The sequence below is a fragment of the Micromonospora sp. HUAS YX12 genome, assembly GCF_040215685.1.
Lineage (GTDB): Bacteria > Actinomycetota > Actinomycetes > Mycobacteriales > Micromonosporaceae > Micromonospora > Micromonospora tulbaghiae.
Genome location: NZ_CP157974.1, coordinates 566,335 through 624,005, shown reverse-complemented (window position 1 = coordinate 624,005; position 57,671 = coordinate 566,335). Strand labels below are relative to the sequence as shown.

Here is a 57,671-nt window from a genome sequence, read left to right as displayed (position 1 = left end):
ACGTGCCGTGGTAGGCGATGTAGCGGCTGACCACCTTGTGCTTGGTGGGCTTGCCGGTGCGCTTGAAGTAGGCCCGGGCCAGCTTCCACGCCGCCTCGACGGCCTCGGAGCCGCCGGTGGTGAAGAAGACCCGGTTCAGGTCGCCGGGGGTGAGCGTGGCGATCTTCTCGGCCAGCTCGACGGCCTTCGGGTGGGCGTACGACCAGAGCGGGAAGTAGGCCAGCTCGCCGGCCTGCTTGGCGGCGGCCTCGGCCAGCTCGGCGCGGCCGTGGCCGGCGTTGACGACGAACAGCCCGGCCAGCCCGTCCAGGTAGCGGCGGCCCTTGGCGTCCCAGACGTACGCGCCCTCGCCCCGGACGATTGTCGGAACCTCGCCGGCCGGGTAGCTCGCCATGCGGGTGAAGTGCATCCAGAGATGGTCGGTGGCGTTGGCCATGTCAGCCCCATCGGGTCTCGGGCCGGTCAGGGGTGACACCGGCCGCTCTGCCCACGGTTATCCCACAGGCGATGCCGATAAGGCAAGCGAACAAGCTTCAAGGCGACGGATTCAGCGCCATATCACTGCACCGTCAACGGAATCCGCATCAGGCGGTGCCCCAGCTGTAGGTCTGCTTGCGCAGCTTGAGGTAGACGAACGCCTCGGTGGAGAGCACTCCGGGGACGCCGCGCAGCTTCTGGAGGATCTCCAGCAGGTGCGCGTCGTTGCGGCAGACCACCTCGGCGAGCAGGTCGAACGAGCCGGCGGTGATCACCACGTAGTCGACCTCCTCGAACTCGGCCAGCCGGTCGGCGACCGGTTCCAGGTCGCCGTCGGTGCGCAGCCCGATCATGGCCTGGCGGGGGAAGCCGAGCTGGAGTGGATCGGTGACCGCGACGATCTGCATGACGCCCGCGTCGAGCAGCCGCTGCACCCGCTGGCGGACGGCCGCCTCGGAGAGGCCGACCGCCTTGCCGATGCTCGCGTACGGCCGGCGCCCGTCCTCCTGGAGCTGCTCGATGATCTGCTTGGCCACGTCGTCGAGCAGAGCGTGATTGGCTCCTTCACGGACGGTGACCCGACGGGCGCCGTTCGAGTTCTCCTGGTGCCGGTTGACCATCGACGCTCCTCGTGTCCGATTCTCCGTGTTGAGCGTAGTGCCCCGCGCAGTCTGGCGTATTTCGTGGCGACTGGCTATTCCGGCAACGGAATCCCTTGTGAGAGAGGTTTCCTCATGTCAGGATCAGTCGTCCATCGCCACTGACCCTCCCGCCGGCGCGCCGCCCCCGTCCCGCCGCCGACGATGCCCCCCAAGGAGTCGTCACATGCGTAGTCCCCTCCGGACCCTCACCCGGCGTGGTCTGCTCACCGGGACCGTCGGCTCGGCCGCGCTGCTCGCCACCGCGGGCACGCTGGCCGGCTGCGGAACCAAGGGAGCCCAGCAGACCGAAGCCGGCTGCAAGAGCGAGGATCTGTCCGCCACCGAGAAGAAGGTCGCCTTCTCGAACTGGCCCCAGTACATGGACACCGACGAGAAGGACGAGTCCAAGCGCCCCACGCTCGACGCGTTCGTCGCCGCCTCCGGCATCCAGGTGACGTACACCGAGGACGTCAACGACAACAACGAGTTCTTCGGCAAGGTGCGCAACCAGCTCGCCGGGTGTCAGAGCACCGGCCGGGACATCATGGTGCTCACCGACTGGATGGCCGCCCGGATGATCCGCCTCGGCTGGGTGCAGAAGCTGGACAAGTCGAAGATCCCCAACGTCGAGGCGAACCTGCTGCAGTCGCTGCGCGGGCGCTCCTTCGACGCCGAGACCCAGCTCGCGGTCCCGTGGCAGTCCGGTCTGGCCGGGCTCGCGTACAACGCGAAGGTCACCAAGGAGATCCGCACCGTCGACGAGCTGCTCACCCGCCCCGATCTCAAGGGCAAGGTGACGGTGCTGTCGGAGATGCGCGACACCATCGGCCTGCTGCTCCAGTCGCTCGGCCACGACCCGGCCAAGTTCACCGCGGCCCAGTTCGACGACGCTCTGAACAAGCTCAAGAAGGCGGTGGACAGCAAGCAGATCCGGCGGTTCACCGGCAACGACTACGCGCCCGACCTGGCCAAGGGCGACATCGCCGCGTGCATCGGCTGGTCCGGTGACGTGGTGCAGCTCGGCTTCGAGGACGAGAAGATCAAGTTCGTCGTGCCCGAGTCGGGCGTGATGCTCTGGTCGGACAACATGCTGGTGCCGAACAAGGCCACCCACAAGGCCAACGCCGAGGCGTTGATGAACCACTACTACGACCCGGCGGTGGCGGCGAAGCTGGCCGCGTACGTCAACTACATCTGTCCGGTGCAGGGCGCACAGGCCGAGATGGAGAAGATCGACCCGGATCTGGCCACCAACCCGCTGATCTTCCCGGACGACGCGATGCTGGCCAAGGCCAAGGTCTTCATGGCGCTCGACGAAGCGCAGGAGAAGGAGTACGAGACCAAGTTCCAGCAGGTGATCGGCGCGTGAAGGGGCAGCAGACCCCGGCCGGCGACCTGCGCCTGGTCGACCTGACCAAGCGGTTCGGCGTCTTCACCGCCGTCGACGACCTCACCCTCACCGTCCCGCAGGGCTCGTTCTTCGCCCTGCTCGGCGCGTCCGGCTGCGGCAAGACCACCACGCTGCGGATGATCGCCGGGCTGGAGCAGCCCACCAGCGGGCAGGTGCTGCTCGGCGAGCAGGACATCGCCGGGCTGCGGCCGTACAAGCGGCCGGTCAACACCGTCTTCCAGAGCTACGCGCTCTTCCCGCACCTGGACATCCACGAGAACGTGGCGTTCGGGCTGCGCCGCCGGGGCATCCGCAAGGTGGGCGACCAGGTGGAGCGGATGCTCGCGCTGGTCCAGCTCGAAGGGTACGGCCGGCGCCGCCCGGCCCAGCTCTCCGGCGGCCAGCAGCAGCGCGTCGCGCTGGCCCGGGCGCTCATCAACCACCCGCAGGTGCTCCTGCTCGACGAGCCGCTCGGCGCGCTCGACCTGAAACTGCGCCGGCAGATGCAGATCGAGCTGAAGCGGATCCAGACCGAGGTGGGCATCACGTTCGTGCACGTCACCCACGACCAGGAGGAGGCCATGACGATGGCCGACACGGTCGCGGTGATGAACGCCGGCCGGATCGAGCAACTCGGCGCGCCCGCCGACATCTACGAGTACCCGGCCACCGCGTTCGTGGCGAACTTCCTCGGCCAGTCCAACCTGCTCGCCGCCGAAGCCGGCGGTCGCGCCGCCGACGACGTGCTGGTCACGGCGCACGGCGCGCGCTTCTCGGTGCCCGCCGGCCGGGCCCGGCTCACCGACGGGCCGACCTTCCTCGGCGTACGTCCCGAGAAGCTGCACCTGGCCGACGGCCCGGACCGGGTGCCGGCCGGGCACCAGCACGTCGGCGGCGTGGTCACCGACACCTCCTACGTCGGGGTGAGCACCCAGTACCTCGTGCGCACCGCGTGGGGCAGCGAGCTGTCCGCGTTCGCCGCGAACAGCGGGCTGGGCGGCCGGCTCGCCGTCGGTACGGCGGTGACCGCGCACTGGGATCCGCGGCACGCGTTCCTGCTGCCCCGGGCCGCCGGTGAGGACGACCAGACCACGCCGCTGCTCGACGAGCCGCCGGTGGGTGCGCTGCCATGAGCGAGCGCAGCGAGCGAATCGGAGTGGCGGCATGAGCGCCCTGGCCCACGTACCGACCTCCGCCGGGAAACCGGTGCCGCCGCCGGTGCGGCCCGGGCGCAGCCGCCTCCTGCCGTACCTGTTGCTGCTTCCGGGCGCGGTCTGGCTGCTCGTCTTCTTCGCGCTTCCGCTGGTGCAGCTCGCCTCCGCCAGCCTCTACGACCCGGCCGGCTCGCTCTCCACCGGGTACGCGATGACCTGGGCGTTCGGCAACTACCCGGACGCGCTCCAGGCGTACTGGCCGCAGTTCTCCCGGTCCTTCCTCTACTCCGCCATCGCGCTGGTGCTCGCGCTGCTGATGGGCTACCCGCTGGCGTACGCGATCGCGCAGAAGGCCGGGCGGTGGAAGAACCTGCTGCTGGTCGCGGTGGTCGCGCCGATGTTCACCAGCTTCCTGGTGCGCACGCTGGCCTGGAAGACCATCCTGTCGGACAACGGCGCGCTCGTCGGGCTGCTGCGCGACGTGCACCTGCTCGGCCCGGACGGCCGGCTGCTGGCCACCCCGATCGCTGTGGTGCTCGGCCTGACGTACAACTTCCTGCCCTTCCTGGTGCTGCCGCTGTACGCGAGCCTGGAGCGGCTCGATCCCCGGCTGCTGGAGGCGGCGAGCGACCTGTACGCGAGCCCGCTGCGCGCGTTCGCCAAGGTGACGCTGCCGCTGTCGATGCCCGGCCTGATCGCCGGCACGCTGCTGTTCTTCATCCCGGCCACCGGCGACTACATCAACGCCGAACTGCTCGGCACGCCGAACGAGTACATGATCGGCAACGTCATCGACTCGGCGTTCCTGGTCCGGCTGGACTACCCGCAGGGCGCGGCGCTGTCGTTCCTGCTGATGGCCGCGATCCTGGCGATCGTCTTCGTCTACCTGCGTAAGGCCGGCACGGAGGAGGTTCTGTGAGCGCGAGGAGCGCAGCGAAGCGGAGCCCCGCAGTCGCGAACGAAAGGCCGGCGCTGTGAGCAGACTGAGGCGCTGGCTCGCCGACCGGTGGGTGATGGTCGTGGCTCTCCTCGTCCTCGGCTACCTGACGCTGCCGATCATGGTGGTCGCCGGTCTGTCCTTCAACCGGCCCTCCAGCCGGCTCTCCTACGACTTCAACGAGTTCACGCTCGACAACTGGAAGCAGCCCTGCGCCACCTCGGACATGTGCGACGCCGTGGTGCGCAGCATGCAGATCGGCCTGATCGCCACCGTCGTCTCCACGGTGCTCGGCACGCTGATGGCCTTCGCGCTGGTCCGGCACAGCTTCCGCGGCCGGTCCGGGCTCAACGGGCTGATCTTCCTGCCGATGGCCACCCCGGAACTGGTGATGGGCACCTCACTGCTCGCCCTCTTCGTCGCCGCCGGGGTGCCGCAGGGGTTCTGGACCATCGTCATCGCGCACGTCATGTTCTGCGTGTCGTTCGTCGTGGTCACCGTGAAGGCCCGGCTCGCCGGCATGGACCGGCGGCTGGAGGAGGCCGCCATGGACCTGTACGCCAGCGAGTGGCAGACGTTCCGCCGGATCACGCTGCCGCTCGTGCTGCCCGGCATCGTGGCCGCCGCGCTGCTGGCGTTCTCGCTCAGCTTCGACGACTTCATCATCACGAACTTCAACGCCGGCACCACTGTCACGTTCCCCATGTACGTCTGGGGCGCCTCCCAGCGAGGCATCCCGCCGCAGGTCAACGTGATCGGCACGGCCATGTTCGTGATCGCGTTGCTGCTGGTCGGCGCCAGTTCGCTGCGCGGGCGGCGGGCGCGACGGGCCGCCCTCGCGATGGTCGCCACACCTGCGGGCAAGCCATGACACTCCCGCATACCGGCCGGGCGCTGGCCGACGCCGCGCCCGTGTCGTACTGGCTGGACCGCCCGGTCCGTCCCGACCCGCTGCCGCCGCTGGCCGGGGCGCACACCGCCGACCTGCTCGTGGTCGGCGGCGGGTACGCCGGGCTGTGGACCGCGCTGCTCGCAAAGGAGGCCGACCCGGACCGCGACGTGCTGCTCGTCGACGCGGGCACGTGCGGCTGGGCGGCGTCCGGGCGCAACGGCGGGTTCTGCGCCGCGTCGCTGACCCACGGGCTCGCCAACGGCGCCGAACGGTTCCCCGGCGAGATCGGCGAGCTGGAGCGGCTGGGCCGGGAGAACCTGGACGCCATCGCCGCCACCGTGGCGAAGTACGACATCGACTGCGACTTCGAACGCACCGGCGAACTGGCGGTCGCGGTCGAGCCGTACCAGCTCGACGGGCTCGCCGCCGACGCCGACCTGGCCCGCCGGTACGGCCACGACGTACGGCTGCTCGACCGCGACGAGGTACGCGCCGAGGTGGCGTCGCCGACGTACCTGGGCGGGATGTGGGACGCCGACCGGGTGGCCCTGCTCGACCCGGCGAAGCTCGCCTGGGGACTGCGCCGGGCCGCGCTCGACCTGGGCGTACGCGTGCACGAGCACACCCGCGTCACCGGCCTGGCCCGCGACGGCGCCGGGCTGCGCGCCACCACGGCGGGCGGCACGGACGCGGCGCCCGGCGCGGTGCGGGCGCGGCAGGTCGTGCTGGCCACGAACGCGTTCCCGCCACTTCTGCGCCGGCTGCGCTCCTGGATCGTGCCGGTCTACGACTACGCGCTGACGACCGAGCCGCTGACCGGGGCGCAGCGGGACGCGATCGGCTGGCGGCAGCGGCAGGGGCTCGCCGACACCGGCAACCAGTTCCACTACTACCGGCTCACCGCCGACAACCGGATCCTGTTCGGCGGCTACGACGCGATCTACCACTACGGCAACCGGGTGGCGCCCGCGCTGGAGCAGCGCGAGGCCACCTTCACCACGCTGGCGTCGCACTTCTTCGCGACGTTTCCCCAGTTGGACGGGCTGCGCTTCAGTCACCGCTGGGGTGGCGTCATCGACACCTGCACCCGGTTCTGCGCGTTCTTCGGAACGGCGTACGAGGGGCGCCTGGCGTACGCCGCCGGGTTCACCGGGCTCGGCGTCGGCGCGACCCGGTTCGGCGCTCGCGTGACGCTCGACCTGCTCTCCGGCGCGGACACCCCGCTGACCCGGCTCGACCTGGTGCGCCGCAAGCCGCTGCCGTTCCCGCCGGAACCGGCCCGGTCCGTGGGCATCAACCTCACCCGCTGGTCGCTCGCCCGCGCCGACGCGCGCGGCGGTCGGCGCAACCTATGGCTCCGTACTCTCGACCGTCTTGGACTGGGGTTCGACTCCTGATGCGTATCCTCCTCGTCGGCGCCGGTGGCGTCGGCTCCGCCGCCGTATCCATCGCCGCCCGCCGTTCCTTCTTCGAGACCATCGTGGTCGCCGACCACGACCCGGCGCGTGCCGCGCGGGCCGTCGCCGGGCACGGCGACCGGTTCGTCGCCGCCACCGTGGACGCCTCCTCCGCCGACGCGGTGGCCGCGTTGTGCCGGGAACACCGGATCACGCACGTGCTCAACGCGGTCGACCCGCGCTTCGTCATGCCGATCTTCGACGGCGCGTTCGCCGCCGGGGCCGACTACCTGGACATGGCCATGTCGCTGTCCCGGCCGCACCCCGAGCGCCCCTACGCCGAGACCGGGGTCAAGCTCGGCGACGAGCAGTTCGCCGTCGCGGAGCGGTGGGCCGCCGCCGGGCGGCTGGCGCTCTGCGGCATCGGCGTCGAACCGGGCCTGTCCGACGTCTTCGCCCGCTACGCCGCCGACGAGCTGTTCGCCGAGATCGACGAGATCGGGGTACGCGACGGCGCGAACCTCACAGTCGCCGGGTACGACTTCGCGCCGTCGTTCTCCATCTGGACCACCATCGAGGAGTGCCTCAACCCGCCGGTGATCTGGGAGGCCGGGCGCGGCTGGTTCACCACCGAACCGTTCAGCGAGCCGGAGGTCTTCGACTTCCCGGCCGGGATCGGCCCGGTCGAGTGCGTCAACGTCGAGCACGAGGAGGTGCTGCTCATCCCGCGCTGGGTGCCGGCGAAGCGGGTCACCTTCAAGTACGGCCTCGGCACCGAGTTCATCGAGGTGCTGCGCACGCTGCACAAGCTCGGACTGGACTCGACCCAGCCGGTGCGGGTACGCGGCGTCGACGTGTCACCGCGCGACCTGGTGGCCGCCGCCCTGCCCGACCCGGCCACGCTCGGCGACCGGATGAGCGGCAAGACCTGCGCCGGCACGTACGTCACCGGCACCGGGCCGGACGGCCGCCCGCGCCGGGTCTACCTGTACCACGTGGTCGACAACGAGTGGTCGATGGCCGAGTACGGCCACCAGGCGGTGGTCTGGCAGACCGCCGTGAACCCGGTCGTCGCGCTGGAACTGCTCGCCACCGGCGCCTGGACGGGCACGGGCGTGCTCGGCCCGGAGGCGTTCCCGCCGACCCCCTTCCTGGACCTGCTCACCGGCTACGGTTCGCCGTGGGGGATGGAGGAACGATGACCCGGTACGGCCCGATGTACGGCCCCGACATCACGTTCCTCGGCGTGCCGCCGTGCACCGTCGAGGAGCCGGTCACGTACGCCGACGCGGACGTGGTGATCATCGGGGCGCCGTTCGACGGCGGCACCTCGCACCGGCCGGGCACCCGGTTCGGGCCGTCCGCCATCCGGCAGGCCTGCTACCTGCCGCACGACGGCTCCCGCCCGTCGCTGGCGCTGCGCGTGGACGGGCTGAAGGACCTGTGCGTCTACGACGCCGGCGACGTGGAGATGTTCGGCGGCGACATCGAGCGCTCGCTCGCCGCGCTGGAGACCGCCGTGCACGCGGTCGCCTCAGCCGGGGCGATCCCGGTGGTGCTCGGCGGCGACCACTCCATCGCCTTGCCGGACGCCACCGGGGTGGCCCGGCACCACGGGCTCGGCCGGGTGTCGCTGGTGCACTTCGACGCGCATGCCGACACCGGGGACGTCGAGTTCGGCTCGCTGCACGGCCACGGCCAGCCGATGCGCCGGCTCATCTCCTCCGGCGCGGTACGCGGTGACCGCTTCCTCCAGATCGGCTTGCGCGGCTACTGGCCCGGCCCCGACACGCTGGCGTGGATGGCCGAGCAGCGGATGCGCTCGTACGAGATGACCGAGATCGTGGCGCGCGGGCTGGACACCTGCCTGACCGAGGCGTTCGGCATCGCGACCGACGAGTGCGAGGGCGTGTTCCTCTCCGTCGACGTGGACGTGGTCGACCCCGGCATGGCACCCGGCACCGGCACGCCCGAGCCGGGCGGGTTCACCTCCCGGCAGTTGCTCGACGCGGTCCGCCGGGTCTGCTACGAACTGCCGGTGGTCGGGCTGGACGTGGTCGAGGTCGCCCCGCCGTACGACCACGCCGACATCACCGCGTACCTGGGCAACCGGGTGGTGCTGGAGGCGTTGTCCGCGATAGCCCGCCGCCGCCACGACGCAGCCGGTGGAACCCCGTGGAACCCCACCCAGCCGCTGCTGGACGACCGCTGACTGGTAGCCCGGCCTGTTTAGCTCGGGCTATAGTCGGGGCATGGGTGCGGGACGGGAAGCGCTGGTCGGTCCGGGTGACCGGAGAGGTCCGGCACTGGCTGCGCGACCTGCGGGACCACGACCCGGCGTCGTACGAGAGCGTCCGGGTGGCGGTGGACAAGCTGGCCGAGGTCGGGCCAGGGCTGGGTCGCCCGCTCGTGGACACGCTGCGTGGAAGCAGTCTCCGTAATCTGAAGGAGCTGCGGCCCCGCTCCGGCCGGGACGTGGCGATCCGGGTGCTGTTCGTCTTCGATCCCTGGTCGCAGGCGGTCCTCCTGGTCGCCGGCAACAAGGCGGGCAACTGGACCCGCTGGTACCGGCAGCACATCCCGGCGGCGGAGGTTGCCTACAAGGCTTGGCTCGACAGTGAGCGCGAGCGAAGGGGGAGTCGTGACGGAGTTCTATCACTGGGACGAGGTCCGCGCCGAACTCGGCGGTGACGACGAGGCGTACGAGGCGGAGCGCGCCCGGACCGACGCGTGGGTGAGCGCGTTCCACCTGGCCGAGGAGCGCAAGCGGCTGGGCCTCACCCAGCGGCAGGTCGCCGAGATCATGGGGGTGACGCCCGGCCGGGTCAGCCAGATCGAGAACGGCGACCTCGACGTCAACGAGGTGGCCACGCTGAGCCGGTATGCCAACGCCCTGGGCGCCCGGCTGCGGATCATCTTCGACTACGGCGACGACCTCCGGCAGATCGCCTGACCATGAGGCCGTCGCCGTCGAAGGCGGTCAGGGGTGGGGGCAGCGGGGGCGCAGGCGGACGCGTTCGGTGGTTTCGGTGAGGGAGTTGGGCTCGACCACCAGGCGCGCGATGGTGGTGGCCGGGCCGGGGCGGAACACGCCTTCGTCGGCGGGGATGGTCGCGGTCCAGGTGCCGTCGGTGCGCTCGTCGGTGCAGGCGCCGATCACGCCGAACCCGAAACCGGTGACCGACCCGCGCCGTACCCGCTGCTCCAGGTGCACCTCGATGTACGCGAGGCCGCGCTCGGCGCCGCAGTCGAACCGGCCGCCGACGGTGGCGGTGTGCGCCCGTACGTCGGCCGCGCCGAACCAGTTGACGGAGATGCTGGGAGAGGCCGCCGGGGCGGCGACGGCGGCGCCCGGCGCGAGCCCGAGCGTGGCGGCGGTGGCGAGGGCGGTGAGGCCGGCGGCGAGCACTGGCTGTCGGATCGGGTACATGCGCGGACTCCTGTCGGGCGGTGGTGGGACGCGGACTCCGAAATGGACGGCGTCAGCATCCCACCGCCGCGACACCCGCGAGCTGCAAGATCTCGGACAGATCAGCGGTTCAGGTGGGAGCGGATGAGGAAGCGCACGCCCTCCGGGGCCTCCAGGGAGAAGCCGCTGCCCCGGCCGGGCACCACGTCGACGGTGAGCCGGGTGTGCCGCCACAGCTCCCACTGGGCCTTCGACATCCAGAACTCCACCGGCTCGGGTACCCCGTCGACCGCGAGCGAGGCGAGCAGCACGTCCGAGCCGCCGGTGCGGAACTCACCGGCCGGGTAGCACATCGGGGCGCTGCCGTCGCAGCAGCCGCCGGACTGGTGGAACATGAGCGGACCGTGCTGCCCCCGCAGCGACCGGATCAGGTCGGCCGCCGCGGGGGTCAAGGTCACCGGGTCACCCATCAGAAGAAGCCCAGCTTCTTCGGCGAGTAGCTGACCAGCAGGTTCTTGGTCTGCTGGTAGTGCTCCAGCATCATCTTGTGGTTCTCCCGGCCGATGCCGGACTGCTTGTAGCCGCCGAACGCGGCGTGTGCCGGGTACGCGTGGTAGCAGTTCGTCCACACCCGGCCGGCCTGGATCGCCCGCCCGGCCCGGTACGCGGTGTTCAGGTCACGGGTCCAGACGCCCGCGCCGAGCCCGTACAGCGTGTCGTTGGCGATCTTCACGGCGTCGTCCAGGTCGGCGAAGGAGGTCACCGACACCACCGGGCCGAAGATCTCCTCCTGGAAGATCCGCATCGAGTTGTCGCCCTCGAAGACGGTCGGCTGGACGTAGTAGCCGCCGGACAGCTCGCCGCCCAGGTCGGCCCGCTCGCCGCCGGTCAGGACGCGGGCGCCCTCCTGCCGCCCGATGTCCAGGTAGGACAGGATCTTCTCCAGTTGGTCGTTGGACGCCTGCGCGCCGACCATCGTGTCGGTGTCCAGCGGGTGCCCCTGCTTGATCTGCCCGGTCCGGTCCACGGCGGCGGCGAGGAAGTCGGAGTAGTGGCCCTGCTGGATGAGCGCCCGGGACGGGCAGGTGCACACCTCGCCCTGGTTGAGCGCGAACATGGTGAAGCCTTCCAGCGCCTTGTCCAGGAAGTCGTCGGAGGCGGCGCTGACGTCGTCGAAGAAGATGTTCGGGCTCTTGCCGCCCAACTCCAGCGTGACCGGCTTGATGTTCTCGCTGGCGTACTGCATGATCAGCCGCCCGGTGGTGGTCTCGCCGGTGAACGCCACCTTCGCCACCCGCGACGAGGAGGCCAGCGGCTTGCCCGCCTCGACGCCGAAGCCGTTGACCACGTTCACCACGCCCGGCGGCAGCAGGTCGCCGATCAGCGAGAGCAGGTAGTGGATCGAGGCGGGCGTCTGCTCGGCCGGCTTGAGCACCACCGCGTTGCCGGCGGCGAGCGCCGGGGCGAGCTTCCACACCGCCATGAGGATCGGGAAGTTCCACGGGATGATCTGCCCGACCACGCCCAGCGGCTCGTGGAAGTGGTAGGCCACGGTGTCGTCGTCGAGTTCGCCGAGCGAGCCCTCCTGCGCCCGGATCGCCCCGGCGAAGTAGCGGAAGTGGTCGATCGCGAGCGGGATGTCGGCGGCGAGCGTCTCGCGTACCGGCTTGCCGTTCTCCCACGTCTCGGCGATCGCGAGGGACTCGAGGTTGTCCTGCATGCGGTCGGCGATGCGGTTGAGGATCAGTGAACGCTCGGCGACCGACGTGCGGCCCCACGCGTCGGCCGCGCCGTGCGCGGCGTCGAGCGCCTTCTCCACGTCCTCGGCGGTGCCCCGGGCCACCTCGCAGAAGGTCTGCCCGGTCACCGGGGTCGGGTTCTCGAAGTACTTGCCACCGTGCGGCTTCACGTACTCGCCGCCGATGTAGTGGTCGTAGCGGGACTGCCAGTGGGTGGGGGCGTCGTAGCGCGTCATGGGTACCTCCGCCGTCCGTCTGGGGTGGATGGCGGGCAGGCTAGTTTCCGCGACGTTGCAGGAACGTTGCGCGCGGCAGCGCGTACTCCTCGGCGAGCTGCCGGGCCCGCGCGACAGCGAGCGGCCGGCGCGGCGCGCCCGGCGGCAGCGCCCGGGCCAGGGCCTGCCACGCGGCGAGGTCGTCGGCCCCGGCGGCCGTCGCGGTCCAGGCCGCGAGCAGCCCCGGGTCGGCGCCGGCCAGCACCGCGGCGCGCAGCTGGCCGTCGACCAGGCGGCGCAGTCGCGCCACTCCCGGCGCGTCCGACCCGGGCAGCAGGGGCCCGGGGTACGCGCGCAGCGCCGCCGCCGGATCGCCGCGTTCCAGCAGTTCGGTGACGGTACGGAAGTCGGCGCGCACGGCCGGGCGCAGCCGGTACGGGCGGGAGTCGAGCAGTTCCTCGCCGAGCACGCGGCGCAGCCGGGACAGCTCGGCGCGCAGCGTGACCGGGTGCCGCCTGTCGTCGCCGTACAGGTCGAGGCCGAGCTGTTCTCCGGTGCGCCCCTCCGGATGGTCGACCAGCAGCACCAGCAGTTCGCTGTGCCGGCGGCCGAGCCGGATGCGCCGGCCGTCGACGCGCAGTTCCGCCTCGTCGCGCCCGAGCGCCGCCACGTACGCCACGTCCGGCGCGGCGGGCGCGGCGCCGGCCAGGAACGCCTCGGCGGCCCGGGCGGTGGCCCGGACCAGGGCGAGGCTCTGTGGGTTGGCCAGGTGGTCCCCGCCGGTGATGTCGACGGCGCCGAGCAGCGTGCCGCTGGCCGGATCGTGGATCGGCGCGGCGGCGCAGGTCCAGCGCTGCACCGGCCGGACGAAGTGCTCGGTGGCGAAGATCTGCACACCGTGGTCGACCGCGAGGGCCGTACCGGGGGCGTTCGTGCCGGCGTGCGCCTCGTCCCAGCGGGCCCCCGGCACGAAGTTCATCCGCTCGGCGTGCCGCAGCACCCCGGGGTGGCCCTCCACCCAGAGCAGCCGCCCGGCGGCGTCACAGACCGCCATCAGGTGCGCGCCGTCCTGCGCGATGCCGCCGAGCAGGTCACGGAACAGCGGCATCACCCGGGCCAGCGGGTGCGCGGCGCGGTACGTCTCCAGCGCGTCGTCGGTGAGGTCGACCGGCGCGGTGGCCTCCGGGTCGAGCAGCGCGGACCGCTCCCAGGAGCGGGCCACCACCTCCCGGACCCGGCCGGAGGTGGTGCCGGCGGTGAGGAACGCCTCGTGGGCGGCACCGACCTGCGCGATCCGTTCCGCCGGATCCGCGCCGAACTCCAGGGCGAGCCACGGGTCAGCCACCAGCGCCTCCTTCCACCCATCGTGACCCACCTCACCCCCGAGCGCCAAGGCGTGATCCGGGTCACTTCAGCAGGGCTCGTGCCGCCCGCGTACCGGACGAACGGCCCAGACGGCCCTACGCCGGTTGTCGCAGCAGGCCCCGCGTGGAGGATGGCTGCTGCGGACGCTTACGGAACCCTTAACCCCGGCCTGCGAAGGTGTGCCGGACGACGAGGGAAGACACGGGGGAGCGCAACGGTGCGGGTGCTGGTGGCGGACGACGAGCGGCTCTTGGCGGACACGGTCGCCGAGGGGTTGCGACGGTTCTCCATGGCGGTCGACGTCTGCTACGACGGCGACGGCGCGCTGGAACGGATCGGGGTCAACCGGTACGACGTGGCGGTGCTGGACCGGGACATGCCCGGCGCCACCGGCGACGAGGTGTGCCGGAGCCTGGCCGGGTCCGACGCGGGCACCCGCGTACTGCTGCTCACCGCCGCCGCCGGCATCCGGGACCGGGTCGCCGGCCTCGGGCTGGGCGCCGACGACTACCTGACCAAGCCGTTCGCGTTCGCCGAGCTGGTGGCGCGGGTGCAGGCGCTGGGCCGCCGGTCCACCCCGGCTCTGCCGCCGGTGCTGGAGCGGCACGGCGTGGTGCTCGACGTGGCCCGGCACACCGCGACCCGGGACGGCCGCGCGCTCGGGCTGAGCCCGAAGGAGTTCGGCGTCCTGCACGTGCTGATGCGGGCCGGCGGCCGGGTGGTGAGCGCCGAGGAGCTGCTGGAACAGGCGTGGGACGAGTTCGCCGACCCGTTCACCAACGCGGTCCGGGTGACGGTGATGACCCTGCGCAAGAAGCTCGGCCAGCCGTCGGTCATCCACACCGTACCGAAGGCCGGCTACCGGATCGGCGAGCCGGCGTGACCCCCCGCCGCCGCATCCTGCTGGTCGGGGTGCTCGCCCTGCTGGCCGGGTTCTTCGTGCCCAACATGGTCAAGTCGCTGCTCGGACTGGTGTGGGGGCAGGCTGAGCGGTTCTGCGGCCTGGCCACGATCGGCGCGGTGTGCGAGCCGGCCCGTCCGTTCGTCCCGCTGCTGCCCATGCTGATCGAGCTGCTGGTGCTGGTGGCCGCCGGGTTCGCGGTGTGGGGCGCGGCCCGCTGGTGCCTGCGCCCGGTGCACGACCTGGCCGCCCCGATCGCGAACCTGGGGCCGCAGAACCTCGGCTACCGGATCCGCCGCGGCGGCCGGGACGAGCTGGCCGGGCTCGCCCACGCGATCGACGACATGCTGGACCGGGTCACCGCCGGGTACGAGGGACAGCGGCGGTTCGCCGCGAACGCCTCGCACGAACTGCGTACGCCGCTCGCGGTGCAGCGCACCCTGATCGAGGTCGGCATGGCCCAGTCGCTCACCGGAGAGCAACTGGAACTGCTGACCGCGCAACTGCTCGCCACGAACGAACGCAACGAGCGGCTGATCGAGGGGCTGCTCGCGCTCAGCGAGAGCGACCAGGGCCTGCGATCCTCCACCCCGCAACGCCTCGAACAGATCGTCACCGGCGTGCTGGCCGCGTACGCCGATCGGGCGGCCGAGGCCGGCGTGACAGTGGAGAGCCGGCTGTCGCCCCGGATCGTGACCGGCGAGCGGGTGCTGCTGGAACGCCTGGTCACGAACCTGGTGGAGAACGGCATCAAGTACAACCGCGAGGGCGGCTGGCTCACGGTCACGGTCGGTGGCGACCCCGCGCTGACGGTCACCAACAGCGGGCAGAGCGTCCCCGCCGAGGCGGTCGACGGGCTGTTCGAGCCGTTCCGGCGCCTCGCCCGGGACCGGACCAACCAGGGCGGCGGCGCCGGGCTCGGCCTGGCCATCGCCCGCTCCATCACCCAGGCGCACGGCGGCATCATCGCCGCGCGCCCGGGTGAGGACGGCGGCCTGCGGGTCGACGTCCACCTGCCCCCCGTGGGCTGACCACCTCACACACGACCTCCGGGAGCCGCCGTCGCGGCGTCCCGCGATGACACCTGCCCGAGGACGGGACCGGCGGCACCGCCGCCCGCCCCCGGAGAGGACCGACCGGCCCGCCGGCCGGAGAGGAGACCGCAGTGCCGACCCGTACCGAGGGGAACGCGCCGCCCGACGGCCGGGTGGCCTGGGCCGACGTGGCGAAGGGCGCCTGCATCGTGCTCGTGGTGCTCTGGCACGTCGTCGTCAAGGACTACCTGCGCATCGACTGGCGGATCGGTCTGCCGGTGCCGGGTGCGTGGGGGCTGCTCGGCGAGCAGTTGCTGCCGCTGCGGATGCCGTTGTTCTTCGCGATCTCCGGCGTCTTCGCGGCGAACGCCGTCGCCCGCCCGTGGCGGGTGTCCGGGCGGCCCCGGATCGCCCGGAACCTCTACCTCTACGCGGTCTGGCTGCTGATCCACACCGCGCTGCTGGCGCTGGCGCCCGACTTCCCGACCGACCGGGCAACCGGCCCCGGTGAGCTGCTGGCCCAGCTCACCGTGACGCCCTCGAACCTGTGGTACCTGTACGCGCTGGCGCTCTACTTCGTGCTCGCGAAGGCGCTGCGCCGGGTGCACCCGGCGGTGCTGCTGACGGCCGCGGGCGCGCTGTCCGCGGTGGCGGCCACCGGGCTGCTGGACAGTCCCGGCAACCGGGGGCAGGTCTACCAGAACCTGGTGTTCTTCCTGGCCGGTGTGCACCTGCGGCCGCACCTCACGCGGTGGGCGGACGGCGCGAGCCCTCGACGGCTCGCCGGCACCGGCGCCGCGTACGCGGCCGGGCTGACCGTCATGGCGCTCGCCGGCGCGCAGAAGTGGCCCGGCGTGTACCTGCTCGTCTCGGTGGTCGCGGTGGCGTTCGGGCTGACCGCCGCCGCCCGGCTGGCCCAGCACCGCCTGGCCGGTCCGGCACTGGCCCGGCTCGGCCGCCGCACGCTTGGCGTCTACGTGATCCACATGCCGGTGCTGGCGCTGCTGGACCGATTCTTCGCCGGACCGGTGGCCGAGCTGGGCGGTCCGGCCCGGGCGCTGCTCGTGACGGTCTACCCGGTCCTGCTCACCGCGCTCGTGCTGGCACTGAGCCTCGCCGCGCACCGCGGCCTCACCGCGCTCGGCGCGCGCTGGCTGTTCGACCTGCCGCGCCGCCGCGCCCACTCGAATCCCGAAGGAGAGACCATGCCCCGAATCGACGCGCCGGCGCTGCCGGACCGAACACATGTCGAGGAGGCCGCCCGCGCGCTGTCCGGCCGGGTGGTGCGTACCCCGGTGCTGCACAGCCCGGCGATCGACCGCCTGGCCGGCGCCCGGATCCTGCTCAAGGCGGAGAACCTCCAGGACGGCGGCTCGTACAAGATGCGCGGCGCGATGCTGGCGGTGGGCCGGCTCGCCGCCGCCGGGCACACCGCTGTGGTCGCGCAGAGCACGGGCAACCACGCCGTCGCGGTGGCGCTCGCCGCGCGCCGGCACGGGCTCACCGCGACGGTCGTGCTGCCCGAGGACGCCGCGCCGGTCAAGGTGGACCGGGCCCGTGCCGCGGGCGCGCGGGTGGTCCGGGCCGGCACCACAGTCGAGGAGCGCCTGGCCGTCGCCCGGCGGATCGCCGAGGTGGAGGGCCACCCGCTCGTCGACGCGTACGACCACCCGGACGTGGTGGCCGGTCAGGGCAGCGCGAGCCTGGAACTGATCGAGGAGGCGGCGCGGCGCGGTACACCGCTGGACGCGCTCGTGGTGCCGGTGGGCGGGGGCGGCGGCATCGCCGGTGCCTGCCTGGCGGTGGCCGGAACCGCGATCGAGGTGTACGGCGTGGAGCCGGTCGGGTGCGACTCGCTGGCGCGCAGCCTGGCCGCCGGACGCCCCACACCCGTCGCCCCGGCGCCGAGCCTGGCCGACGGACTCCGTCCCGGCTGCGTCGGCGACCTGCCGTTCGCGGTGGCCCGCACCGGCGTGCGCGGGGTGGTCCGGGTCGACGACGACGCGATCGTCGAGGCGTTCCGGCTGCTCCTGCTGGACCTGAAGGTGCTCGTCGAGCCGTCCGGCGCGGCCGGGCTGGCCGGCGCGCTGCGGCTGGGCGAGGTGGCCGCGCCCGTCGGCGTCGGCGGCGCGGGCCCGGCGACCGGTCACGGTGACGTCGGCGGGACGCCGTGGCCTTCGGGTGGTGGGCGGCGAAAGACGGTCGGTGTGGTGCTGACCGGCGGAAACGTGGAAGCGGACCTGGTGGCCCGGCTGGCGGGCGACCGGATGACGGCGGGAGTGGCGGCATGAGGGCGACAGTGCGGATCGGTGTCCTGTTCGGAGGCCCGTCGGCGGAACACGAGGTCTCCTGCGCCTCGGCGCTCGGCGTGGCCCGCGCCCTGTCGGAGCAGGGGCACCGGGTGGTGGCGCTCGGCATCACCCGTACCGGGGGGATCCGGCTGCTGCCGGAGCCGGTGCTCGCGCAGCACCTCGGCACGGTGGCGGCCGGACGGGCGATCGACGACCGGCTGCCGGTCACCGGCCCGGCGGTGGAGCTGCGGCGCGGGACGGCCACCGGCACTGTCGCGGTCAGCGCGGCCGACGCCCCGGCGACTGTGCACGCCGAGCTGGACGTCGTGTTCCCGGTGCTGCACGGCCCGTACGGCGAGGACGGCGTGGTGCAGGGGCTGCTGGAATCACTGGGCGTGCCGTACGTCGGGTGCGGCATCCTCGCCTCCGCCGTCGGCATGGACAAGGTGGCGATGAAGCGGGCGCTGCGCGCCGAGGGCGTGCCCACCACGCCGTACGTCTGGTTCGACGAACCGGCCTGGCGGGCCGCGGCGGACCCGGAGAAGCTGGTGGTCGGGCTGCGCGGGCCGCTGTTCGTCAAGCCCGCCCGGATGGGCTCCTCGATCGGCATCTCCCGGGTGGCCGACGGCGACGACCTGGTGGCAGCGGTGGAGGAGGCGTTCCGGCACGACCACGTGGTGCTGGTCGAGCAGGGCGTGACCGGCCGGGAGCTGGAGTGCGGCGTGCTCGGCGGCTGGCGGCCGGAGGCGTCGGCGGTCGGCGAGGTCCGGGTCGCGGGCGGCTGGTTCGACTACCGGCAGAAGTACTTCGGCGACGCCGACCCGATGATCGTCCCGGCGCCCCTGCCCGACGAGGTCACCGAGCGGATCCGCGAGCTGTCGGTGCGGGCGTTCACCGCGATCGGCGGCTGGGGCCTGGCCCGGGTCGACTTCCTGTACGACGAGGCCACCGGCGACCTGTTCGTCAACGAGCTGAACACGCTGCCCGGCTTCACCGCGCACTCGATGTACCCGAAGGTGTGGGCCGAGTCGGGCGTCGCGTACCCCGAGGTGGTGGACCGGCTCGTCGCGCTCGCCCTCACCCGGCACGCGGCCCGGCCGTCGCGCGAACACCCCGGGGGTACGCCGTGATCCTGCTCTTCGACCCCCGGGTCGCCGCGGTGTCCAGCCGGGACGACGGCGAACCCCTGGTGGACCTGCGCGAGGTGCCCGGGCTGCGGGTGGACGGGCGGGCCGCCGATCCCGCCGGGGCGTACGCCCGGGTGCGCCGCGGTGTCGCGGACCGGCTGCTCGCCGCGCAGCGCGCGCTGCCGGCCGGGCTGCGCCTGCTCGTGGTGGAGGGTTACCGGCCGTACCGGGCGCAGCTCGACATCTTCACCGGCTACCGGGACGAGTTGCGGCGACGCCACCCGGACTGGCCGGCGGACCGGCTGCACCGGGAGACCACGAAGTTCGTCTCGCCGGTCGAGGTGGCCCCGCACAGCACCGGCGGGGCCGTCGACCTCACCTTGTGCGACGCCGACGGGATGGAGCTGGACATGGGCACCGCGCTCGACGCCACCCCGGAGGAGAGCGCCGACGCCTGCTTCACCGCGGCCCGGCACATCCCGGTCAGCGCGTGGCGCAACCGGAACGTGCTGGTGGCGGCGTTGAGCGGCGCGGGTCTGGTGAACTACCCGACGGAGTGGTGGCACTGGTCCTACGGCGACAGGTACTGGGCGTTGATGACCGGAGCGCCACACACCCACTACGGTCCGTTGTAGTCCACGAGTCCGGGTGAACGGTCCGGCCCTCCCGTCCGTACCACGCGTCGAACGACAGCGACGACGGGAGAGAACGTGAGGGTGCAGCGTAAGCACGTGCTGGCGGCGACAGTGGCGGTAACCGCCACGGTGGCGGTCTCGGTGGGCACCGGACTGGGTTTCGCGGACACCGCGCCGGCCGCGCGGTCGGTCTGCGCCGGGTCGGTGACCTTCTCGGCCGAGGGCGGGCCGCCCGCCGCGACCAGCGACCGGTTCCCGGTGGGCACCCGGCTGCGGGTGACGAACCTGGACAACCGCAAGGTGGCCACTGTGACTGTGACCGGGCCGTCCGGGAGCTGCGTGCTGCTGAACGCCGCCGCCATGGACCTGGTACGCGAGCCGGGCAAGAACGTCATCCGCCGCAACGTGGTGGAACGCCTCGACGGCGCCGCCGCCCCGACGCAGGGCGCGCAGCCGGGTGAGACCCGCCCGGGCGCGGCGCAGCCGATCGGCGGCAGCGTCTGCTCCGGTGCGCTCACGTTCTTCGCCGAGGGCGGGGCGCCGGCCGCCACCAGCGGCCAGTTCCCGCTCGGCACCCGGCTGCGGGTGACGAACCTGGACAACAACAAGGCGGTGACGGTGACTGTCACCGGACCGTCGGGCAGTTGCGTGCTGCTGAACACGGCCGCCATGGACGCGATCCGGGAACCCGGCAAGAACCTGGTCCGGCGCAACACCGTCGAGCTGATCCGCTGAGCCTCCGGGTGGAACACCATGGGCGGTCCTGGGGGAGATCGGGCCCATGGTGTTCCACGTCCGGGGTCAGCCGAAGGCGGCCGCCAGGATGTCCAGGCCCCGGCCCAGCTCGTCGTCGGAGATGACGAGCGGAGGCAGGAACCGCAGCACGTTGCCGTAGGTGCCGCAGGTCAGCGTGAGCAGCCCGGCCGCGTGGCAGGCCGCCGAGATCGCCGCCGTCGCGGCCGGGTCCGGGGTCAGCGTGCCGGGCTGCACGATCTCCACGGCGAGCATCGCGCCCCGGCCGCGTACCTCGGCCACGCGCGGGTCACCGGCGGCGATCGCGTCCAGCCGCTCGCCCATCACCGCGCCGATCCGGCGCGCGGCGGCGGCCAGGTCCAGCTCCCGCATCGTCTCCATCGCCGCGAGCGCGGCGGCGCAGGCGATCGGGTTGCCGCCGTACGTGCCGCCCAGGCCGCCGACGTGCACCGCGTCCATCAGGTCGGCCCGGCCGGTCACCGCCGCCAGCGGCAGCCCGCCCGCGATGCCCTTCGCCAGCGTGATCAGGTCCGGCTGCACGCCCTCGTGCTCGCAGGCGAACCAGTCGCCGGTGCGGCAGAACCCGGTCTGGATCTCGTCGGCGACGAACACCACCCCGGCCGCCGTCGCCCACTCGCGCAGCGCCGGCAGAAACCCCTCGGCGGGTACGACGAAACCGCCCTCGCCCTGGATCGGCTCGATCAGCAGCGCGGCCACGTTCTCCGCGCCCACCTGCTTCTCGATCATCTCGATCGACCGGGCCGCCGCGGTGGCGCCGTGCAGTCCGCCGTCGCGCAGCGGGTACGACATCGGCACCCGGTAGACCTCACCGGCGAACGGCCCGAACCGGTGCTTGTACGGCATGTTCTTCGCGGTCAGCGCCATGGTCAGGTTGGTCCGGCCGTGGTACGCGTGGTCGAACACCACCACCGCGGGCCGCCCGGTCGCGTGCCGGGCGATCTTCACCGCGTTCTCCACCGCCTCGGCACCGGAGTTGAACAGCGCCGAGCGCTTCTCGAATCCACCCGGGGTCGACGCGTTGAGCTGCTCGCAGACCGCCACGTACGACTCGTACGGCGCGACCATGAAGCAGGTGTGGGTGAACCGCTCGACCTGCGCGCGTACCGCCTCGACCACGCGCGGCGCGGAGTTGCCCACGTTGGTGACCGCGATGCCGGCGGCGAAGTCGATCCACTCCCGCCCGTCCACGTCGGTGATCGTGCCGCCGCCCGCCCGGTCCACGTACGCGGGGATCGTGCTGCCCACGCCCCGCGCCACGGCCTCGACCCGGCGCTTGTGCAGCTCCTCGCTGCTGGCCATCGGGATCAGCCCTCGATGTTGTGCATGACGTGCTTGACCCGGGTGTAGTCCTCCAGGCTGTAGACCGACAGGTCCTTGCCGTGGCCGGAGTGCTTGAAGCCGCCGTGCGGCATCTCCGAGACGAACGGGATGTGCGTGTTCACCCAGACGCAGCCGAAGTCCAGCCGGCGGGTCATCCGCATGGCCCGGCCGTGGTCGCGCGTCCACACCGAGGCGGACAGGCCGTAGTCCACGCCGTTCGCCCAGCGCACCGCCTCGTCCTCGTCGGAGAACCGCTGCACGGTGATGACCGGCCCGAAGACCTCGTCCTGGATGATCTCGTCGGTCTGGCGTACGCCGGAGACCACCGTCGGGGCGTAGAAGAAGCCGCGCTCGCCGACCCGGGCCCCGCCGGTGGTGACGTTCGCGTGGTCCGGCAGGCGGTCCACGAAGCCGCTCACCCGGGCGAGCTGGTTGGCGTTGTTCAGCGGGCCGTAGAGCACGTCGGCGTCGTCCGGCGCGCCGGTGCGGGTGTTGCGGGCCTGCTCGGTCAGCGCGGCCACGAAGTCCTCGTGGATGCCCGGCCCGGTGAGCACCCGGGTCGCCGCCGTGCAGTCCTGGCCGGCGTTGAAGTAGCCGCCCATCGCGATCGCCTCGGCCGCCGCCGCCAGATCCGCGTCGTCGAAGATCACCACCGGGGCCTTGCCGCCCAGCTCCAGGTGGGTCCGCTTCAGGTCCGGCGCCGCCGCGGCGGCGACCTCCATGCCCGCGCGGGTCGAGCCGGTGATCGACACGAGCTGCGGGGCCGGGTGGGAGACCAGCGTACGGCCGGTGCCGCGGTCGCCGCAGACCACGTTGAACACACCCGGGGGCAGGTGCTCGGCGGCGATCTCGGCCAGCAGCAGCGTCGACACCGGCGTGGTGTCCGACGGCTTCAGCACCACCGCGTTGCCGGCCGCCAGCGCCGGGGCGATCTTCCAGACCGCCATCATCAGCGGGTAGTTCCAGGGCGTCACCTGGGCGCACACGCCGATCGGCTCGCGCCGCACGTACGAGGTGTGCCCGGCCATGTACTCGCCGGCCGAGCGCCCCTCCAGCAGGCGGGCCGCCCCGGCGAAGAAGCGCAGCTCGTCCACGGCCGGCGGCAACTCCTCGTCGGCGGTGAGCTGCCGGGGCTTGCCGGTGTTGCGGACCTCCGCGTCGACCAGGTCGGCGGCCCGCGCCTCCACCGCGTCGGCGAACTTCAGCAGCGCCCGCTGCCGCTCGGCCGGCGTGGTGTCCCGCCAGGTCTCGAACGCGGCGGCGGCGGCCTTCATGGCCGCGTCCACGTCCGCCGCGCCGGAGACCGGGGCCTGGGCGAAGACCTCGCCTGTGCACGGGTCGATCAGGTCGGCGTAGCCGCCGTCCACCGGGTCGACGTACTCGCCGTTGACGAAGTTGCGCAGCTGCTGCTGGTCGCTCATCAGAAGTCTCCGAGAGGGTGGCCGGGGAGAGGGTTAGCGGAGGTTATCGCAATCTGACTGCCATCTTGGCTACTAAATCCGAGGCAGACAAGGGTTTGGGCAACTGTTTCCGCGTGGGCGTCGGTGGTCTAGGCTGCCGGTCGTGGAGCCGAGAGCCTTCTACGTCGCCGGTCGCCCCGCCCACGGCGAGGACGAGCTGACAGTCACCCACCCGTACGACGGGCAGCCGGTGGGGCGTACCACGCTCGCCACGGCCGACCAGGTCGAAGCCGCCGTCGCGGGCGCCGCCCGGGTGGCCGCGGAGGCCGCGGCCCTGCCCGCGCACGCCCGCGCGGCCGCCCTGGACCACGTCTCCCGCCGGCTCGCCGAGCGGGCCGACGAGGTCGCCGCGCTGATCACCGCCGAGAACGGCAAGCCGGTCAAGTGGGCGAAGGCGGAGGTGGGGCGCGCGGTCTCCACGTTCCGCTGGGCCGCCGAGGAGGCCCGCCGCTTCTCCGGCGAGCTGCAACGGCTCGACACCGACCCCGCCGCCACCGGGCGGATCGCCCTGGTCCGGCGCGTGCCGCGCGGGCCGGTGCTCGGCATCACCCCGTTCAACTTCCCGCTCAACCTGGTCGCCCACAAGGTCGCCCCGGCGCTCGCCGTCGGCACCCCGATCGTGGTCAAGCCCGCCCCGGCCACCCCGCTCACCGCGCTGCTGCTCGGCGAGATCCTGGCCGAGACCGACCTGCCCGAGGGCATGTTCTCGGTGCTGCCGCTGCCGAACGAGCGCGCCGCCGAACTCGTCACCGACCCGCGGCTGCCCGTGGTGTCGTTCACCGGCTCCGGGCCGGTCGGCGCGGCCATCCGCCGGGCCGCGCCGGACAAGCACGTCACGCTGGAGCTCGGCGGCAACGCGGCGGCGGTGATCTGCGAGGACTGGGCGGCGGACGCGGACCTGACCTTCGCCGCGCATCGCATCGCCACGTTCTCCAACTACCAGGCCGGGCAGTCGTGCATCGCGGTGCAGCGGGTCTACGTGCACGAATGGCTCTACGACGGCTTCCTGCCCCGGCTCGTCGCGGCGGTGCAGGCGCTGCGCGCCGGCGACCCCCGATCCGAGCTGACCGATGTCGGCCCGCTGGTGTCGGTCGAGGCGGCGCAGCGCGTCGAGACCTGGGTGGACGAGGCGGTCGCCGCCGGTGCGGTCATCGAGACCGGCGGGCGACGTGACGGCGCGACCTATCCGCCCACTGTGCTCAGCGGCGTGCCGGCCGACGCGAAGGTGTGCGCCGAGGAGGTGTTCGGGCCGGTGCTGGTGGTCGCCCCGGTCGCGAACGACCGGGCCGCGTTCGCCGCCGTCAACGACTCCGCGTACGGGCTCCAGGCCGGCGTCTTCACCCACCGGCTCGACGTGGCGTTCGACGCCGCCCGCACGCTCGAGGTCGGCGGCGTGATCGTCGGGGACGTGCCGTCGTACCGGGCCGACCAGATGCCGTACGGCGGCATGAAGGGCTCCGGCGTCGGGCGGGAGGGGCTGCGCAGCGCGATGGACGACTACACCGAGCCGCGCGTCACAGTGCTGACCGGCGTGGCCCTCTGATCACTCGCCCTCGGCTCACCAGGTGCCGTCGTCGCGGACCCGGGCGGGGGCGCGGCCGAGCAGCAGGGTGGTGAGGGCGGCGTCGATGTCGGCGCCGAGGAACCACTCGCCGGCTTGGTCGAGGGCGAAGATCCGGCCGTGCTCGTCGACCGCGAGGATGCTCTCCTGACGCTCGCTGCCGAGCGGGAAGAGGCGGGCACCGAGGACGGCGGCGAAGTCGGCGAGAGAGTCGGCTGTGTGCGCGGCCCGCAGCGGGTTCGTGGTGAACCGGCTGATCCAGACCTGCTCCCCGGCCCCGCGCCGTCGGCTCAGGACGGCCGGGAACGCGGTGAGCGCCGCCTCGGCGGCAGGGAAGGCCTCGTGCCGGTGATGCTGTCCCGCGATCTCCTTCGTCTCGGTCATCGCGCCCATCGCAAGTGCCTCGTTGAACATGCTGATCTGCCAGCCGCCATCGATGAGGGCGTGAGCGACCTCGTCCGGGAAGCGCCCAGGTTCGATGACCTCGCGTGGCTCCGGTCGCCATTCCTCCACGAAGGCGAGGTCGGACCATGGCAGCACCGCGAACCGCACCAGGAACCGGACGCACGAGTCGCAGGGAAGATCCGCTCGTCCTCCCAGGGGGTCACCCGGCTCGCGACTGCGATAGACCTCGATCCGGCTGGTGCCGAGCAGCGCATACGCGTCCTCGATGGACAGCGGGGGCAAGCCCTCGGCGTCACGACGGTGGTCGTGCTCGTACAACGCGTCGGAGACGACGATCATCTCGGCGTGCCGCTCGCCGCCGCGTACCAGATGCCCCACCGGCAGCTCGTCCAGGTAGGACTGCACGAGCGGATGGTGGCGCACCTCGATGTCGCCCTTCGCGCCCTGCGCGACGTGCCGCCGGCCGTCGAGCGTGAGGTGCGCCGCCGCGCCGGGCGTGGGCAGGCGGGTCAGCTCACGCAGCAACTGGGCGGCCGGATCTACGGTACGCGGCGCGCGCGGCTCTGCCGGACGTCGCTGCCGGTACATCCGCTCGACCGCCGCGGCCGGCACCCGGGGCCAGGTGGACACCTCACCGGTCTCCTTGTCGATCACGGTGGTCGACAGGTCGCCGGGTAGCGCCCGGGCTTCGGTGGGCACGGTGGACTGCACCACGTAGCCCAGGTCGAACTCCTCGACCTCGGCCGTGCACGGAAAACCGAGGCGGTCGGAGTCGCGCCGGGCCCACACGGAGGCGATCTGCTCGGCCTGCTGTCGCTCGATCACCACCTGAAATTACCGGACCCCACGGATTTCGTGGCACCCGGTATGGTCGGCCCTACCCACGGTGACGGAAGGGGAGCGACGGTGGCCGAGAGTGCGGACCGGGATGCGAACCGTGCACTGCGCGCGCGATTCGACGAGGTGTACGGCCAATACCAGCGCTTGCGGTCCGGTCTGGACGAACTCCAGACCAAGCTGGCCGAGCTGCGGGTCACCGAACGCTCCGACGACGGCCAGGTGACCGCAGTCGTCGGTGCGCGGGGCGAGCTGATCAGCGTCGAGGTGAGCCCGGCGGCGTTCCACGACCGGGACGCCCGGGCGTTGAGCCGGAAGATCACCGAAACCGTTCTGCGCGCCTCCACCGCGGCGACCACCGCCACCCGCGAGCTGGTCTCCGGCTACCTGCCGCCGGGTTCGCCGTCGGTCGAGTTCCTGCGTACCCATGACTTCGGCGCGTTGCTCGGCCGGGCCGACTCCGTGCTGGCCCGCGGCGAGTGACAGGTGGCCGGGGGAGAGATCTGGCTGGACCCGGACCGGGCCCGGCGCGGCGGCGCCGACCTGGCGCTGTCGGGGCGGGCGGTGAGCGCGGCCCGGCGGGAGACGGGCGAGCCGATCGCCGCCGCCAGCGCCCAGCGGCCCTGGGGCCGGGACGACATCGGCGCCGCGTTCGACAAGCACTACCAGGGCTACGCCGAGACGCTGCTGCGCGCGTGGGAGCTTCTCGGCCGGTCGCTGGAGGTGCTCGGGTCGGACGTCGTCCGCTCCGTCACGGCCACCGTGGAGACGGACCTGAGCAACGCCCGTGACCTCGGGAAGATCCCGCAGCAAGGGCACGACCCCCATCGGCCCCGGCGCTGACCACCGGAGGACCCGCGCGTGAGCATGCTGCCCAGCCCGATCCCCCATCCGCTCGACTTCTGCCCGTGGGATCTGCCGGGCTGGATCTACGAGGCGCTCGACTGGGTGGTCGGCGTCGAATGGCCGGAGGGCAACGAGCGCGCCGTCTGGGACCTGGCCGACCAGTGGTACGGCGTCGCAGGCGTCCTGACCCGTCCGCGCGACGACGCGGTCACCGCCGCCGGTGAGGTGAAGAGCGGGTACGGGGGAGTCGGCCTGGTCGCCGGCGCCTTCGACACGGCCTGGCACAAGCTCGCCGAAGGTGAGGACGCGCCGCTGCACGTCCTGGTCGCGGCCACCGACGAGCTGGCGCGGCTGGTCGACTCCTGTGGCTGCGACATCGAGGGCGCGAAGCTCGAGGCCTGGATCGAGCTGGGCATCCTGGTCATCGAGTTGCTGGCCCTGGCGGTCGCCACGGTGCTCACCCTGGGCGCCGCCTCACCGGCGGCGGCCGCCGCGATCACCGCCACGCGGGTCGTGGTGCAGCAGATCTTCAAGCGGCTGGTGGCCCAGCTCGCCCGCAAGGCGGTCAAGCAGGGCCTCAAGGAGGCGGGCGAACGCACCGCCAAGGAGGTGGCCAGGTCCGGTGCCCGCACACTGGCCCGGCGAGCCGCGATCGGTGGACTGCTGGAGGCCGGCCAGGAGGCGGGCACCAGCCTCGGCACGCAGGCGTACCAGAACTCCACCGGCCGGCGGGACGGCCTCGACCTGACCGACGTGAGCACGTCGGCGCTCGGCGGATTCGCCGGCGGCGCGGTCGCGCCGCTGGCCGGGCTGGGCCGGCACGCCAACGGTCGGTTCGCGGAGATCGGCGAGCGGTTCGGGCGGGAGATGGCCGGGGAGACGCTCGCCGAGACCGCGGCGGGTCTGGCGACCGGCCAGGGCCCGTCGCTCGAGGATCTGGCGCGCGCGGCTGCCTCCGGGGCGACCGGCTCCGCCACCAGCCAGGCGGACTCGGCACTGCAACGCCGACTCGACGGGCAGCTGAGCGGGTTGAATGTGTCACCGGTCGGACTGGACGTGCCGGTCGCCGCGGATCCCGTCGGGTTGATCCCGGCCCAGCGGGTCGCCGAGCCGATCGTCCAGAGCGGCGGCGACACGATGGCTGGCGCCGTTCCCGTGACACCCACGCACGTCTCGCCCCAAGCCGTCGGTCCGCACCCGCTCGCCGTGGACCTACCCCGCCCGGCGCCGGAGTCGACGGCGCCGCCGCCGCTCAGCGGTGCCGTCCCGCACGACGTGGCACGTCCGACGGTCGCCACCAGCCCCACGTTGTCCTCGGTGATCACGGACGCACCCGTCGCCGGCCCGTCCTCGACCGCGACCGGAGTCCAGGGCGGCACGGGTGCGGTCGTGACGCCGATCGACAACGCCCCACCGTCCTCGGTCACCCCGGTTCAGGCGGCGGCCGCACCGGCGACGCTGCCTGCACCGCCTACCGACCACCCGCAGACCGCGGCGCCACCCCCGGCAGACCGGGCCGCTCCGATAAGCACCGGAGGTCAGACAGGGCTGCCGGTCCCACCGGTCAGCCCTCAGCCGGGATCCCAACCGGGAGCGCCGGCCGTCGGGCCCGAGCCCCGACCGGGGCCGAATCCCCGTTTCCCGCTGCTGGAGTCTTTGGCTCCGCCGCATCCTCCTACCGACTCCCCGGGGCCGAACCCTGGCCCGCTCGATGTCCGGACGTGGCCTCGTGAGACCGCTCAACAGCGCGCCGAGCGGCTGAAAGCCGATCGGGAGGGCCTCGACCGGCGGCGCTACCAGGGCTATCTGCAGTCTCAGCGTGCCTTGCACGAGGAGAACAGACGGCAGGCGCAGATCAAGGAGCTACGTGATCTCGCCGAACAGCATTACGAGGCGGCGCGTTGGCTCCTGACGCGGGCACACGAGCTGCGCCAGGCCGGCCGGCACGACCTTGCCGACAGGCACGTGCGGGAGGGCCGGCTGCGAGAACGCCTGCACTACCGGGCGGTCGACGAGGTCGAGGCGGTCCGCGCCGGCGAGCGCCTGCCGAGGCAGGTGATGGTCGAGGACGACCTCGACTTCTACCGCATCAACGACGACGTGGCGGATCTGGCCGTCGGCGCGGTGGAGACAGCCGACCACTCCGCGCTCACCGGTCACGGCCACCCCGAGCCGATCGACAGATCCCGGCCCTACGGCCGCCGGGGAGGGCTCCGGCCTCCGCTCGCACTGCACCAGACCGACCTCGAACGGCAGATGCCCCGCAACCCGGACGGCAGCGTCTCGCGTACCGCCGATCCCCGGCGCGGCGGGTGGTTCCGCCTCGCGAACGACGGCGGACCGGCGGCCGACGCCACCCGGGGGATCAACTGCCTCGACTGCACGCTGTCGCTGTTCGAGACCTGGGTCCACGGACGGCCGCGCGTCGCGGCGCCGCGTACGTTCGACGGTTACCTGCACGGCGACGTGAACCGGCCGGTGGGCGGCGAGGCGGACGGACCGCTGCGGGTCGAGGAGACGACAGGTGGCCGGTTCCAGAACCTCTGCCCGCCGGATCGGCCCGGAGTCAGCGGCCGGGACCGGCAGCGGCTGGTGGACGGCGGCTACCGGGACCTGTACGCGCAGCTCGCGTCGGGTGGCCACGGCAGCTACGCGTTCCTCATCACCAGCTTCGAGGGCGGCGGCTCGCACGCGTGGGTGGCGTTGAACCAGAACGGCACGATCCTCTTCCTCGACCCGCAGACGGGCCTGGTGGCGGACCGGCCGATCTACCACCACAGCGGCCGTCCGGCCCTCAGCAACGTGGTCGGCGTCGACGCTCTGGTGCTCGGCCCCGACGGCCGGCCGATGCCGCTCACCGGCCGCCCGCCCGGCACCTACAACGTCCTGCCCGAGCCGCTGCCCCGTCCGGCGCCGCCACAGCCGCCGGCCCCGCCGCCGATCGCCGACGGCCACGTCCCGGACTTCAACCACGTCCACCTGCTCGGCGAGTCCACCACCATCCACCGCCGAACCGACGGACCGCTGCCGGGCAACGCGCCCCCCGTCGAGCCGGAACCCGACCGGGTACGCCAGGACCACCGGCAGGCGCACGCCGACCGGATCGCCGCCGGGCTCTACGTGAGCGACGCGCTCGCGCAGAGCGGGAACCTCGACGACGCCTTCGCCGCCGGGGTGACTCCTGTCGAACTGGCGCAGCGCGCCGACGTGCCGACGCTGCGGCGGCTCGTACCCGGGCTCGACGAGAGCGCTGCGGCCGACCTCACCCGGTTGTTCGCGGACCCGCGCGTCCAGCGGATGCTCGACCAGAGCTGGGAGGCGCCGCCGCGACGAGAGGAGTTGCTGGCCGAGACGTTGGTGCGGCAGCTCGCGGAGCGGCCCGACCTGGTCCGGATGATCCTGGCGACGCCGGAACTCGCCAACTCGCTGACCGCCCGGCCGCTGACCCTGCACCACCTGGCCAGCCACCAGCAGGCCATCGACGTGTTGAATGACGTGCTGGTAGAGATACGAGACCGGGGCTCCGAGGCCGTTGCGACGGCACCCACACCTTCGATCGAGCCGACCCCGCTCAGCTCGCACCAGATACAGGTGAGCAGTCGCTTCGATGGCGAACGGCCGGCAGCTGTCCAACCGAGCTTTGACAAGTCACGTTCCGGCGATCTCGCGTATCGCAAGCAGTATCTGGATCACCTGTACCAGGAGGCCGCGACCGCTCAGCGCGAACTTGACTCGCTGGGGCGTGAGCTGGCCGGTCTGTCGGCAAACGGGGCAGAGTACAAGCCACGACCCGGACCGAAGGATCGCGTTCGAGCTGAGGACAAGATCGAACGGAATGGCGGGAACGCTGCCCGCCTCCGCGACCTTGCTGCAGGGAGGGTCTCCTACCAGACGCTTGACGACCTGTATGCCGGGCTGGCTGAACTGAGCAACAACCCTGGCTTCCAGGTGGCGGACTTCAGCGATCGCTTCCGCGAGCCCCAGGACAGCGGATACCGAGATATTCAGTTCTTGGTGCAGACCTCTACCGGGCACATCGGTGAGTTCCGTCTTCATCTGGCGGCGCTCGACCAGGTGGCGGAGTGGGAGCACTCGTTGTTCGAAGTCTGGCGTGATCTGGAGGCAGTTCCCAGGAGCGAGGGACGTAGCCTGTCTGCCACGGAGGTAGCGATCCGGAAGGGAATTGTCCGTCGGCAGCGTGAGTACTTCTGGGCCGCGCTCCAAACGACCTTGAACGGTGAGCGGCAGTGACGGATGCAGTGGCTGGACTCGGCCTCGCGGGCTACTACGACTACTACGACAACCCGGTGAAGTTCATTCCGACCTCCGACGGTGGCCTCGCCGCGTGGCGGCTCGACCGAACCACGGGCGGTTGGCGGCCCGCGAACGACATCATCGATGAGATCATCTTCGCCAGGGAGCAGGAGATCTTCGTGCTCTCGCCTGAGCGGTTCGTGCAGCGGGTCGAAGAAGAGCGTGGGCTGAGCCTGAGCGGAGAGGGGCCGATCTTCGCGCTCTACGAGACGGTCCGAGCGCTCGAGGCGCCCGCCATCGCGGAGAGGCGACCGTTCACCACGGAGGAAGCGGCTCTCATCAAGGGGATCCGGCGGCGGACCTTCGTGATGTTCGAGGAACAGCTCCAACAGGCCGGTGATCCCGCCGCCGACCCCACTATCGCCTCCACCGCAACCTGACAGCGGCCGGGAACGTCATGCCGTCCACGGAAGGCCCACCCGTGCCCTATGTGCCGCCCGCCGACGTGGCGGAGGCGAGACGCGTACAGGAGGAGTTGCGATCCCGGGTGGACCTGATCGGGCCCGGTCCTGCCGCGCCCGCGACGGTGGCCGGGCTGGACGTGGCGTACGCGCCCGACGGTGACCTGCTCGCTGCCGCCGTCACGGTCCTGGATTCAGTCACCCTCGACGTGGTGGACGAGGCGGTGTGCGTGGGGCGGCCCGCCTTCCCGTACGTGCCGGGACTGTTCGCGTTCCGCGAGATGCCGGCGTTGCTGGCCGCGCTGGACCGGCTCACCACCCGTCCCGAGCTGCTGGTCTGTGACGGGCACGGTCTGGCGCACCCGCGCCGGTTCGGGCTGGCCTGTCACCTGGGCCTGGTGACCGAGCTGCCCACGATCGGGGTGGGCAAGACGCCGCTCGTCGGCTCGTGGACGGGCCCCGGCCCCGAGCGTGGTGACAGCGCAGACCTGTGTGACGAGGGCGAGGTGGTCGGGCGGGTGCTGCGGACCCAGGACGGCGTCCGGCCGGTCTTCGTGAGCGTCGGGCATCGGATGGGGTTGGACAACGCGGTGGACCGGGTACTGGCACTGACGCCCCGGTACCGGCTGCCGGAAACCACCCGGACGGCTGACCGGCTCTGCCGGCGGGCCCTCGCCGCAGCCGGCGCACCCGGCGGTGAGCTGGGCGGGCGGTGACGGCGTGGCGCGGCACACATGTGGCGTGCTCGATGCGCGGGTGCCCGGAGGGGCCAGTAGTAACCTGACCGGCGGATCCGGTCCGGACGCAACGGTGAGGTGGAGATGTCGGTGAGGCGGCACGCGGCGCGGTGGGCCATGGTCGGCGCGCTGCTGGGTGGCCTGATCGCCGTCCCGGCGTCGCCGGCGTCGGCCCGGGACGACCGGGTGGGACTGCGTTCGGCGAACAGCTTCACCGCCGGTGGTCCGCCGGGGACGGTGGCGGTCGAGGTGCGCAAGCGGACCGACGGCTGCGTGCAGCTGCGTACCGCGATCGGGCTCCGATTGGAGGGCCTGCGGGCGGACCAGGTCCAGGTGCAGGTGGCGTCCGGGGGCCGATGGGTGCCGGTGCAGGTCTCCGGGGACGGCGGTGCCGTCGCCACCGCTGCGGTCGCGCCGGTCGACCGGCCGCTGTGCAAGGGCAAGGGCGTCACCGTGCGTTACCGGGTGTCCTTCCTGGCTGGGACCGTCGGCGGGCGGATGGAGCTGGCCGGTGAGGCGAGCGCCGCGAACGGCGAGGTGCTCGGCCGGGCCGGTGGGTCGGCCCGGCTGGTGGGCGCCCCGCCGACGCCGAGCCCCAGCCCGTCCCGCAAGCCCTCGCCGACGCCCACACCCAGCGCGAGCGAGACCACGGCTGCCGAGGTGACCGACACGTCGCCCGTGGCCGCCGCCGTCGCCCCGGCCACCGCCGCGGCCGACGACTCGTCGTTCGGAGGTTCCATGATTATGTGGTTCGGTATCGGGCTTGTGCTCGTCGGCGCCGCTCTCATCGTCCTGCTGCTGCGCCGCAACCGCGCCGACCGGACCGGTGGCGGGAACTCCGCCGACCTCCCGCCGGTCCCGCTGCCGCGCAGCACCACCACCTACCGCTCCGGCGCGCCCGGACCGGCCCCCACGGTGTACGGGGGCGCGACGCCGCCCCGCCCGGCCGGCAACGTGTACGGCGCCCCCGCGCCCGCCCCGGTGCCACCGGCCCCGGCAGGCGCGGACGCGACGAGCGTCCTGCCCCCGCCCCCGCCCCCGCCCCCGGCGGCCGGGGACGCGACGAGCGTCCTGCCCCGCTTGCCGGACTGAGCCGGAACCCGACCGGCTCCCGGGGTTACCGTGACGGTGGGTGGTCACGCCGTGACCCGACAGCCGCCACCTGCCCGACCGGAGGACGGAACACCGGGGCCGAACGGGGCCCGGTGCCGGGGCCGCTCGGCCGATAAGATCGCGTGCGCCGACCGGCACCGCCGACCGGTGAGACCGCATACGTGGAAGGAGCCGCGCCGTGGCCCTGGACCCGCAGTTGCTCGACATCCTCGCCTGCCCGGACACGCACCACGCCCCGCTCGACTACGACGCGCAGGCGCAGACGCTCACATGCACCGAGTGCGGTCGCATCTTCGAGGTCCGGGACGACGTCCCGGTGCTCCTGCTGGACGAGGCGCGCGGTGGACCCGCCGCCGACGAGGCGCGGGGCGGGTCGTCGCGGTGATGGAGGGTACGGCCGGGGTCAGCGGCCACCGGCACGCCGACGAGGCCCTGCTGGACGACGCGGCGCAGCTCTCCGAGCGGGATCCGGGCGGCATGCTCCGGTTCACCGCGTCAGCGGGCGCCCAGGTGCGCGAGTCGGCGGCGCTGGCCGCCGAGGCGAACCTGTCCGTGCTCGCCGACGACGGGCGGCCCCGCGCGGTGGTCATCGCCGGCATCGGCACCGCCGGGCGTACCGGTGACGTGCTGGCCACAGTCGCCGGGCCGCGCTGCCCGGTGCCGGTCATCCCGCACCGCAGCGCCGGCGTGCCGGGCTGGGTGGGCGCGGCGGACGTGGTCATCGCGGTGAGCGCTTCCGGCCGTAGCCCGGAGGCGCTGGGCGCGGCCGAGGCGGCGCACCGGCGCGGTGCCCGGCTGGTCGCGGTCGGCGCGCCCGACTCGCAGCTCCAGTCGGTCGCGGAGCGGGCCCGCGCGCCGTTCATCCCGGTGCCCCGGCGCGCGCCGGCCCGGGCCAGCCTCTGGGCGCTCACCGTGCCGGTTCTGCTGGCCGCCCGTACCCTCGGGCTCGTGAAGGTCAACGAGGCGGATCTGGCCGAGACGGCGGCCCGGCTGGACGCCGACGCCGATCGATGCCGGCCGACCGCCGAGTCCTTCGTCAACCCGGCGAAGTCGCTGGCACTGGGCCTGTCCGGTTCGATCCCGATCGTGTGGGGTTCGTCCCCGCTGGCCACCGTGGCCGCGCGCCGGTTCGGCGACACGCTGTCCGCGAACGCCCGCTACCCGGTGGTCGCCGGTGCGCTGGGCGAGGCGGGCCGGGGCCGCGTCGGTCTGCTCGACGGAGTGTTCGGCGGCCTGGCCGAGGGCGAGCGGGACATCTTCGCCGACCCGGGTGACGACGAGTCCGACGGCACCCGGCTGCGGCTGGTGCTGCTGCGTGACGGCGGGCTCAACGCCGACGACGACACCGACGAGCCGCTGGCGGTGGAGGAGCGCCGCGCCGACGCGGTGCAGACGCTCGCCGAGCGGCGCGGGGTGCGCTGTGACGTGGTGACCGCCGAGGGCGGCTCCGCGCTGGAGCGGCTCGCGTCGCTGGTCGCGGTCCCCGACTTCGCCTCGATCTACCTCGCCCTGGCACACGGGCTGGACCCGATGGCGGTCCCGGCCATCACGGAGATGAAGGAGCTGGCGAACCAGTGAGCACACGGGGCATCGAGCGAGGCGGGGAATGAGCGCAAACGGGGGCACCAAGGCGATCGTCGCCGCCCTGGCGGCGAACCTCGGCATCGCCGTCACCAAGTTCATCGCGTTCGCGCTGACCGGCTCGTCGTCGATGCTTGCCGAGTCGATCCACTCGGTTGCCGACTCGGGCAACCAGGGCCTGCTGCTGCTCGGCGGGCGGCGGGCCAAGCGGCAGGCCACGCCGCAGCACCCGTTCGGGTACGGCCGGGAGCGCTACATCTACGCGTTCATCGTGGCGATCGTGCTGTTCAGCCTCGGTGGCCTGTTCGCGCTCTACGAGGCGTACCACAAGGCGTCCGACCCGCACCCGATCGACAACTGGCAGTGGGTGCCGGTGACGGTGCTGGTCGCGGCGATCGTGATGGAGAGCTTCTCCTTCCGTACCGCGATCAAGGAGTCCAACCTGGTCCGGGGCAACCAGACCTGGGTCCGGTTCATCCGCCGGGCCAAGGCACCGGAGCTGCCGGTGGTGCTGCTGGAGGACTTCGGCGCCCTGGTCGGTCTGGTCTTCGCGTTGTTCGGCGTCGGCATCACGCTGATCACCGGCAACGGCATGTGGGACGCGGCGGGCACCGCGATGATCGGCGTCCTGCTCGTGGTCATCGCGGTCACGCTGGCGATCGAGACCAAGAGCCTGCTGCTCGGCGAGGGCGCCGAGCAGGGCGAGCTGGCCAAGATCGAGCAGGCCGTCACGAACGGTCCCGAGGTCGAGCGGATCATCCACATGAAGACGCTCTACCTCGGCCCGGAGGAGCTGATGGTGGCCGCGAAGATCGCCGTGCCGGCCTGGGAGACCGCCCACGACCTGGCGCGCGACATCAACGCGGTCGAGGCGCGGATCCGCCGCGAGGTGCCCGCCGCCCGGGTCATCTACCTGGAGCCGGACATCTACTCGCCGGAGGCCGAGCGGGCCGGCACCGGGCAGGCGGCGGACACCGCCGTCCCGGAGGCCTCGACCGGTACGGCCGGCGAGGTGGCCGGGCGGCCCGGGAGCTGACCGATGGAGTTGTTGCAGGGCCGGATCCGTGACTACGCCTGGGGCTCGCGCACCGCGATCGCCGAGTTGCAGGGGCGGCCGGTGCCGAGCGACGGGCCGGAGGCGGAGCTGTGGCTGGGCGCCCACCCGGGCGCCCCGGCCACCGTGCAGCGCGACGGCCGGGCGGTCAGCCTCACCGAACTGCTGGTGGCCGAGCCGGGCCACTGGCTGGGTGAGCGGCTGGTCGGCCGGTTCGGCACCCGGCTGCCGTTCCTGCTGAAGGTGCTCGCCGCCGACGCGCCGCTGAGTCTCCAGGCGCATCCGGACGCCGAGCAGGCCCGCGCCGGGCACGCCGCCGACGTGGGGCGGGTCAACTACGTGGACCCGTACCACAAGCCGGAGCTGCTGGTGGCGCTCTCGGAGTTCGACGCGCTGTGCGGCTTCCGTGACCCGGGGGAGTCGGCGGCGGCGATCGCCGCGTTCGGCGTACCCGCGCTGGAGCCTGTGGTGGCGGCGTTGCGCGACGGGCCGGCGGGGCTGCGGGAGGCGGTACGTCTGCTGTTGAGCTGTCCCCAGGCGGAGCGCGCCGGGCTGGTGGCGGCCGTGCTGGCGGCGGCGGAGGCCGGGCCGGCCTCGGCGGACGCCGAGCTGGTCCGCACGCTGGCGGCCGGCTATCCGGCCGACCCGGGTGTGGTGGTGGCGTTGCTGCTGCACCACGTCCGGCTGGCGCCCGGCGAGGGCATCTGGATGCCGGCCGGGAATCTCCACGCCTACCTGCGCGGCACCGGCGTCGAGATCATGGCGGCCAGTGACAACGTGCTGCGCGGCGGGCTGACCCCGAAGCGGGTCGACGTGGACGAGTTGCTGCGGGTGCTCCGGTTCGAGGTGCTGACCCAGCCGGTGCTGCGGCCGGAGCAGGTGGAGCCGGGGGTGCTGACCTGGCCGGTGCCGGTGGAGGACTTCGCGCTGCACCGGGTCGAGGTGGCCGCCGGGGCGCCGGGGGTGCGGCTGACGCTGCCCGGGCCGCGGGTGGTGCTCTGCCGGGCCGGGAAGCTGACCGTGGACGACGGCGTGGGCGTGGTCACGCTGGATGCGGGTCAGGCCGCGGTCGGCACGGCGGCCGGTGGCCCGCTGACGGTGGGTGGGGCGGGCGAGGCGTTCGTCGCCACTTGCGGCATGCACTGATCCGCGCAAGTCCGACTTTCCCGAAATGGCTTGACGGTCACGCTGCGTGGTGTGACTCTATGGGTACGCAGCGTTGTCGCGACGAAGGTCCGGTGACGTGCGGGGGAACCAAACCGGGGGGATGCGCGGGGCGGCCGGGCCGTGAGTGGAGACTCCGCTCACGACCGACCGCCCCGTGCGCTGTCCGCCGACCGGCCGATTGCGCGGCCGGCCAACCGGGCACGGGTCGAGTGGCCCGCGAGCGTAAGGTGGAAGGCTGCGCACCACCATCGTTCGACAGGAGCTTCCATGACCAGCACCCTCCCGGCGGCCTCCAGCGGCGCGTCGTCGCAGACCCGGCCGAGCACCCTCGCCGAGGGCGACTACAAGGTGGCGGATCTGTCGCTCGCCGCGTTCGGGCGCAAGGAGATCCGGCTCGCCGAGCACGAGATGCCCGGCCTGATGGCGATCCGGCGTGAGTTCGCCGAGGCCCAGCCGCTGGCCGGCGCCCGCATCACCGGTTCGCTGCACATGACCATCCAGACCGCCGTCCTGATCGAGACCCTGGTCGCGCTCGGCGCGCAGGTCCGCTGGGCGTCCTGCAACATCTTCTCCACCCAGGACCACGCCGCCGCGGCGGTCGTGGTCGGCCCCGAGGGCACCCCGGAGGCCCCGGCCGGCGTGCCGGTCTACGCCTGGAAGGGTGAGACGCTGCCGGAGTACTGGTGGTGCACCGAAATGGCTCTGACGTGGCCGGACGGCTCGGCTGGCGGAGCCGGCGGTGGCCCGAACATGATCCTGGACGACGGCGGCGACGCCACCCTGCTCGTCCACAAGGGCGCCGAGTTCGAGAAGGCCGGCGTCGTGCCGCCGGTCGAGTCCGCCGACTCCGAGGAGTACGCGGTCATCCTCGACCTGCTGCACCGCTCGCTGGCCGAGGACGGTCAGCGCTGGACCCGGATCGCCGCCGGCATCAAGGGCGTCACCGAGGAGACCACCACCGGTGTGCACCGTCTCTACGAGATGCACCGCGCCGGCACGCTGCTCTTCCCGGCCATCAACGTCAACGACTCGGTGACCAAGAGCAAGTTCGACAACAGGTACGGCTGCCGGCACTCGCTCATCGACGGCCTCAACCGCGCCACCGACGTGCTGATCGGCGGCAAGATGGCGGTCGTCATGGGCTACGGCGACGTGGGCAAGGGCTGCGCCGAGTCGCTGCGCGGCCAGGGTGCCCGGGTCGTGGTGACCGAGGTCGACCCGATCTGCGCGCTCCAGGCGGCGATGGACGGCTACCAGGTCGCCACGCTCGACGACGTGGTGGAGAAGGCCGACATCTTCATCACCGCGACCGGCTGCTACGACGTCATCACCAACGAGCACATGGCCCGGATGAAGCACCAGGCCATCGTGGGCAACATCGGCCACTTCGACAACGAGATCGACATGGCCGGCCTGGCCAAGCGCAGCGACGTGACCCGGGAGAACATCAAGCCGCAGGTCGACGTGTGGCGCTTCGACGACGGCCACGCCATCATCGTGCTCTCCGAGGGCCGCCTGCTGAACCTGGGCAACGCGACCGGCCACCCGAGCTTCGTGATGTCGAACTCGTTCGCCAACCAGACGATCGCCCAGATCGAACTGTTCACCAAGACCGAGGAATACCCGATCGGCGTCTACGTGCTGCCCAAGCACCTGGACGAGAAGGTGGCCCGGCTGCACCTGGACGCGCTCGGCGCGAAGCTGACCACGCTGACCAAGGAGCAGGCCGCCTACCTGGGCGTCTCCCCGGAGGGCCCGTTCAAGCCGGACCACTACCGCTACTGAGTTCCACGCTCCCGGAGGGACCGGGGTCGGCCGCCGCGCGGCCGACCCCGGTCCCTCTCCGCGTACGCGACGCCGCCGACTGGTGGGGGCGGGGGCTGTTCGCCTGAGCCCGGCTCAGCGGCGTACCGGATCGGGGCCCGGGTCCGGGACCGCGGACCGCAACCGGCCGGTGGCCGGCGCGGCGGGACGCAGGGCGGCCGTCGCGACGGCGTGCGGCACGGTGGCCGGGGCCGGGACCAGCTCCGGCCAGAGCGTGGCGGTGACCGTCCGGGCGCGGCCCAGCCGGAGCGCGGCCCGGCGTCCCCGCTCGGCCAGCACTGCGGACAGGTAGACCCAGTCCGGCGCGGACCACGGCGGAGGCGGCGAGGTGACCGCCGCGACCTCCGCCCACAGCGCCCGGCCGAGCCGGGAGCGGTCCGGCTCGGCGAGCTGAGGCAGCCGGTCCAGGTACTGCCGGGCGGCCAGCGCCAGCCCGTCGTCGAACCGGGTCAGGTCGAGCGTGGCCGCCCAGGCCAGCAGCGGCGGCGGAGCCGGCGGCAGCGGCCGCCACAGCGCGGCGCCTCGGCTGTGCACCACGAGCGTGCCGGCGACCAGGTCGCCCAGCCGCCGGCCGCGCGGGTCGGTGAGCATCACCGTGACGCTCGCGACCCAGCTCAGCAGCGGCAGCACCAGACCGGGCCACTCCACCGCGACGCCGACGAGTGCCCGGGTCAGCGACTGGCCCACCCCCACCGGGCCGCCGTCGGCCCGCACCACGCGCAGCCCCACTGCGAGCTTGCCCACCGTCCGGCCACCGGCGAAGCGTTCCATCATCACCGGATAGCCGAGCAGGACCAGCACCAGCAGCACGGTCTGGAGCGCGCCGGCCAGCGCGGCGTCGAGGAAGTCGCCCAGCAGGGCGAGCGCCACCATCGCCAGCACTGCGCCGAGCAGCAGGAACAGCACGAGCTGGATCACGGCGTCGATCAGCAGGGCGAGCACCCGGGAGCCCAGCCGGGCCACCCGGACGTCCAGCTCCACCGCCTCGCCGCTGACCAGACCGGCGTCGGCCCAACGGGGCGGTGGGGGAGGTTGCGCGCGCACCCCGACAGTGAACACCATGGACGCCGAACGGGGGAGGGTGAGTGGATCTCGACGCGTACGTGGCCGAGCACGGCGCCGAATGGCGGCGGCTGGAACACCTGACCGGCCGGCGTCGCCTCGACGCGGCCGAGGTCGACGAACTGGTGGCGCTCTACCAGCGCAGCGCCACGCACCTCTCCGCGCTGCGCGCCCGGGCACCCGAGCCGGCGCTGGTGAACCGCCTGTCCCACCTGGTCCTCGCGGCCCGGGCCCGGGTCACCGGCCGGCCCCGGCTGTCCTGGGCGGCGGTGGGCCGGTTCCTGGCCGCCGACCTGCCCGCCGCCCTCTACCGGGCCTGGCCCTGGTGGTGCGGCGTGGCCACGGCGTTCAGCGCCCTGAGCGCCTTCCTCATCTGGTTCGTCGCCGGCAACCCCGACACCGCTGCCGCGTTCGTCGGCCCCGAGGCGGCGCGGCAGCTCGTGGACTCCGGCTTCGCCGGCTACTACACCGAGTTCGCCGCGCCCACGTTCGCGTTCCACCTGTGGACGCACAACGCCTGGCTGGCCGCCCAGTGCCTGGCCGCCGGCGTGCTCGTGGTCCCGGTGCTCTGGCTGCTGTGGCAGAACGCGCTCAACATCGGCGTGGTCGGCGGCGTGATGATCTCCTATGGCCGGGCGGACGTCTTCTTCGGCATGATCACCCCGCACGGGCTGCTGGAGCTGACCGGCATCTTCGTCGCCGCCGGGGTCGGACTGCGGACCGCCTGGGCGTGGATCGCCCCGCCCGCGCACCTCGGGCGCGGCCGGGCGGTCGCCGAGGCGGGACGGCTCGCCGTCGTGGTCGCGGCCGGCCTGGTCGGCGTCTTCGCGGTCTCCGCGCTGATCGAGGCGTTCGTGACCCCGGCGCCGGTGCCGGTCGCGCTGCGGGTGGCCGCCGGCGCCGCGGTGTGGCTGGCGTTCCTGGCGTACGCGCTGGTGCTCGGCCGGCGCGCGGTCAGAGCTGGCCGAGGGACTTGAGCCGCAGATAGGTGTCGGCGACGGCCGGGGCCAGCCGGTGCCCCGGTACGTCCACCACAGTCACGCCGTAGCGCGACAGGGCGGCGCGTACCCGATCCCGTTCGGCCAGCGCCCGCCACGCCGACGCGGCCGCGTACGGGTCGTCCGGGCCGGCCGGGGTGGCAGTGGCGAGCCGGTTCAGCACCGGGTCGCCGGCCGCGGCCAGCACCACCCGGTGCCGGGCGGCCAGCCGGGGCAGCACCGGCAGCAGCCCGTCGCCGATCGCGCCCGCCTCCAGCGCGGTGAACAGCACCACCAGGCTGCGCTGCCGCTCCCGGCGCAGCACCTCGGCGGCGATCAGCTCGAAGTCGGTCTCAGCCAGCGCGGGCTGCAACGGCGCCACCGCGTCGACCAGCCGGGCGAGCAGCGCCGGACGGCCGCTGCCGGTCACCCGGGCCCGGATCTCGGTGTCCGCCGCCAGCAGGTCCACCCGGTCACCGGCGCGGGCGGCGAGCGCGGTGAGCAGCAGCGCCGCGTCGATGGCGGTGTCCAGCCGGGGCTCGTCGCCGAGGCGTACCGCCGACGTGCGGCCGGTGTCCAGGACGCAGACCAGGCGCCGGTCCCGCTCCGGGCGCCAGGTGCGCACCAGCACGTCGGCCCGGCGGGCGCTGCCCCGCCAGTCGATCGAGCGGACGTCGTCGCCCACCGCGTACTCGCGCAGCGTGTCGAACTCGGTGCCGTGACCGCGCCCCCGGGTGACCTGCACACCGTCGATGACCCGCAGCCGGGCCAGCTTCTCCGGCAGGTGCCGGCGGGAGTCGAAGCGGGGCAGCACCCGCAGCGTCCACTGCGGCGTGGCGGGCGCTCCGGCGCGTTGCCGGGCGCCCAGGCGCATCGGCCCGAGCGACCGTACGGTCAGCGCCACCGCCGGCCGGTCGCCGCGCCGGGTCGGGGTGAGCCGGACCGGCAACGTGGCGGTGCCACCGGGCGGCACCGTGAGCAGGCGATCCGGCGGCACGTCCGGGCGTGCCCCGGCCGAGGGCACCCAGGCGTCGCGTACCTGGGCGTGGAGCGTGCGGTCGGTGGGGTTGGCCAGGTGCAGCGTGACGGTGGCGGTGCCACCGAGGCGGACCGTCCGCTCCCCGGACCGGGTCACCGTGAGCGCGTCCGGCGGGACCGCCATCGCCCGGTCGAGCAGCACCAGCAGCAGCACCGCCGCGGTCAGCACGGCGACGCCGAGGAACGGCGCCGGCCAGGCCGGCAGGGTCAGCGCGCCCGCGCCGAGCAGCAGACCCGCCCGCCAGGTCATCGCGGCGTCGGCACGGTGGCCAGCACCGAGTCCAGCACCGCGTCCACGGTGACGCCCTCCAGTTCCGCCTCCGGACGCGGACGCAGCCGGTGCCGCAGCGTCGGACGGGCGACCGCCTTGACGTCGTCCGGGGTGACGTGGTCGCGGCCGGCCAGCCAGGACCACGCCTTGGCGGCGTTCAGCAGCGCGGTGGCGCCCCGGGGGGAGGCGCCCAGCTCCAGCGCCGGGGCGGCCCGGGTGCCCCGGCACAGGTCCACGATGTAGCCGAGCACCGGCTCGGCCACGTACACCGCCCGCACCTCGGCCCGGGCGGCGGCCAGGTCCGCGGCGCCGGCAACCGGGCGTACGCCGGCGGCACGAAGGTCGCGCGGGTCGAAGCCGGCGTGGTGCGCGCGCAGCACGCCCAGTTCCTCCTCGCGCTCCGGCAGCGGCACCGTCAGCTTGAGCAGGAAGCGGTCGAGCTGCGCCTCGGGCAGTGGGTAGGTGCCCTCGTACTCGACCGGGTTCTGGGTGGCCACGACGATGAACGGGTCGGGCAGCGAACGGCGCTCGCCGTCGACGGAGACCTGCCGCTCCTCCATCACCTCCAGCAGCGCGGACTGCGTCTTCGGCGGGGTCCGGTTGATCTCGTCGGCGAGCAGCAGGTTGGTGAAGACCGGCCCCTCCCGGAACGTGAACGCGGCGGTGCGCTGGTCGAAGATCAGCGAGCCGGTGACGTCGCCGGGCATCAGGTCCGGGGTGAACTGCACCCGCTTGGCGTCCAGGTCGAGCGCGGCGGCCAGCGTCCGGACCAGCAGCGTCTTGGCCACCCCCGGTACGCCCTCCAGCAGCACGTGCCCCCGGCAGAGCAACGCGATCACCAGGCCGGTGACCACGGCGTCCTGCCCGACGACGGCCTTTGCCACCTCGGCACGCAGCCGGTGCAGGGCGGCGCGGGCGCCGGACGGGGCGGTGGTCGTGACGGGTCCGGTCACCGGGGGTCTCCTTCGCTGGGATGCGGGGCCAGGGTACGGGTCAGGGCGTCCAGTTCGCGGGCCAGCTCCAGCAGCTCGCGGTCGGTCTCCGGGGCGGGGCCGTAGAGCAGGCCGGCCACCCGTTCCGGATCGGCGCCGGCGCGCTCGGCGACCCGGGCGGCCACCTCGTCGTCGGGCGTGTCCGGGGGCAGGTTGAGCCGGGTCGTCAGCCGGTCCAGCGCGGCGGCGCGCAGCGTCCCGGCGACGGTGTCCCGGGCGCCCGCCCGGCGGTAGAGCCGTGCCCGGCCGCGTACCGTCTCGGCGGACCGGACGGTCACCGGCAGCGGCTCCGACACGGGCGGCCCGAGCCGGCGGGCCCGCCACAGCACCACGAGCAGGCCGGCCAGGGCGAGCTGCACCAGGAGGGCCCAGAACCACTGCGGGAAGGCGCCCCAGAGCGGGTTCTCCCGCGGCGGGTCGGCGCGCTCGGGCGGATCGGGCCGTTCCGACCGGCCGCTGCCGGCCGGGGCGGGTTCCTCGGTGAACGGTTCCGGGGACCAGCTCGGGCGCGTCGGGGCCGGCGCCGGCTCGGGCAGGTCGAGCCAGACCAACGGGCGTCCGCCGCCGAGCAGGCCGGTGGCGAGTGCCTCGTTGCCCCACTCACCGATCCGGTCGTTGCGGAACGGGTCGCTGGCACCGGCCAGCACCACCTCGACCCGGCCGGGAACGCGCAGCAGCGCGCCGCCGTAGCACTGGTCGACCTCGGCCGGTCCGGCGTAACGCTTCAGGTCGATCGCGGCCGTGCCGGCCCGTACCGCCTCGGGCAGCGGGCACGGCCTGCCGTCGGCGTCCGGCGGCACCGCCCGGGCGGCCCAGCGCCCGCCGGCCGGTTCGACCGGGGTGTCCAGCTCGGCGAGCACCCGCCGGGAGGGCTCGACCAGCACCAGCCGGCTGCCCGGCGGCAGGGTGGTCAGCCCGTCGAGCAGGTCCGGGTGCACCAGCCCGGGCGCGGGCACGAACAGCGTGCTCGGCTCGGCCCCGGCGGTACGCAGCGCCGCCGCCAGGTCCGTCTCGCGGCGCACCGGCACGCCCTGCGTCCGCAGCGCCTCGGCGAGCCGGCTGGCGCCGTCGTCGTCGGTGGCGACCGGGGACAGGAAACCGGGCTCGTCCGCGTCGGGCCGGTCGACCGCGCGCAGCACGAGCGTGGTCACGATCAGCAGCACGGCGAGCCCGAGCGGGACGAGCAACCGGTACGGGCGACGGCGCGGCACCGCAGTGGCCGCCGCCGTCGTCGTGGTCTCCGGTACGACTGCGGCGGTCACCGCGGCTCCTCCCCGGTCAGCACGCGACTCAGGTCGGTGGCGAGTTCACGCATCCGCCGGTCGTGCGCGGCGGTGGCGGGGCGCTGGGCGTACCAGAGGTCGGAGAAGATTGACCCGGCCGCGTGCAGCGTCGGCCGGACCTGCGGCCGGGTGCGGGCCGCCGCCTCGGTCAGCTCGACGACGGTGAGCCCGGGGCGGGGTTCCACCACCTGCTGGACGACCAGCAGCCGGACCATCTCGCGCAGCCGCTCGCGCACCGCCTCGGCGTACCGGCCCTCGGCCGCCAGCCGGTCGGCCAGCCCGAGCCCGCCGGCCGGCACGGCTTCCGGGATCCGGGGCGCGGGCAGGCGCACGGCCGGCGGGTCGGTGCGCGCTCGGCGGGCACGCCGCCGGGGGCGCCGGAACCGGGGCAGGCGGAACCGGGGCAGCCGTGGGCGCCGCAGCCGTGGGAACGTGAACCGGGGCAACCGGCGGGGCACCCAGGCCGGGAAGAAATACCAGCTCAGCGCCACCATCAGCGCGACCGCCAGCAGGATCAGCGCGGCCAGCGGCAGCGGCACCACGTCACCGAGGGCCGCGACCGTCTCGGTCCACCACCGGCTCACCGGTGTGCCGCCAGCAGGACCGGCTCGGGCACGCCGGCCGGCGCGCGGGAGAGCCGGATGTCCAGCCCCTCGGTGCGGATCCGGGTCTCCAGGTGCAGCACCGCGTCGAGGCAGGCGAGCGCCGGGTACGCCAGCGCGTTCACCGCGGTGAAGGCGGCGATCGTCACCGGCAGCGCCCAGGCGGAGACGTCGAACAGGCCCAGCATGTTCAGGCCCTGGTAGAGGCCCAGCCCGATGCCGAGCCGGATCAGCCACCAGCCCAGGTAGCCCAGCAGCCGGATCGCGGCGGCCCGCGCGCCGACCCGGCCGGCCAGGCGTACCGCCCGCCAGGGCGCCAGATGCGCGGGCACCCCGTCCAGCACCAGCACCGGCACCACCAGGCCGAGCAGCGCGTACGCCGGGAACCAGCCCGGCCCGGTCAGCCCGGCGGCGGCGACGGTCATCCCGACCAGGACGGCGGCCGGCAGCGTCGCGCCGGGCCGGGCGCCGCGCAGCAGCTCCGACGGTGCGGGACGGCGCCCCAGCAGCGCCGCACCGGCGCCGCGTGCGGCCGGGGCGCCGAGCAGCGCGATGATCGCGGCCTCGGTGCCCGCGCCGGCCGCCAGCAGCAGCCAGTACGCGGGAAGGGAGTCGCCGAACTCCGCCGGCCACCAGTACGGCGGTTCGGTCCCGGCGAGCATCCGCAGCGGGTGGAGCACCGCCTGTTCGGCGAGGGCCAGCAGGAGGGCGAGCGGTACGAGCACCCGGGCCTGGTCGCGCAGCAGCAGCACGGCCGCGTCGAGCAGTTCGCCGACGGTCAGCGGACGGCGCGGCAGCACCGCGGTCGGGCCGGCGTCGGGCACGCGTACTCCTGGGCGGGGCGAGCGGAGGTGGCGGGCGGGGCGACGCCCGGGGATCATGGTTGCACGGCGGGTCCGCATCCGGTGGACCCGTCCGACCCGGCGCGCCACGCTGGGCGGCCACGCCGACTGCGGTGGTGCACCGGGCCGCTCGGCGCTACGGTGCCGTGGAGACGCCGAACACTCCAGACGAACGGGGATGGAACGATAAACCCCATGAGAGCCCGGGTACTGGTGGTCGACGACGACCCCGCCCTCGCCGAGATGCTCGGCATCGTCCTGCGCAGCGAGGGCTTCGTGCCGTCCTTCGTCGCGGACGGAGAACGGGCACTGGCCGCGTTCCGGGACAGCCGGCCCGACATCGTCCTGCTCGACCTGATGCTGCCCGGCATGAGCGGCATCGACGTGGCCCGGGCCATCCGGGGCGAGTCCGGCGTGCCGATCGTGATGCTGACCGCCAAGAGCGACACCGTCGACGTGGTGCTCGGGCTGGAGTCCGGCGCCGACGACTACGTGGTCAAGCCGTTCAAGCCCAAGGAGCTGGTGGCCCGGATGCGGGCCCGGCTGCGCCGGGGCGAGGACGTGGCGCCGGAGATGCTGACCATCGGCCCGCTCGGCAACCAGATCACCATCGACGTGCCGGCCCACACGGTCAGCCGCGACGGCGAGGAGGTGAAGCTGACGCCGCTGGAGTTCGACCTGCTGGTCGCGCTCGCCCGCAAGCCGCGCCAGGTCTTCACCCGCGAGGTGCTGCTGGAGCAGGTCTGGGGCTACCGCCACGCGGCGGACACCCGCCTGGTCAACGTGCACGTGCAGCGGCTGCGCGCCAAGATCGAGCCGGATCCGGAGCGACCCGAAATCATCCTCACCGTGCGGGGCGTGGGCTACAAGGCAGGCACCGGATAGCCTGGTCAGCACTGTGGTGACCACCCCGCTGCCCGACCCGCCGACCGCCGCGTCCCGCCGGCTCCACGCCGTGCGGGCGCTCTGGCTCGCCCTGACCGGCCGGGGTGCCCGGCTGGTGGCAGCGGTGCACCAGGCGTGGCGGCGGTCGCTCCAGGTCCGCGTGGTCACCATCACGCTGGTGGCGTCGAGTCTGCTGGTGGGCGGTTTCGCCTACCTGATCGCCGACAAGATCACGAGCATCCTGCTGGAGAACGCCGAGACCGACGTGCGGCTGCGGCTGAGCAACGGCAGCGAGTACGCGGCCAAGCAGTTCAACCTCTACAGCCAGCCGCAGGAGGCGCAGCTCCAGAACACCATCGACGGCACTGTGAACTACCTGGCCGGCGGAGACCCCACCCAGACCAGCGGCGTGGTGGTGGCGATCACCGCCGACAACTTCGCCGAGTTCATCGAGCCGCGTACCACGCCCGACGTGCCGGTGGGCGCGGTGATCGGCGACGAGCTGCGGGCCACGGTCGCCTCCGGCAAGGTCGCGCACCAGATCCGTACCGGCTCGCTCGGTGGCGAGCGGACGAAATACCTGGTCTACGGCTCCCCGGTGCCCACCAAGTTCGGGCAGGTCGAGCTCTACTACCTCGTACCCCTGGCCCGGCAGGACGCGACGGCGGCCGACGCCCGGGCCACGGTGGTCGCGACCGGCGTCGCGCTGGTGCTGCTGCTCGGCCTGCTGGCCGCGCTGGTCACCCGCCTGGTGGTGACGCCGGTACGGGTGGCCGCGCGCACCGCGCAGCGGCTCTCCGCCGGTCTGCTCGACCAGCGCATGGTGGTCTCCGGCGAGGACGACCTCGCCCTGCTGGCCGCCTCGTTCAACCAGATGGCGACGAACCTGCAACGGCAGATCCTCCGGCTGGAGGAGATGTCCCGGCTGCAACGCCGGTTCACCTCCGACGTCTCGCACGAACTGCGGACACCGCTGACCACGGTACGGATGGCCGCCGACCTGATCTTCGCCGAGCGCGACGAGTTCGATCCCGCGGTGGCCCGCAGCGCCGAGCTGCTCCAGGCCGAGCTGGACCGGTTCGAGGAACTGCTCACCGACCTGCTGGAGATCAGCCGGTTCGACGCCGGTTTCGCGGTGCTGGACAGCGAGCCGACCGACCTGGTGCCGGTGGTGCACCGGGTGACCGAGCGGCTGGCCGGGCTGGCCGAACGGGTCGGGGTGACCATCGAGCTGGACCTGCCGGACACTCCGGTGATCGCCGAGGTCGACCCGCGCCGCGTCGAGCGGGTGCTGCGCAACCTGGTCGGCAACGCGGTCGAGCACGGCGAGGCCAAGCCGGTACGGATCACCCTGGGCCAGGACCAGAGCGCGGTGGCGATCACCGTGCGGGACCACGGCGTCGGCCTCAAGCCGGGGGAGGAGAAGCTGGTGTTCAACCGCTTCTGGCGGGCCGACCCGTCGCGCGCCCGGCAGACCGGCGGCACCGGGCTGGGCCTGTCGATCAGCCTGGAGGACGCCCGCCTGCACGGCGGCTGGCTGGAGGCGTGGGGCGCGCCGGGGCAGGGCGCGCAGTTCCGGCTCACCCTGCCCGCCCGGGCCGGGGACCGGCTCACCACCTCCCCGCTGCGGCTGGTGCCGGCCGACGCCACGGTGCCGTTCGGCGGCCCCCGCGACGGCGGGCTGCCCGCCATCGGGCCCGGCGGTGGCGTCGCGGCGCTGACCGCCGGACCGGCCGGCGGCGACCACGCGGAGGCGCGGCCGTGAACCGCCGCGTCCTGGCCCTGCTGCTGACCGGCGCGCTGCTGCCGGCCGCGCTCACCGGATGCGGCATCCCCGACCAGACAGACGTGCAGGTGGACGGCTCGGTGCCGGCCGCCGAGTCCGGGGCGCTCAACGGCAGCCCGGCCCGGCCGCCCGAACCGGCCGACAGCAGCGAGCCGGTGCCGTTCATCGAGAACTACCTGCGGGCCGCCGCCGCCGGGGAACGCGACCAGGCGTACGCCCGGGCCCGGAAGTTCCTCGCCGCGGAGGCCCGCGACCTGCTTCCCGGCAAGCCGCAGACCAGCGAGGTCGAGCTGACGGTGGTGCGGCTGCGGGAGAAGCCGGAGAGCACGCCGCCCAACAACCAGGGCACCAGCACCGTGACGCTCAAGGTGCAGCAGGTGGGCGTGCTGCGCGCCGACGGCACGCTCGGCCCGCCGGTGGCGAGCGAGACGCAGTACGTCTTCGAGCTGCGCCGGGCCGAACCGGCCGGTACCGGCCTGCTGATCACCGAGCTGCCGAACGTGCTGCTGGCGAGCGACTCGGCGATGCGCGAGTACTACCGTCCCCGCACCGTCTACTTCTGGAACACCGACCTGACCCGGCTGGTGCCGGACCAGCGCTACCTGCCCTCCTCGGCGCCGACCGAGCGCCGGATCACCGAGGTGATGAAGTGGCTGGCCGACCGCCCGTCGGACTGGCTGGCCCCCGGCGTGACCGGGCTGCCCGACGGCACCCAGCTGATCAACAACGCGACCGGCGCGGACGGCCACTGGGAGATCAACCTCAACATGCCGGGCGCCAACGAGCAGCGGCTGACCCGGCTCGGCACCCAGCTGGCGTGGTCCCTGTCGGACCTGGACGGCCAGGTCGACCTGAAGATCCAGAACCAGAAGCGGCTCACGGTCGACCTGAGGCGCGAGCGCGTCTCCACAGCCGCCTATCCACGCGGCGGCGATCCGATGCGGTTCGCCGTCTACGACGGCGCCGTCCGCCCCCTCGCGTTCGGCACCGAGTCGCGGGCCGCCGTGCCGCTGCCGCCCGCGGAGAACCGCAACGTGGTCTCCGCGTCGCTCGCCCGCGACGACGACCAGGTGCTCGCCGCGCTCGTGGTGACCGGGTCGGACAACCGCAGGCGGCTCAAGGTGGGCACCGGCCCGGAACCGGTCGCCGTGCTCAGCCCCGGCGACCGTACGTTCCGGGCGATGAGCCGTCCCACCTGGCTGCGGTCGCTGAACAAGGCCCGCCCGGCCGGTCTGGTGGCGGCGGACGGCCGGCTCTACCGGTTCGACGGCGCGGGCCGGATGAGCGAGATCCCGCTGTCCGTTCCCGGGCCGGTGACCGCTGTGGCCGGTTCCCTCGACGGTCACCGGATCGCGCTGGCCTCCGGCGGCGCGGTCTTCGTCGCCGCGGTGAGCGTCGACGGCGGCGTGGTCAGCCTCGGGCAGCCCCGCCGGGTGACCACGCTGCTCACCGGCGTGACGGTGGTGGACTGGGTGGCGGAGAACGAACTGGCGCTGGCTGGCAACGAGGCGGACCGGCGCTCGGCGATCCACCAGCTCAGCGTCGACGGCGCCTGGGAGACCCCGCTGGCGGTGGAGATCGGTGCCCCGGTGACCCAGCTCGCCGGGTATCCGGGCGGCGGTGACCGCGGCCTGGCCGCGTTCTCGTTCATGTTCGAGACGGACGGCGCGGCCTGGCGGAACAACCCGTTCGACTACGTCAAGCGGGAGCAGGTGCTCGACGTCCCGTCGGGCAGCCGGGCGACCAACCCGACCGCACCGTTCTTCCTCTACTGAGCCGCCCGTGCGTGACCTGGGCGGGCTCTGGTCGGACCTGACCGACCTGGTGCTGCCCGCCGGGTGCGCGGGCTGCGGCGCGGGATCGGTACGGCTGCGGCAGGGCTTCTGCCCCGGCTGCGTGCGGGAGCTGGAGTCGCTGCGTCCCGCCCCTGCCCGGCCCGATCCGGCTCCGCCCGGCCTGCCGCCCTGCGTCGCGCTCGGCCCGTACGGCGGCGCGTTGCGCGAAGGGCTGCTGGCGTACAAGGAACGGGGCCGGCACGGGCTGGCCCGGCCGCTGGGCGCGCTGCTCGCCGAGGTGGTCGCGGCGGCGGCGGGGCCACCCGGCCCGGTGACGCTGGTGGCGGTGCCCGACACCGCCCGCGCCGCCCGGGCCCGCTACGGCGATCACCTGGACCGGCTGGTCCGGCCGGCGGCGGCCCGGTTGCGCGCGGCCGGCTGGCCGGTACGCGTGCTGCGCCCACTGCGTGCGCTGCCCCGGACCGACTCGGTGGCGTTGGACAGCACCGGGCGGGCCGCCGCGGCCGAGACGGCGTTCCGCTTGCGCCGCCCGCTCACCGGACAGCGGCCGGGGGAGAGCGTCGTGCTGCTCGACGACATCGTCACCACCGGCGCCACGCTGGCGGCGGTGAGCCGGATGTTGCACCGCGCGGGAATGACGCCAAAGGTCGCGGCGGTGCTCGCCGCAACGCAAAAGCGGCACCGTCGGTGACGCTTCGTGTATCCGTTTCACCACAAGGTGTATGAGCTGTTAAATTTCGCGACCGCCTTCGGCAACCAGGGGTGACGGGTGGCCGTACAGGAGTTAGCGTTTCGGTGTCGGGGGTAGTGAGTGTCAAACCTTCCCCTGGCACTGGAAGGAGGCGTAGCCGAACAACACCGGTCGACGCCGAGCGGGGCCCTCCCGGGTGCGTCGGCCGGATGATCCGGACCGAACGACCGTCCGAACAAGGGAGGTCACGTGGACATCGTGGTCAAGGGCCGTAACGTCGAAGTGCCGGACCATTACCGGGTGCACGTAGCCGAGAAGCTCGCGAAGATCGAACGCTACGACCAGAAGCTCATTCGCGTGGACGTCGAGTTGTTCCACGAGCGCAATCCACGTCAGGCGGACACCTGCCAGCGGGTGGAGATCACGTGCGTGACGCGCGGCCCGGTGATCCGGGCCGAGGCCTGCACGAACGACTTCTACAGCGCGCTCGACGCCGCAATCGCCAAGCTGGACACGCGATTCCGCCGCGCGGCGGACCGTCGCCGGGTACACCGCGGGCGGCACGCGCCGATCTCCGTGGCCGCCGCGACCGCCGGCCTGCCGGTGGCCGATCTCGACGGCCCGGGGTTGGCGGCGCTCGACGGCCACGGCACCGCCACGGCGGTCGCCGAACGCCCCGACGAGAGCGGCTACACCGAACCCGACGACCAGCCGTGGCACATCGCCCGGGCGAAGGTCCACCCCGCCGAACCGATGACCGTCGACGACGCGCTGTTCCAGATGGAACTGGTCGGCCACGACTTCTACCTGTTCCAGGACAAGGAGTCCGGCCGCCCGAGCGTGGTCTACCGGCGGCACGCGTACGACTACGGGATCATCCAGCTCGGCACGTGACCCCTTGACCGGCGAGGACGGACCCCCGCGCGGGGTCCGTCCTCAGTTCTCGTCGGCGGCCAGGCGGCCGTAGACCACGGAGTCGACGCGGGTGCCGTCCGGGCCGGGCAGCCGGCCGCGCAGCAGCCCCTCCCGCCGGAAGCCGGCCCGCTCCAGCACCCGCTGCGAGGCGACGTTGTCCGGCCGGGTGCCGGCCCACAGCCGGGCCACCCCGATACCGAACGCCCACCCCGCGACCAGCCGGACCGTCCGGGCCGCCAGCCCGCGCCCGCGCGCCTCGGGCAGCAGGCTGTAGCCGATCATGGCCTGCCCGGTGGCCGGCTCGTCGTAGAACAACGCGCAGCCACCGGTGACAGTGCCGGTGGCCGCGTCGAGGATCGCCAGGTCGGCGGCCTCGCCGGCCAGCCAGCGGCTCGCCGCGAGCCGGCAGCGACGCGCGAGCGCCGCCCGCTCCGGCGGTGCCGGCGGCACCCGGTTCGCCACCACCTCCGGCAGCGAGTGCAGCCGGAACAGCGCGTCCGTGTCCGCCGGCTCCACCGGGCGCAGCGTCACCACGCCGTCGGTGAGCCGGCCGTCCGGCAGGTCCGGCAGCAGGCGGGCGACCGGCCCGGGCGGGTCGTCGGCCAGCCGCACCCAGGCGATCAGATCCTGGCGTACGCCGTCGCCGTCCGTGCCCGCCGCCCGGCGTACGCCCTCGTGCCGGTAACCGCAGGCCAGTGCGATGCGCTGGCTCGCCACGTTGTCGACGCGGGTGAGCAGTTCCAGCCGGGCCGCCCCGGCGGCGAACGCCCGCTCGGTCAGCAGCCGGGTGGCGGCGGTGGCCACGCCCCGGCCGCGCGCCGCCGGTCCCACCCAGTAACCGATCTCGTACATGGCCCGCTCCGCGCTGAGCCGGGTCAGCCCGATGCTGCCGAGCAGCCGGTCGGTGGCCGGGTCGGCGATCGTGTACGCCGCTCCGCCCGCCGCCCACGCCGCGGGCGCGCCCTCGGTGATCCACCAGCGGGCGGCGTCGGCGTCGTACGGGTCGGGGAGCAGGGGCATGAACCGGCGGGTCTCCGGATCGGCGCATCCGGCCACCACGTCGGGCACGTCCGCGAGGTGGCACGGCCGCAGCCGTACGCCGTACCCCTCGATCGTCTCCGGGGTCACGCCAGGTCGCCCGGCAGCAGCGCGCCGATCCAGACGTCCTGCCGCTCGCCGCGGTGCTGGACGCCGCCGCGCAGCGTGCCCTCGACGGTGAAGCCGGCCTTCTCGGCGGCCCGCCGCGAGGCGGTGTTGCCCACGTTCGCCCGCCACTCGATCCGGGCCAGGCCGAGCGTGGTGAAACCCCAGGCGCACACCGCGGCGAGCGCGGCCGGCAGGTAACCCCGGCCGCGGGCGTGCGGCGCGGTCATGTAGCCCACGTCGGCCACCAGCGGGTCGTTCGGCAGCAGGCGCAGGTCGACCGAGGCGACGTAGCGGCCGTCCGGGTCGGCGACGGCGAACGTCACGGCCGTGCCCCGGGCCCAGGCCGGGCGCACCAGGTCGCGCAGGAAGCCCTCGGCGTGCTCCGGCCGGTACGGGTGCGGCACTGTGGTCCAGCGGACGGTCTGCTCGTCCTGGCAGGTGCGGGTCACCTCGGTCAGGTCGCGTTCCTCCAGTGCACGCAGCCGCAGCTCGGTGTCACCGGCGGTGGCGAACAGGACCGGCTGCGGCCGGCCGAAGACCGCCGCCCGGCGGGCCTGGAGCGTGTCCGGGCCGTAGGGGACCGGGGCGCCGGGCGCCGCCAGCTCGGCCGGGAACAGGGAGCCGATCCAGCCCTCCGGACGGCCGCCGGGGCTGGGGTGGGCCAGCCGCAGCTCACCGTCGATCCGGAAGCCGGCGCGCAGCGCGACCAGCCGGGAGGCGTGGTTGCCGATCTCGGCCTGCCAGGTGAGCCGGTTCAGCTTGAGCGCGTCGAACGCCCAGCGGGCGAGCGCGCGGACGGCGCGGACCGCGACGCCCCGGCCCCGGGCCCACGGCGCGGTCCAGTAGCCCACCTCGGCCGAGTCCAGCGCGCGGTCGACGGAGACCAGGCCGATCGAGGCGAGCAGTTCACCGGTGCCGGCGTCGCAGACCGCGAACTGCGCCGCGGTGCCCTCGGCCCAGGCGGTGGCGCTGATCGCGGTGACGAACTCGGTCGCGTGCTCCGGCAGGTACGGGCGAGGTACGGTGGTCCAGCGCTGGATGTCCGGATCCTGGCAGGCGCGGTACACCGGGTCGGCGTCCTCCGCGCGCCACGGGCGCAGCAGCAGGCCGTCCTCGATGATCTCCACAGGCTCCATTCGAGCCATCGTGCCGGATCGTTCGCGCACGGCGTAACCCGATTAGCGGCCGGTGGCGCACGGTCGCGGCGTTATGTCGGGTTCCGGAGCCCGGACCGCCGCCACCAGTGACCATCGTCGCGTCGGAGCGCCTACGATGGTTCGAGACCGTCTAGGGGAGCGTTGATCCGTGTCGATTCTGGAAAAGTTCCTTCGCGCCGGCGAGGGCCGCATGGTGCGTCGGCTGAAGGCCATCGCTGCCGCCGTCAACTCGATCGAGGACGACTACGTCAACCTCAGCGACGACGAGCTGCGCGCCATGACCGACCAGTTCAAGGAGCGGCTCGAGGATGGCGAGACCCTCGACGACCTGCTGCCCGAGGCGTTCGCGGTGTGCCGGGAAGCCGCCTCGCGGGTGCTCGGCCAGCGCCCCTACGACGTCCAGGTGATGGGTGGCGCGGCGCTGCACTTCGGCAACATCGCCGAGATGAAGACCGGTGAGGGCAAGACGCTCACCTCGGTCATGCCGGTCTACCTGAACGCGCTCGCCGGCAAGGGCGTGCACGTGATCACGGTGAACGACTACCTGGCCGAGCGCGACGCCGCCTGGATGGGCCGCGTCCACGAGTTCCTCGGCCTGCGCGTCGGCGTGGTGCTGCCCAACCGGCCCGCCAGCGAGCACCGCGCGGCCTACGAGTGCGACATCACCTACGGCACCAACAACGAGTTCGGCTTCGACTACCTGCGCGACAACATGGCCTGGTCGAAGGACGAGCTGGTCCAGCGCGGCCACTTCTTCGCCGTGGTCGACGAGGTCGACTCGATCCTGATCGACGAGGCGCGTACCCCGCTGATCATCTCCGGTCCGGCCGAGCACTCCGCCCGGTGGTACCAGGAGTTCGCCGCCATGGTGGCCCGGCTCCAGCCCGGCACCGACGGCGAGGGCGACTACGAGGTCGACTACGCCAAGCGCACCATCGCGATCACCGAGCGCGGCGTGGCCAAGGTGGAGGACCGCCTGGGCATCGACAACCTGTACGAGTCGGTGAACACCCCGCTGGTCGGCTACCTGAACAACGCGATCAAGGCCAAGGAGCTCTACAAGCGCGACAAGGACTACATCGTCAGCGACGGTGAGGTCCTGATCGTCGACGAGTTCACCGGCCGCATCCTGCACGGCCGCCGCTACAACGAGGGCATGCACCAGGCGATCGAGGCCAAGGAGGGGGTGGAGATCAAGCAGGAGAACCAGACGCTCGCCACCATCACCCTCCAGAACTACTTCCGCCTCTACGAGAAGCTCTCCGGCATGACCGGTACCGCCCAGACCGAGGCGGGCGAGTTCAACAAGGTCTACAAGGTCGGCGTCGTGACCATCCCGACGCACCGGCCGATGGTCCGGCTCGACCGGCCCGACGTCATCTACAAGACCGAGAAGGCCAAGTTCAACGCCGTCGTCGAGGACATCGCCGAGCGGCACGTGCAGGGCCAGCCGGTGCTGGTCGGCACCGTCTCGGTGGAGAACTCCGAGATCCTGTCGCACATGCTGCGCCGCCGCGGCATCCCGCACTCGGTGCTGAACGCGAAGTTCCACGCCAAGGAGGCGGAGATCGTCGCGCAGGCCGGGCGCAAGGGCGCGGTCACCGTCGCGACGAACATGGCCGGCCGCGGTACGGACATCCTGCTCGGCGGCAACCCCGAGTTCCTCGCCGCGAACGAGCTGCGCCAGCGCGGGCTCGACCCGGTCGAGCAGCCGGAGGAGTACGCCAAGGCGATGGAGGAGATCCTCCCGACCTGGAAGCAGGCGTGCGACGTCGAGGCGGAGGAGGTGGCCGCCGCCGGTGGGCTCTACGTGCTGGGCACCGAGCGGCACGAGTCCCGCCGGATCGACAACCAGCTGCGCGGTCGCGCCGGCCGGCAGGGTGACCCGGGCGAGTCCCGCTTCTACCTGTCGCTCCAGGACGAGCTGATGAAGCGCTTCCGGGCCGGCGCGGTCGAGGCGGTGATGGACCGCTTCAACATCCCGGAGGACGTGCCCATCGAGTCGAAGATGGTCACCCGCCAGATCAGGAGCGCCCAGGCCCAGATCGAGGGCCAGAACGCCGAGATCCGCAAGAACGTCCTCAAGTACGACGAGGTGCTGAACAAGCAGCGCCAGGTGATCTACGCCGAGCGCCTCCGGGTGCTCAACGGCGAGGACCTGTCCGACCAGGTCCGCAACATGATCGACGACGTGCTGTCCGCGTACGTGGTCGGCGCGACGAGCGACGGCTACGCCGAGGACTGGGACCTCGACCAGCTCTGGTCCAGCCTGAAGCAGCTCTACCCGGTCGGCGTCACAGTCGAGGAGCTGGAGGAGGAGGTCGGTTCCCGCTCCGGCATCGACCAGGACTTCCTGCTCGCCCGCCTGAAGGAGGACGCGCACGCCGCGTACGACAGGCGTGAGGAGAACCTCGGCGAGGAGGCGGTGCGCCAGCTCGAGCGCATGGTCCTGCTCCAGGTGATCGACCGTAAGTGGCGCGAGCACCTCTACGAGATGGACTACCTCCAGGAGGGCATCAGCCTGCGGGCGTACGCCCAGCGCGACCCGGTCATCGAGTACCAGCGCGAGGGCTTCGACATGTTCGCCTCCATGATGGACGGCATCAAGGAGGAGACGGTCGGCTTCCTCTACAACCTGGACGTGCAGGTCGAGGAGGCGGAGCCGGAGGCCGAGGAGGTGGCACTGCTGGAGAAGCCGGTGGAGATCCGGGCCAAGGGTCTCAACCGCGCGCCGCAGCAGCAGGGCCTGCAATACTCCGCGCCCGCCGTGGACGGCGAGGCCGGCCGGGGTGCCCCGGTGATCGAGCGGCCCGAGCAGCAGGCCCCGGCGCTCGGCATCGGCCAGCAGTCCTCGGAGCGCCCGGCCGCCTCCACGCCGCGCCGTACCCCGGGTGCGGCGGCCGGGGCGAGCGGCCAGGCGGTCGCCGCGAGCACCGCCCGGCGGGCCGCGCCCGGCCAGGTCGACGGCGGCGAGGGCCCGTCCCGTAACGCGCCCTGCCCCTGTGGCTCGGGCCGCAAGTACAAGCGCTGCCACGGCTCACCCAACGGCGGCAACTGACCCCGAACAAGCGCCCCGACGGGCCCCGGCCTCCCGGCCGGGGCCCGTCGCCGTCCTCCCGTCCTCCCGTCCTCCCGTCCTCCCGTCCTCCCGTCCTCCCGTCCTCCCGTCCTCCCGTCCTCCCGTCCTCCCGTCCTCCCGTCCTCCCTCCCGCGCGCCCTCCCTCCCGTCC

Annotated in this window: 51 protein-coding genes (1 of these 51 running past the window's edge); 34 read left to right on the top strand and 17 right to left on the bottom strand. The window is 73.2% G+C overall.

Annotated elements, in window-relative coordinates; genetic code table 11:
- Both ABIH81_RS03075 and ABIH81_RS03070 read right to left on the bottom strand, forming a co-directional pair.
- Positions 1 to 436, bottom strand: partial view of an aspartate aminotransferase family protein gene (locus ABIH81_RS03075; RefSeq protein WP_349878923.1) — the beginning only. It extends 911 nt beyond the left edge of the window; 436 of the gene's 1,347 nt are visible here — the first part of the coding sequence; its start codon is at positions 434 to 436; its stop codon lies beyond the left edge, outside the window.
- A gap of 148 nt (positions 437 to 584) precedes the next feature.
- Positions 585 to 1,097, bottom strand: coding sequence for an Lrp/AsnC family transcriptional regulator (locus tag ABIH81_RS03070; protein ID WP_349878922.1), 513 nt, complete (start codon positions 1,095 to 1,097; stop codon positions 585 to 587).
- Between the two features lie 205 nt (positions 1,098 to 1,302).
- Here ABIH81_RS03070 and ABIH81_RS03065 point away from each other — a divergent pair, with 205 nt between their 5' ends.
- Genes ABIH81_RS03065 through ABIH81_RS03025 form a run of 9 tightly spaced genes read left to right on the top strand, consistent with a single transcriptional unit; the run spans position 1,303 to position 9,841 of the window.
- On the top strand, positions 1,303 to 2,487 hold the full coding sequence (locus tag ABIH81_RS03065; RefSeq protein ID WP_349878921.1) for a spermidine/putrescine ABC transporter substrate-binding protein: 1,185 nt from the start codon (positions 1,303 to 1,305) through the stop codon (positions 2,485 to 2,487).
- Positions 2,484 to 3,641: an ABC transporter ATP-binding protein gene (locus ABIH81_RS03060; protein ID WP_349878920.1), complete on the top strand. Its 1,158-nt coding sequence runs from the start codon at positions 2,484 to 2,486 to the stop codon at positions 3,639 to 3,641. The genes ABIH81_RS03065 and ABIH81_RS03060 overlap by 4 nt, the downstream gene beginning before the upstream one ends.
- 31 nt (positions 3,642 to 3,672) lie before the next feature.
- Complete coding sequence (locus ABIH81_RS03055; protein ID WP_349878919.1) at positions 3,673 to 4,581, top strand: ABC transporter permease; 909 nt, start codon at positions 3,673 to 3,675, stop codon at positions 4,579 to 4,581.
- Between the two features lie 55 nt (positions 4,582 to 4,636).
- Positions 4,637 to 5,470, top strand: a complete 834-nt coding sequence (locus ABIH81_RS03050) for an ABC transporter permease (RefSeq protein ID WP_349878918.1) — start codon at positions 4,637 to 4,639, stop codon at positions 5,468 to 5,470.
- Positions 5,467 to 6,888 carry an FAD-dependent oxidoreductase gene (locus ABIH81_RS03045; protein ID WP_349878917.1) on the top strand — a complete coding sequence of 474 codons (1,422 nt, stop codon included), beginning with the start codon at positions 5,467 to 5,469 and terminating at the stop codon, positions 6,886 to 6,888. Before ABIH81_RS03050 ends, ABIH81_RS03045 begins: the two co-directional genes overlap by 4 nt.
- Positions 6,888 to 8,090 carry a saccharopine dehydrogenase C-terminal domain-containing protein gene (locus ABIH81_RS03040; RefSeq protein WP_349878916.1) on the top strand — a complete coding sequence of 401 codons (1,203 nt, stop codon included), beginning with the start codon at positions 6,888 to 6,890 and terminating at the stop codon, positions 8,088 to 8,090. Before ABIH81_RS03045 ends, ABIH81_RS03040 begins: the two co-directional genes overlap by 1 nt.
- Positions 8,087 to 9,100 (top strand): agmatinase, encoded by a 1,014-nt coding sequence (speB, locus tag ABIH81_RS03035; RefSeq protein ID WP_349878915.1) that lies wholly within the window; start codon positions 8,087 to 8,089, stop codon positions 9,098 to 9,100. Before ABIH81_RS03040 ends, speB begins: the two co-directional genes overlap by 4 nt.
- Before the next feature lie 44 nt (positions 9,101 to 9,144).
- Positions 9,145 to 9,579: a type II toxin-antitoxin system RelE/ParE family toxin gene (locus tag ABIH81_RS03030; RefSeq protein WP_349878914.1), complete on the top strand. Its 435-nt coding sequence runs from the start codon at positions 9,145 to 9,147 to the stop codon at positions 9,577 to 9,579.
- The gene (locus ABIH81_RS03025; protein ID WP_013284175.1) at positions 9,530 to 9,841 is read left to right on the top strand and encodes a helix-turn-helix domain-containing protein; all 312 of its coding nucleotides are present in this window, start codon (positions 9,530 to 9,532) and stop codon (positions 9,839 to 9,841) included. Before ABIH81_RS03030 ends, ABIH81_RS03025 begins: the two co-directional genes overlap by 50 nt.
- 27 nt (positions 9,842 to 9,868) lie before the next feature.
- Here the strand turns inward: ABIH81_RS03025 and ABIH81_RS03020 are convergent, their stop codons facing one another.
- The 4 genes from ABIH81_RS03020 to ABIH81_RS03005 form a co-directional block, all read right to left on the bottom strand.
- The gene (locus ABIH81_RS03020) at positions 9,869 to 10,318 is read right to left on the bottom strand and encodes a hypothetical protein (protein ID WP_349878913.1); all 450 of its coding nucleotides are present in this window, start codon (positions 10,316 to 10,318) and stop codon (positions 9,869 to 9,871) included.
- Positions 10,319 to 10,419: 101 nt separating this feature from the next.
- On the bottom strand, positions 10,420 to 10,767 hold the full coding sequence (locus tag ABIH81_RS03015) for a DUF779 domain-containing protein (RefSeq protein ID WP_135243424.1): 348 nt from the start codon (positions 10,765 to 10,767) through the stop codon (positions 10,420 to 10,422).
- Entirely contained in the window at positions 10,767 to 12,272 is a 1,506-nt protein-coding gene (gene adh / locus ABIH81_RS03010; protein ID WP_349878912.1) for an aldehyde dehydrogenase, read from the bottom strand. Before adh ends, ABIH81_RS03015 begins: the two co-directional genes overlap by 1 nt.
- A gap of 40 nt (positions 12,273 to 12,312) precedes the next feature.
- Complete coding sequence (locus tag ABIH81_RS03005; protein ID WP_349878911.1) at positions 12,313 to 13,596, bottom strand: transcriptional regulator; 1,284 nt, start codon at positions 13,594 to 13,596, stop codon at positions 12,313 to 12,315.
- A gap of 237 nt (positions 13,597 to 13,833) precedes the next feature.
- Between ABIH81_RS03005 and ABIH81_RS03000 the strand changes: the two genes are divergently transcribed.
- The 6 genes from ABIH81_RS03000 to ABIH81_RS02975 all read left to right on the top strand — a co-directional run bounded on the left by ABIH81_RS03000 (position 13,834) and on the right by ABIH81_RS02975 (position 20,339).
- Complete coding sequence (locus tag ABIH81_RS03000; protein ID WP_349878910.1) at positions 13,834 to 14,499, top strand: response regulator transcription factor; 666 nt, start codon at positions 13,834 to 13,836, stop codon at positions 14,497 to 14,499.
- Positions 14,496 to 15,548 carry a HAMP domain-containing sensor histidine kinase gene (locus tag ABIH81_RS02995; protein WP_349878909.1) on the top strand — a complete coding sequence of 351 codons (1,053 nt, stop codon included), beginning with the start codon at positions 14,496 to 14,498 and terminating at the stop codon, positions 15,546 to 15,548. Before ABIH81_RS03000 ends, ABIH81_RS02995 begins: the two co-directional genes overlap by 4 nt.
- Before the next feature lie 134 nt (positions 15,549 to 15,682).
- Positions 15,683 to 17,842, top strand: a complete 2,160-nt coding sequence (locus ABIH81_RS02990; protein ID WP_349878908.1) for a pyridoxal-phosphate dependent enzyme — start codon at positions 15,683 to 15,685, stop codon at positions 17,840 to 17,842.
- Entirely contained in the window at positions 17,839 to 18,972 is a 1,134-nt protein-coding gene (locus ABIH81_RS02985; protein WP_349878907.1) for a D-alanine--D-alanine ligase family protein, read from the top strand. The genes ABIH81_RS02990 and ABIH81_RS02985 overlap by 4 nt, the downstream gene beginning before the upstream one ends.
- Positions 18,969 to 19,604 (top strand): M15 family metallopeptidase, encoded by a 636-nt coding sequence (locus ABIH81_RS02980; RefSeq protein WP_349878906.1) that lies wholly within the window; start codon positions 18,969 to 18,971, stop codon positions 19,602 to 19,604. Before ABIH81_RS02985 ends, ABIH81_RS02980 begins: the two co-directional genes overlap by 4 nt.
- 75 nt (positions 19,605 to 19,679) lie before the next feature.
- A complete protein-coding gene (locus ABIH81_RS02975; RefSeq protein WP_349878905.1) occupies positions 19,680 to 20,339 on the top strand; it encodes a hypothetical protein in 660 nt (219 codons plus the stop codon).
- A 66-nt stretch (positions 20,340 to 20,405) separates the two neighbouring features.
- Here ABIH81_RS02975 and gabT read toward each other — a convergent pair whose 3' ends face one another.
- Positions 20,406 to 21,677 carry a 4-aminobutyrate--2-oxoglutarate transaminase gene (gene gabT / locus ABIH81_RS02970; protein ID WP_349878904.1) on the bottom strand — a complete coding sequence of 424 codons (1,272 nt, stop codon included), beginning with the start codon at positions 21,675 to 21,677 and terminating at the stop codon, positions 20,406 to 20,408.
- Between the two features lie 5 nt (positions 21,678 to 21,682).
- The gene (locus ABIH81_RS02965) at positions 21,683 to 23,119 is read right to left on the bottom strand and encodes a gamma-aminobutyraldehyde dehydrogenase (protein ID WP_349878903.1); all 1,437 of its coding nucleotides are present in this window, start codon (positions 23,117 to 23,119) and stop codon (positions 21,683 to 21,685) included.
- 142 nt (positions 23,120 to 23,261) lie between these two features.
- On the opposite strand from ABIH81_RS02965, the gene ABIH81_RS02960 reads away from it, so the two are divergent.
- Positions 23,262 to 24,701 carry an aldehyde dehydrogenase family protein gene (locus ABIH81_RS02960; protein ID WP_349878902.1) on the top strand — a complete coding sequence of 480 codons (1,440 nt, stop codon included), beginning with the start codon at positions 23,262 to 23,264 and terminating at the stop codon, positions 24,699 to 24,701.
- Between the two features lie 15 nt (positions 24,702 to 24,716).
- On the opposite strand, the gene ABIH81_RS02955 is transcribed toward ABIH81_RS02960, so the two are convergent.
- Entirely contained in the window at positions 24,717 to 25,949 is a 1,233-nt protein-coding gene (locus ABIH81_RS02955; protein WP_349878901.1) for an SUKH-3 domain-containing protein, read from the bottom strand.
- Positions 25,950 to 26,030: 81 nt separating this feature from the next.
- On the opposite strand from ABIH81_RS02955, the gene ABIH81_RS02950 reads away from it, so the two are divergent.
- The 11 genes from ABIH81_RS02950 to ahcY all read left to right on the top strand — a co-directional run bounded on the left by ABIH81_RS02950 (position 26,031) and on the right by ahcY (position 38,959).
- The gene (locus ABIH81_RS02950; protein ID WP_269702042.1) at positions 26,031 to 26,444 is read left to right on the top strand and encodes a YbaB/EbfC family nucleoid-associated protein; all 414 of its coding nucleotides are present in this window, start codon (positions 26,031 to 26,033) and stop codon (positions 26,442 to 26,444) included.
- A 3-nt stretch (positions 26,445 to 26,447) separates the two neighbouring features.
- Positions 26,448 to 26,804, top strand: coding sequence for a hypothetical protein (locus ABIH81_RS02945; protein ID WP_216932171.1), 357 nt, complete (start codon positions 26,448 to 26,450; stop codon positions 26,802 to 26,804).
- Between the two features lie 24 nt (positions 26,805 to 26,828).
- The gene (locus ABIH81_RS02940; protein ID WP_349880988.1) at positions 26,829 to 31,058 is read left to right on the top strand and encodes a toxin glutamine deamidase domain-containing protein; all 4,230 of its coding nucleotides are present in this window, start codon (positions 26,829 to 26,831) and stop codon (positions 31,056 to 31,058) included.
- Positions 31,055 to 31,501 (top strand): hypothetical protein, encoded by a 447-nt coding sequence (locus ABIH81_RS02935; RefSeq protein ID WP_349878900.1) that lies wholly within the window; start codon positions 31,055 to 31,057, stop codon positions 31,499 to 31,501. Before ABIH81_RS02940 ends, ABIH81_RS02935 begins: the two co-directional genes overlap by 4 nt.
- Positions 31,502 to 31,518: 17 nt before the next feature.
- The gene (gene nfi / locus ABIH81_RS02930; RefSeq protein WP_349878899.1) at positions 31,519 to 32,238 is read left to right on the top strand and encodes a deoxyribonuclease V; all 720 of its coding nucleotides are present in this window, start codon (positions 31,519 to 31,521) and stop codon (positions 32,236 to 32,238) included.
- Between the two features lie 105 nt (positions 32,239 to 32,343).
- Positions 32,344 to 33,351 carry a hypothetical protein gene (locus tag ABIH81_RS02925; protein WP_349878898.1) on the top strand — a complete coding sequence of 336 codons (1,008 nt, stop codon included), beginning with the start codon at positions 32,344 to 32,346 and terminating at the stop codon, positions 33,349 to 33,351.
- Between the two features lie 199 nt (positions 33,352 to 33,550).
- A complete protein-coding gene (locus ABIH81_RS02920) occupies positions 33,551 to 33,757 on the top strand; it encodes a Trm112 family protein (RefSeq protein WP_091418686.1) in 207 nt (68 codons plus the stop codon).
- Entirely contained in the window at positions 33,754 to 34,950 is a 1,197-nt protein-coding gene (locus ABIH81_RS02915) for an SIS domain-containing protein (protein ID WP_349878897.1), read from the top strand. Before ABIH81_RS02920 ends, ABIH81_RS02915 begins: the two co-directional genes overlap by 4 nt.
- Positions 34,951 to 34,978: 28 nt before the next feature.
- Positions 34,979 to 35,989 carry a cation diffusion facilitator family transporter gene (locus ABIH81_RS02910; protein WP_349878896.1) on the top strand — a complete coding sequence of 337 codons (1,011 nt, stop codon included), beginning with the start codon at positions 34,979 to 34,981 and terminating at the stop codon, positions 35,987 to 35,989.
- 3 nt (positions 35,990 to 35,992) lie between these two features.
- Positions 35,993 to 37,153 carry a mannose-6-phosphate isomerase, class I gene (manA, locus tag ABIH81_RS02905; protein ID WP_349878895.1) on the top strand — a complete coding sequence of 387 codons (1,161 nt, stop codon included), beginning with the start codon at positions 35,993 to 35,995 and terminating at the stop codon, positions 37,151 to 37,153.
- A 288-nt stretch (positions 37,154 to 37,441) separates the two neighbouring features.
- Positions 37,442 to 38,959, top strand: a complete 1,518-nt coding sequence (gene ahcY / locus ABIH81_RS02900; RefSeq protein ID WP_349878894.1) for an adenosylhomocysteinase — start codon at positions 37,442 to 37,444, stop codon at positions 38,957 to 38,959.
- A gap of 114 nt (positions 38,960 to 39,073) precedes the next feature.
- On the opposite strand, the gene ABIH81_RS02895 is transcribed toward ahcY, so the two are convergent.
- Positions 39,074 to 40,042 (bottom strand): RDD family protein, encoded by a 969-nt coding sequence (locus tag ABIH81_RS02895; protein WP_349878893.1) that lies wholly within the window; start codon positions 40,040 to 40,042, stop codon positions 39,074 to 39,076.
- A gap of 41 nt (positions 40,043 to 40,083) precedes the next feature.
- On the opposite strand from ABIH81_RS02895, the gene ABIH81_RS02890 reads away from it, so the two are divergent.
- Positions 40,084 to 41,037, top strand: a complete 954-nt coding sequence (locus tag ABIH81_RS02890; RefSeq protein ID WP_349878892.1) for a stage II sporulation protein M — start codon at positions 40,084 to 40,086, stop codon at positions 41,035 to 41,037.
- Here the strand turns inward: ABIH81_RS02890 and ABIH81_RS02885 are convergent.
- Genes ABIH81_RS02885 through ABIH81_RS02865 form a run of 5 tightly spaced genes read right to left on the bottom strand, consistent with a single transcriptional unit; the run spans position 41,015 to position 46,047 of the window.
- Positions 41,015 to 42,325 carry a DUF58 domain-containing protein gene (locus tag ABIH81_RS02885; protein WP_349878891.1) on the bottom strand — a complete coding sequence of 437 codons (1,311 nt, stop codon included), beginning with the start codon at positions 42,323 to 42,325 and terminating at the stop codon, positions 41,015 to 41,017. The genes ABIH81_RS02890 and ABIH81_RS02885 overlap by 23 nt on opposite strands.
- Complete coding sequence (locus tag ABIH81_RS02880; RefSeq protein ID WP_349878890.1) at positions 42,322 to 43,299, bottom strand: MoxR family ATPase; 978 nt, start codon at positions 43,297 to 43,299, stop codon at positions 42,322 to 42,324. The genes ABIH81_RS02885 and ABIH81_RS02880 overlap by 4 nt, the downstream gene beginning before the upstream one ends.
- The gene (locus ABIH81_RS02875; RefSeq protein ID WP_349878889.1) at positions 43,296 to 44,600 is read right to left on the bottom strand and encodes a DUF4350 domain-containing protein; all 1,305 of its coding nucleotides are present in this window, start codon (positions 44,598 to 44,600) and stop codon (positions 43,296 to 43,298) included. The genes ABIH81_RS02880 and ABIH81_RS02875 overlap by 4 nt, the downstream gene beginning before the upstream one ends.
- On the bottom strand, positions 44,597 to 45,205 hold the full coding sequence (locus ABIH81_RS02870; protein WP_349878888.1) for a DUF4129 domain-containing protein: 609 nt from the start codon (positions 45,203 to 45,205) through the stop codon (positions 44,597 to 44,599). Before ABIH81_RS02870 ends, ABIH81_RS02875 begins: the two co-directional genes overlap by 4 nt.
- Entirely contained in the window at positions 45,202 to 46,047 is an 846-nt protein-coding gene (locus ABIH81_RS02865) for a hypothetical protein (RefSeq protein WP_349878887.1), read from the bottom strand. Before ABIH81_RS02865 ends, ABIH81_RS02870 begins: the two co-directional genes overlap by 4 nt.
- A 213-nt stretch (positions 46,048 to 46,260) precedes the next feature.
- Here ABIH81_RS02865 and mtrA point away from each other — a divergent pair, with 213 nt between their 5' ends.
- The 5 genes from mtrA (at position 46,261) to raiA (ending at position 52,117) form a co-directional block, all read left to right on the top strand.
- On the top strand, positions 46,261 to 46,950 hold the full coding sequence (gene mtrA, locus ABIH81_RS02860; RefSeq protein ID WP_349878886.1) for an MtrAB system response regulator MtrA: 690 nt from the start codon (positions 46,261 to 46,263) through the stop codon (positions 46,948 to 46,950).
- Positions 46,951 to 47,020: 70 nt separating this feature from the next.
- The gene (gene mtrB, locus ABIH81_RS02855) at positions 47,021 to 48,715 is read left to right on the top strand and encodes an MtrAB system histidine kinase MtrB (protein WP_349880987.1); all 1,695 of its coding nucleotides are present in this window, start codon (positions 47,021 to 47,023) and stop codon (positions 48,713 to 48,715) included.
- Complete coding sequence (locus ABIH81_RS02850; protein ID WP_349878885.1) at positions 48,712 to 50,511, top strand: LpqB family beta-propeller domain-containing protein; 1,800 nt, start codon at positions 48,712 to 48,714, stop codon at positions 50,509 to 50,511. The genes mtrB and ABIH81_RS02850 overlap by 4 nt, the downstream gene beginning before the upstream one ends.
- A 7-nt stretch (positions 50,512 to 50,518) precedes the next feature.
- Positions 50,519 to 51,223, top strand: coding sequence for a phosphoribosyltransferase family protein (locus tag ABIH81_RS02845; protein WP_349878884.1), 705 nt, complete (start codon positions 50,519 to 50,521; stop codon positions 51,221 to 51,223).
- 249 nt (positions 51,224 to 51,472) lie between these two features.
- Entirely contained in the window at positions 51,473 to 52,117 is a 645-nt protein-coding gene (gene raiA / locus ABIH81_RS02840) for a ribosome-associated translation inhibitor RaiA (RefSeq protein WP_120571508.1), read from the top strand.
- A 42-nt stretch (positions 52,118 to 52,159) separates the two neighbouring features.
- Here the strand turns inward: raiA and ABIH81_RS02835 are convergent, their stop codons facing one another.
- Together ABIH81_RS02835 and ABIH81_RS02830 are read right to left on the bottom strand one after the other, a co-directional pair.
- Entirely contained in the window at positions 52,160 to 53,266 is a 1,107-nt protein-coding gene (locus tag ABIH81_RS02835; RefSeq protein ID WP_349878883.1) for a GNAT family N-acetyltransferase, read from the bottom strand.
- On the bottom strand, positions 53,263 to 54,420 hold the full coding sequence (locus ABIH81_RS02830) for a GNAT family N-acetyltransferase (RefSeq protein WP_349878882.1): 1,158 nt from the start codon (positions 54,418 to 54,420) through the stop codon (positions 53,263 to 53,265). The genes ABIH81_RS02835 and ABIH81_RS02830 overlap by 4 nt, the downstream gene beginning before the upstream one ends.
- Positions 54,421 to 54,589: 169 nt before the next feature.
- On the opposite strand from ABIH81_RS02830, the gene secA reads away from it, so the two are divergent.
- On the top strand, positions 54,590 to 57,499 hold the full coding sequence (gene secA, locus ABIH81_RS02825; protein WP_349878881.1) for a preprotein translocase subunit SecA: 2,910 nt from the start codon (positions 54,590 to 54,592) through the stop codon (positions 57,497 to 57,499).
- The last annotated feature ends 172 nt before the right edge of the window (positions 57,500 to 57,671 follow it).

Coding starts and splice junctions, on each gene's coding strand:
- ABIH81_RS03070 (WP_349878922.1), bottom strand. CDS start 1,097: ATGGTCAACCGGCACCAGGAGAACTCGAACGGCGCCCGTCGGGTCACC.
- ABIH81_RS03065 (WP_349878921.1), top strand. CDS start 1,303: ATGCGTAGTCCCCTCCGGACCCTCACCCGGCGTGGTCTGCTCACCGGG.
- ABIH81_RS03055 (WP_349878919.1), top strand. CDS start 3,673: ATGAGCGCCCTGGCCCACGTACCGACCTCCGCCGGGAAACCGGTGCCG.
- ABIH81_RS03045 (WP_349878917.1), top strand. CDS start 5,467: ATGACACTCCCGCATACCGGCCGGGCGCTGGCCGACGCCGCGCCCGTG.
- ABIH81_RS03040 (WP_349878916.1), top strand. CDS start 6,888: ATGCGTATCCTCCTCGTCGGCGCCGGTGGCGTCGGCTCCGCCGCCGTA.
- speB (WP_349878915.1), top strand. CDS start 8,087: ATGACCCGGTACGGCCCGATGTACGGCCCCGACATCACGTTCCTCGGC.
- ABIH81_RS03020 (WP_349878913.1), bottom strand. CDS start 10,318: ATGTACCCGATCCGACAGCCAGTGCTCGCCGCCGGCCTCACCGCCCTC.
- ABIH81_RS03015 (WP_135243424.1), bottom strand. CDS start 10,767: ATGGGTGACCCGGTGACCTTGACCCCCGCGGCGGCCGACCTGATCCGG.
- adh (WP_349878912.1), bottom strand. CDS start 12,272: ATGACGCGCTACGACGCCCCCACCCACTGGCAGTCCCGCTACGACCAC.
- ABIH81_RS02985 (WP_349878907.1), top strand. CDS start 17,839: ATGAGGGCGACAGTGCGGATCGGTGTCCTGTTCGGAGGCCCGTCGGCG.
- gabT (WP_349878904.1), bottom strand. CDS start 21,677: ATGGCCAGCAGCGAGGAGCTGCACAAGCGCCGGGTCGAGGCCGTGGCG.
- ABIH81_RS02965 (WP_349878903.1), bottom strand. CDS start 23,119: ATGAGCGACCAGCAGCAGCTGCGCAACTTCGTCAACGGCGAGTACGTC.
- ABIH81_RS02940 (WP_349880988.1), top strand. CDS start 26,829: ATGCTGCCCAGCCCGATCCCCCATCCGCTCGACTTCTGCCCGTGGGAT.
- nfi (WP_349878899.1), top strand. CDS start 31,519: ATGCCGTCCACGGAAGGCCCACCCGTGCCCTATGTGCCGCCCGCCGAC.
- ABIH81_RS02925 (WP_349878898.1), top strand. CDS start 32,344: ATGTCGGTGAGGCGGCACGCGGCGCGGTGGGCCATGGTCGGCGCGCTG.
- ABIH81_RS02910 (WP_349878896.1), top strand. CDS start 34,979: ATGAGCGCAAACGGGGGCACCAAGGCGATCGTCGCCGCCCTGGCGGCG.
- manA (WP_349878895.1), top strand. CDS start 35,993: ATGGAGTTGTTGCAGGGCCGGATCCGTGACTACGCCTGGGGCTCGCGC.
- ahcY (WP_349878894.1), top strand. CDS start 37,442: ATGACCAGCACCCTCCCGGCGGCCTCCAGCGGCGCGTCGTCGCAGACC.
- ABIH81_RS02885 (WP_349878891.1), bottom strand. CDS start 42,325: ATGACCTGGCGGGCGGGTCTGCTGCTCGGCGCGGGCGCGCTGACCCTG.
- mtrA (WP_349878886.1), top strand. CDS start 46,261: ATGAGAGCCCGGGTACTGGTGGTCGACGACGACCCCGCCCTCGCCGAG.
- ABIH81_RS02830 (WP_349878882.1), bottom strand. CDS start 54,420: ATGGAGCCTGTGGAGATCATCGAGGACGGCCTGCTGCTGCGCCCGTGG.